Source organism: Sphingomonas swuensis, from assembly GCF_039538045.1.
GTDB lineage: Bacteria > Pseudomonadota > Alphaproteobacteria > Sphingomonadales > Sphingomonadaceae > Sphingomicrobium > Sphingomicrobium swuense.
In genome coordinates this window covers 167283-220479 of record NZ_BAABBQ010000001.1, presented here as the reverse complement: position 1 = coordinate 220479, position 53197 = coordinate 167283, and the positions used below count along the sequence as shown (strand labels likewise).

The following is a 53197-nucleotide window of genomic DNA, read 5'->3' as shown; positions in this document are numbered from 1 at the left end:
GTGCAGCCGTAGCCGGTAAATGGGGCGGCCCGTGGGCAGAGGTCAAATGGCTTGCGCCAGACCATTTGCTCATAAGCTACGCGGCCAAGTCACGCCTGTTCGAGCAAGACGATGAGGTTTCGGGGGTCAGGATTAGCTACCAGCAAGTGACCCGCTGAATGCCCGCAATGGGTAAAACCGGACTGTCCGCTTTGGGTGGGAAGCGGACTAAGCCGCGCTTTGCCTCTTGGCCTTTCTGCTCTGCCAGAGTGAGAGTCCAAGACTTATAACAACGAAGAGGAGTGCCCCGTCGCGAAGCTCATCGAGCAAGTCGCCGTCGGTTCTTAACCCGCGAAGGTAGAACACGGCGATCATCAACCCGACCGCAACCCCAGCCAGAGCTACCCGGATGCGGTCAAGCGTGAGCATCGTTTCTCCTAAAGAGCTGGTCCAAGCACCGTAGGCATTACTGGCCAATGTCCGCAATGGGTCGAAAGCGGACATTGAGCTCGGATGCCCGCCACGGTTCGAAGGGAGACAGCCGCCGCTCCTGGTGCTGGTTCGAGCCAGAGCCGACCGCCAAAAGGGGATGGTCAAGCGAAACGGGATCGTGCCTGATGGCTCCCGTCGTCCCACTTTCCTGGGCTTGAGCCGTGGAGCTTTCCATCAATGATGAGTGCCTTGTCACTGGCGCTGGCCGCCCTCGCTCCGTCCGGGACCGGAGCCCCCGCCCCCTTCACCGAGCGCAAGTTGGAAGTGGCGCAGGGTCGATCCCTGTTCCTGCGCTGCGCCGGTGAAGGTCCCGTCACCGTGTTGTTCGATTCGGGTGGAAGCGACTGGTCGATCGTCTGGACCGCGCTCCAGCAGCGGATCGCGGGCCGGGCGAGGGCCTGCGCCTACGACCGCGCCGGGCTCGGCAGGAGCGATCCGGCGCCAGGGCCGCGCACGCCCTTCGCGATCGCCAGCGACCTTCACGCAATGATCGACGGGGCCGGCTTCAGGCAGCCGGTCGTGCTGGTCGGCCATTCGCTCGGCGGCTTCCACGTCAAGCTGGCCGCCGCACTCTTCCCGCAGGACGTCGCCGGGCTGGTGCTGCTCGACCCGAGCGAGGAACGGAGCTGGGAGCGGACCCGCGGGCCGCTAGGCGCGAAGCATGGCGTCGCCAATGCCGCCAGGGCCGAGCTGGCCGACCGCAGCTTCTTTCCGGCGCTGGTGGAGAAATATCGTGGCTGCGCGGAGCGGGCGAAGGCGGCGGGTGGGCTCGATCCGGCGGCGCCCGACTGGCGGCGCTGCGCCGACCCCGACCGGCCGGCGCTCGGGGACGAGGCCAATGCCGAACGGCGGCGGATCCATTCGACCCCGACCTACCAGGCGGCGCAATATTCGGAGATCGCCTGGTGCGTCTATGCCGACCCGTCAGCCGACGGCGTCTACGCCAGGCTGTTCCGGCCGGGGATGCTGGGCAACAAGCCGGTCGCGGTGCTGACCCACCAGGAAGAACAATCGGACGACCCGGTCGACCGGGTGAATGCCGAGCAGGGCCTGCTGCTCCACCGCGAGACGGCGGCGCTGTCGCGGCGCGGCACCCATCGGCTGGTCACGGGCTCGGGCCACTACATCCAGCTCGACCAGCCCGAGGTGGCGGCGCGCGCGATCCTCGCGGTGGTGGAGAAGGTCGGGCGCCAGCCGGCACCACCACGCAATTGAGCGGGCGACGTCCTCCCCGACCCGGCCGCGCCGGGCAGGGAAGGACGGGAAATCAGACCCGCATCGGCATCAGCACGTAGAGCGCCGCCGACTTGTCGTTCTCGCGAAGCAGGGTCGGGGCGGCGGCGTCGGCGAGGTGGACCTCGACCGTATCGCCGTCGATCTCGCCGAGGATGTCGAGGAGATAGCGCGCGTTGAACCCGATCTCGAGCCCGTCGGAGCTGTAGTCGGCGGCGAGTTCCTCGGTGGCGAGGCCATTCTCCGGGCTGGTCACCGAGAGGGTGACGCGGTCGCGGTCGAGGCTGATCTTGACCGCGCGGGTCTTCTCGCTGGCGATGGTCGCGACGCGGTCGACGCCCGCTTTGAAGCTGGCCGGATCGAGCTTGAGCAGCTTGTCGTTGGCGGTCGGGATCACCCGGTTGTAGTCGGGGAAGCTGCCGTCGATCAGCTTGCTGGTCAGCACCGCATGGCCGAGCACGAAGCGGATCTTGGTCGAGGACAGCGACACCTCGACCGTGCCCTCGACCTCGTCGAGCAGCTTGCGCAGCTCGCCGACGCACTTCTTCGGCACGATCACGTCGGGCATTCCGTCGGCGCCCTCGGGCTTGGCGACGGTGACCCGCGCCAGCCGGTGGCCGTCGGTCGCGGCCGCCTTGAGCATGTCGTCGGCGACGTGGAGGAAGATGCCCATCAGATAGTAGCGGGTCTCTTCCGACGAGATGGCGAAACGGGTCTTGTCGATGATCTGGCGAAGCGTCGCCGCGGGTAGCTCGAAGCGGTGCGGAAGTTCGCCCTCGGCGATCACCGGAAAGTCGTCGCGCGGAAGGGTCGAGAGGTTGAAGCGCGCGCGCCCGGCGACGACCTGCATCTTGCCGTCGGCGGCGGTCAGCTCGACCTGGCTGCCCTCGGGCAGCTTGCGGACGATGTCGAAGAAGGTGTGGGCCGAGACGGTGGTCGCGCCGGCGGTGGCGACGTTGGCGGCGACGCTCTCGTCGACCTGAAGGTCGAGGTCGGTCGCCATCAGCCGAAGCGAGCCGTCCTCGCGCGCGTCGAGCAGCACGTTGGACAGGATCGGGATGGTGTTGCGGCGCTCGACCACCGACTGGACGTGGCTGAGGCTCTTGAGGAGGGTGGCCCGTTCGATGGTCGCCTTCATGTGACTGGTCTGCCCTTTTGCCCCGGAGCCGGCGTCGGCCTTCATGGCCCCGCTCGGCGGTTGTTGGCCTGCCGTTATAGCGGGGGAAGAGAGCGGTGGAAGAGGCCTCGGAGCGCCTTTCGCGCATGCCTTCCCGCGCGGTCCCGGCCGAACCCGACGCGGTGCTGCTCAGCCATTGACGGCAAGCGCCCGATCGGCCTGCGCACGCGCACCGATCGCCTCACGGGCCTCGTCGACCGCGACCATGAGCCGGCGCAGGACGGGGCCAAGGTCGGTTTGGCGATCGTCCTCGGCGGCGCGGACCGCTTCCTCGAGTTCCTCGGCGGCGGCGGCGACGACGCAGGCCCCGAGGTTGGCGGCGGCGCCCTTGAGGCTGTGGGCCTCGGCCCCGGCCCGGTCGAGCGCACGGTCGGCGAGCGCGTCGCGGATCGCTCGGGGCCGCTCCTCGAGCTCGGCGGACAGCAGGGCCAGCAGTCCGTCGAGCCGCGCCGGCCCGAGCAGCGCGCGAAGTTCGTCGAGGGTGGTTCCGTCGAGCGGGGGCGGAGCGCCGTCGCTTCGGGCCACGCAGGCCGATGCCGGCTCGCCGGGCGCGGCGAGACTGGCGAGGGCGGCGGCGAGCGCTCCGCTGTCGACCGGCTTGGTCAGCAGCAGGTTGACCCCCTGCTCGGCATAGAGCGAGCGCCGATCGCCCGTCGCGTCGGCGGTGAGCGCGATGATTGGGGTCGCCCGGTTCGGACCGTCGCCCGAGCGGATCCGGGCAGTCGCGGTCAGCCCGTCACAACGCGGCATCTGCATGTCCATCAGGACGAGGTCGAAGCGCCGCCGCCCGGCGAGCTCGACGGCGCTCTCCCCGTCGCCGGCGCAGGTGACCCGGTGGCCCATCCGCTTGAGCAATGCGGTGACCAGCAGCTGGTTGACCGGATTGTCCTCGGCGAGGAGCAGGTCGAGCGGACGCTCATTCGGCTGGGCGTCATCCATGTCGGAGGCTGCCCGTCGCGGCGTGGCGACCGGAAGGGTCAACGCGACGGTGAAGCTGCTTCCCTTGCCGATCGCCGAGCGGAGCGCGATCGTCCCGCCCATTCCGTCGACCAGGCGGCGGCAGATGGCGAGGCCGAGCCCGGTCCCGCCACGCCCCGCGGCGGAAGCGCCCTGCACGAACGGCTCGAACAGCTGCTCCTGGACGTCGGCCGGAATGCCCGCGCCCTTGTCCTCGACCGACAGCCGCAGCGCGACCCTCCCGCCCGCCCGCGGGCTGAGCGAACAGCGCAGCACGACCGCGCTCCGCTCGCTGAACTTGATCGCATTGCTGAGGAGGTTGCTGACCACCTGCTGGAGCCGCAGCGGATCGCCGCGAAGCCAGCGCGCGCCCGGTGCCGGGGCGACGATCCGAAGGTCGATGCCGCGCGCGCTCGCCGCGCGGTCGAACAGCCGAAGCGTGGCGAGCAGCGTCTGCCCGAGGTCGAACGGCTCGTCGGCGAAGTGCATCTGGCCGGCATCGACCTTGCTGAAGTCGAGCACGTCGTTGAGCACCTTCATCAGGAGGTCGGCCGACTGGCGCAGCGTGTCGAGGTAGAGCTTGCGTTCGGCCGGGGCGGGATTGTCGCACAGCAGTTCGATCATTCCGACCACCCCTGTCATCGGAGTCCTGATCTCGTGGCTCATGGTGGCGAGGAACTGCTTGCGGAACTCGGCCGCGCTGCGCGCCTCGGCGAGGGCGGCGACGAGGCGATGCTCGGACTCCAGCTTGTCGGTGATGTCGCTAATCACCCCGAACAGCGCCGGCGCGCGATCGTCGCTCCCGCGGCGCTGGATCCGCAGCTGCAGCGTCCGCTCTCCGCTCGCGCCCTCGCCTGCGCAGTGGACGATGCACTCGACCGGCTCGTCGCGGCGGAGCGCGAGGAGGAGCGCCCGGCGCAGGTCATTGCGGTCGCCTCCCTCGACGAGCGCCAGCGCCGCGCGCGGGGCGATGGTCAATTCCGACAGTCCGAGCATGGTCGCCGCCTCCGGCGAGAGCAGCAGCTCGCCGGCGTCGCTGTCGAACACCCAGTGGCCGAGCGAGGCGAGCTGTTCGGCCATCAGCAGCAGGCGGTTGGTCTCGCGCAGCCGGTTGGCGCTCTCTGCGGCGAGGAGTTCGGCGGTGCGGCGCTGGTGGATGTCGTGGAGGGTGGCGACGAGGGTCGTTCCGTCACGTTCCGGGTCCCGCGAATTCGCGAGCCGGACGTGCGCCTCCACCCAGCGATGCTGGCCGCAGGCGTGGCGGAGGCGAACGCAGGTCACGGCCTCGCCGTTGCGCAACGTCCGGTCAATCGCCGTTCGGAAGCGGGCACGGTCCTCTTCGTGGATGCTCTCGCTGACGGCCGTCCCTTCGAGCAGACGCGGGTCCACTCCGAGCAGGCGGTGCGCTGCTCCGGTGGCGAAGCGGGTCTCCCCATTGTCGGCGAGGCGGAGGACCAGGCCGCTGCTATGGTCGGCAAGCCAGCGATACTGCTCCTCGCTCAGCCTGAGGGCATCGCGGGTCCGCATCCATTCGGCGGCAAGGGCCACGACGAGCAGGACCGGCAGGAGCGCGCCCAGCAGGGCTGGGGCGGCGATCCCTCCCGCGGCAAGGCACAGGACGGACAGGACAAGCAAGCCGGACGCCGGCAAGAGGCGCATCATGCGCATGGGGGGAACTCACTCCAGCGATCCGGCCGCCGGTGTGTTCACTTCCTGTTCCCCAAGCGCCAGCAGGGTTGAGTCCGCTTCGGATCAACCCTGCTGCTTGCTGGAGAAAATGGTAGGTCCCTTACGGAGCAGCTTGCGCCGGTGCCGGGAGGACCGCGTCGATGGTGTGCACGACGCCGTTGCTCGCGATCCTCTCGCCGCCGACGATCATCGCGCCCTTGCCCGACGAATCGGCGATCTTCAGCCCGTTGCCCGAGCGGGTCACGGTCAACGGGTCGCCGGCCATGCTCGCAAGGGTCGCCTTGCCGCCACCGCTCTCGACCGCCCGGGTAAGGTCGGCGGCGAGGATGGTGCCGGGAAGGACGTGACGGCGCAGGAGGCCGGTCAGTTCGGCCTTGCCGGCCGGCTGCTGGAGCCGCTCGAGCGTCCCGGCCGGAAGCGCGTCGAGCGCCTGGCTGGTCGGTGCGAGCACCGTATAGGGCGTCTTGCCTTCGAACACCGGGGTCATTCCGGCCGCCGCGACCAGCGCGGTGAAGCGCGGGTCGGTGCCGAGGACGGCGGCAAGATTGCCTGCGGCCGGAGCGGCGGCATTGCTGCCCTCCGCCCCGCCGTTGGCAACGGCATTGTTGCCCTCACCCCCCTGCCCGCAAGCGGCGAGCAGGAGGGCGGTGGTGCCGAGTACGATCAGTCGGGCGCGCATCAGACCAGAGTCTCCACGATGGCCTGGACGATCCGGGTCGTCGGATCGACCTCGTAGATGTTGCCGTCGTTGTAGCGGTACCAATTGTCCTGGGTGTCCGCATACTGGTCACGATAGTCGTAAGGCACGTTGTAGACGTCGTAGCCGGTCGGGAGCGGCTGGCCGACCCCGAAGTCGCCCGCGAGAAGCGAGACGATGCTCTCGATCACGCCGCCCTGACGGTCGACCTGGTAGATCGCGCCGTCGCCGTAGCGATAGTAGTAGTCGTTATTGTCGGCGTACCACGGCTGATACTGCGCCGGCACATTGTAGTAGCCGAGATAGTCCTGCGGGTAGGCCGCGCCGACGTAATAGGAACCGCTGTAGTCGTTATACATCGGGAAGAAGCCGTCGACATAGTTGCGGTCGCGGTCGATCCGGTAGACGTAGTCGTCGTACGTCCGGTAGTAATAATCGTCATTGTCCGGATACCAGCTCTGGTAGAGCGGCGGCAGAAGGGCCGTGCCGAGGAAGGCCGGAACCGCGGCGCCGACATACTTCTTGGCCTGACCCGGGGGCAGACAGCCGTTGTTCTTCGCCGCGAGCCCCGGAGGGCAGCCGTCGACCAGCCCGGTCGTGCGGAACGCCGGCGAGTTGTAATAGTCGCGGTTGCGATCGACCTGGACCGTGCGGAAGCTGTTGCGATCGGCGACGCGGACATCGCGCAGGACCGTGCGGTCCCCGCCATTACCGCGGATCTCGCGCTGCTGGATCTCGCGACCCGCCTTGCCGCGCGGGCCGTTGTCACGAGCCTCGCGGATCGGACGACGATCGGCCTTCTGCATCTTCTGGGCCTTCTGCGGGCGCGCGTCGGCGACGTCGCGGCGCGAAGGACCGCGGACCTGCTGGCGCTCGGGACCACGCATCTGCTGGCGTTCGGCACGCTGCTGGCCACCGCCGCGCATGGCCTTCTGGCCACCGCCGCCGCCATTGCCGCGCTGGACCTGCTGGCCACCGCCGCCACCGCCGCCGCGCTGCATCTTGGGGCCGCCGCCATTGCCGCCGCCGCCGCCACCACGTTCGACCTTGGCCGGGACACCGCCGCCGCCCTTCGGGCCGCCGCCGCCATTACCCTTGCCTTGCGCCAGCGCAGGGCCGGCGATCGCGAGGGCCGCGGCCCCCGCGAGAATACTGATGTTCCTCATCGGAAACTCCTTTCGGAGCCGAACAACGGTTGGTTGCAGGCCCCGTTCCGGACCTCTCGGCTCTCACGCCTTATGCAGGAGTGGGCATGAACCGCGGATTTGTGCGCTTTGTTGCTTAGGTTCAGGCAGTCGCTGGAACGAAATCGCGGCTCAGGCGGCGGGCTCCGAGAAGCATCAGCAGCGCCGCGAGAATGTAGAGCAGGCTGGTCGCCATCGCCGAATAGCGCAGCGCTTCCTCGCCGAAGCGGACCGTCAGCGCGTCGGAGATGGCGCCGATCACCAGCGTGCCGAGGCCCAGCCCGACCAGATTGTTGATGAACAGGAACATTGCCGAGGCGGTGGCGCGCATCTCGGGCGGCACCAGCCGGGTGACGGCGGTGACCACCGGGCCGAGCCAGGTCAGTCCGAGCGCGGTCGGGATCAGGATGGCGATGGTGGTGATGACGATGTCGGTGGTCGCGAAGGCGATGAGGTAGGCCGGCGCCGTGATCGCGAAGGCGACCGCGGGCACCAGGGCATAGCCGCGCGGATGGGCGTTGCCGAGCCGGTCGCCGAGCAGTCCGCCAAACCAGATGCCGGCCGCTCCACCGACCAGCGCGACGGCGGCATAGAGGATCGAGCGATCGACGAGGTCGAGCCCGTAGCTGCGCGCCATGAAGCTCGGGATCCAGAAGGCGAGGCCGTAGGAGACAAGGCTGGCGGTGCCCGCGCCGAAGCTCAGATACCAGAAAGCGGGCTTGGCGGCGAGCGTCCGGAAGACAGTGCCGAAGCTCGCCGCCGCGGCCCGCGGGCCCTCGTCGCTGCGGCCGTGCCCGGGTTCGCGGACGATATATTTGAAGATCGGCGCGAACAGGATCCCGGCGAAGCCGATCGCGAGGAAGGCGAAGCGCCAGTCGACCTTGGCGGCGAGCAGTCCGCCGAACAGCACGCCGAGCGCCGAGCCGATCGGAATGCCGAGCGAGAAGATGGCGAGCGCACGCGCCCTCTTCTCGGGCGGGTAGAAATCGGAAATGAGGCTGTAGGCGGGAGCGACCCCGGCGGCCTCGCCGACCCCGACCCCCATCCGGGCCAGGAACAGCTGCCAGAAATTGGTCGCAAGGCCGCAAGCGGCGGTCATCAGGCTCCACAGGAACAGCCCGCTGGCGATGATCCAGCTGCGGTCGCGGCGGTCGGCCAGCATGGCCAGCGGAATGGCGAGGCAGGTGTAGAAAAGGGCGAAGGCGGTGCCGCCCATCCAGCCGAGCTCGCTGTCGGTCAGCCCGAGGTCGAGCTTAATCGGCTCGGCGAGGATCCCGATGATCTGGCGATCGACGAAATTGAGCGTGTAGCAGACCACCAGCGCAATCATCATGGCGGTGCGATTGCGCACCGTTTGGGCTTCGGCCTGCATGCCATTCTCCTCTTGAGGCCCGACGCTAGACAGCAAAAAGGGGCGACGCCAGTGGCGACCGCCCCTTTGGCTGACCGCTTCGCCTAGTAGCGGGCGGTCAGCTTGATCTGCCAGGTCCGCGGCGCGCCGTAATAGACGGTGCGGATCCCTCCGACCGAGCTGAATTCCTGCCCGTCGGTCTTGTAGGCCTTGTCGGCGAGGTTGTTGCCGTAGAGGCCGATGGCGACCTTCTTGCCCGGAAGTTCGTAGACGATCCGAGCGTCGTGCAGCCAGTAGCCCGACTGGAACAGGCCGGCGATCTCGGTCCGGCTGTTGGTCAGCGTATTGTCGACCGCGAGCGCGGTCCGCGACTTGTAGCGGGTCTGGGCGCCGATGGTCAGGCCGCCCCCGCCGATGTCGAAGCCGTACTGGCCGCCGAAGCGCATCGTCCACTTCGGCGCGAAGGCCGGGGTCTGGAACGCGCGGCTGCCGCCGGTGGCGACGAAGCGGGCGTCGTCGAACTCCTTATACTCGGCATCGAGGTAGCCGATCTGGCTGTCGATCAGCAGCCCGCTCAGCGGAGTCCATGCGGCTTCGAGCTCGGCGCCGCGGATCCTGAGCTTGCCGGCGTTGAGCACCGACAGAAGCGGGGTCGGCGGGATCGTGCTGGTGTCGCTGTCCGAGACCCGCGCCTGGAAGTCCTTGTAGTTGGTGTGGAACACCGCGCCGTTGACTCGCAGCTGGTCGATCAGGCTGGCCTTGAAGCCCGCCTCGTAGGACCAGGCGGTCTCGGGATCGTAGCGGGTCGCCGAGCCGGGATCGTTGGCGCGGCCGTTGAAGCCGCCCGACTTGAAGCCCTTGGCGACGCGCGCATAGACGAGGGTGCGATCCGTCGGCTGCCAGTCGAGGCTGACCATCGGCGACGTGTCCTTCCAGGTGTACTTGTCCGGACGGAAGTTGAAGGTCGCGTTGAACGCCGGAAGCAGCGAGTAGAAGGTGCTGGTGGTCCGGTCGTAGTCCTTGCTCTCGCGGGTGTAGCGGATACCCGCCGACAGCCGCAGCCGGTCGACCAGTTCGTAGCTCGCGTTGGCGAAGGCGGCGTAGCTCTTGGTGTCGAGCGTGTCGTCGATCGTGCGCAGGAAGCCGCTGTTCAGGAACAGCGGGCCGAGCAGGTCGTCGGCATAGGCCTCCTGGTGAGAATCGACGTCCTCCTTGAGATAGTAGAGGCCCGCCACCGCGCTCAGCCGGTCGCTGCTGTAGGTCAGCTGGAATTCCTGGCTGAACTGCTTCTGGTCGACCCCGACGAACACGTCGCCGATCTCGAAGCGGGTCGCGTCGATGTCGATGAAGTCGTCGGTCTTGAGCTTGCGCAGCGCGGTGATCGACTTGAACGTCATCGCGTCGGTCAGGTCGAACGCCGCGGTCGCCGAAACTCCGTGGCTGGTCAGCCGGGTCGAGTTGGGCAGCCCCGGCGTGGTCCGGCCCTTCCAGTCATAGTCGGGCGAGCCGTCGGCATTGTTGGGATCGTCGGGGACCAGCACGCCGCCCGAGAAGGTGGTCAGGTTGTTGAGCGGCCGGCCGACGTTCAGCGCCGCATCGTCATGCGCATAGTCGGCGGCAAGGTCGATCCGGACCGTGGTGGACGGGGTGAAGGCGAGCGCCGCGCGCGCCGCGATCGTGTCCTTGTCGTTATAGCGGGTGTCGCGGACCGGATCCTTGACGAAGCCGTCGCGCGACGAGCGCAGGACCGAGAAGCCGGCGGCGACCGTGTCAGAGACGGGCCCGGAGGCCGCGCCCTTCAGCTCGAACTGGTTGAAGCTTCCGACCGACACGCTGCCGTTGGCGCGGAAGGTCTGGCCGGGCTTGCGGGTGACGAACTTGAGCGCGCCGCCAATGGTGTTCTTGCCGTAGAGCGTGCCCTGCGGACCGCGCAGCACCTCGACCCGCTCGACGTCGAGCAGGTCGAGCTGGTTGCCGCGGATGCGCGACAGGTAGACGTCGTCGACATAGACACCGACCGCCGGATCGAAGGTCTGGAGCGCGTCGGGCTGGCCGATGCCGCGAATGAAGATGTTGGTCGCGTTGGACGAGCCGCGGCCCTGGACGATGTTGAGGTTCGGCACCGCGCCCTGGAGCCCGGTGGTGTCGCTTGCCTGGAGCCGGTCGAGGGCACGCTCGTTGAAGGCCGAGATCGACAGCGGCACGCGCTGGAGGCTTTCCTCGGTGCGGCGGGCGGTGACCACCACCTCGCTGGTCGCGGTGTCCTGGCCCTCGGCATCGCTGGCCCCGGTCGCTTCGGGCGCCGGCGGCTGCACCGCGGCTTCGGCATTGGTCTGCTCGGCGCTCTGCGCGAACGCCGGGCCGGCGCCGAGGATCAGGGCGGCCGAGGCGAACAGGGCCGAACGGAAGGTGGTCGCGCGCATTGGAACGGGTACTCCCCCAAAGTGGCAGGCACCCGGACCCATACACGGCCCTCCCCTGCCCTGATGAACGAAGGACACGATAGTGAAACTTGAATCGTCTTTCAACTCTGCTTATCGCTGCAGGCCTGCTTGGAGGTCGGGCGGGGGTCCGACGCGGTCGGCACGGCGGCCAGCGGGGAGGCTGTGGAGGGGGTAATGGCGAAGGCGACGAGCAGTCCCGAAGGCGACGCAGCGGCCGGCGCGACGCTCGAGCGGCGCTCGCGCGACCCGCTTCCGCTGACCAACGATGCCAAGGCGCCGCGCACCGCGCGGGGCGAACGCACCCGCCGCAAGATCCTCGACGCCGCGCTGGCCGAGTTCGGCGACCGCGGCTTCGGCGAGACGGGGATCGTCGACATCACCCGCCGCGCCAAGGTCGCGCTCGGCACCTTCTACACCTATTTCGACAGCAAGGACGAAGTCTTCCGGGCGCTGGTCGGCGACATGAGCGAGCAGGTGAAGCGCGCGGTCGCCCCCGCGCTCGAACCGCATCGCGGCACGCTCGAGGGCGAGGAAAAGGCGCTCGCCGCTTTCCTCGCCTTCGTGCGCGAGCACCAGCAGGTCTACCGGATCATCGACGAGGCCGAGTTCGTCGACCCGGCCGGCTTCCGCCGCCACTATGAGACCACCGCCGCGCGCATCGCCGAGCGGCTCGACGAGGGCGCCGCGGGGGGCAAGGTCCGCGCCGCGACCGACCCGCTCGATCGCGAGGTCCGCGCCTGGGCGCTGATGGGGATGAACGTCTTCCTCGGCCTGCGCTTCGGAGTGTGGGACGTCGCGGACGGTGACCAGGTCGCCGCCGCCGCCAATCGCCTCATCGCCGAGGGGCTCAAGCCCTAGGCCAGTGCCCCCACCGCGTCGGCGAAAAGGTCCACGTCCTCTTCGTCATGGTAGAGGCCGAGCCCGACCCGAAGCACGTCGCCGCGCACGTCGGTGACCACGTCGCGCGCCATCAGCGCCTGCTGCCACTCGGCAGCCTGCGCGTGACGGAAGGCGAGGAAGCGCGCGTGCGGCCCCGGGTCGAGCGGGTTAAGCAGCTCTGCTTCGCCCAGCGGCGTGTCCTCGAGCCGATCGAGCAGCAGCTGCTGGAGCTGCCGCACATGGCCGCTGATCCGCGCCGTCGTCAGCCCCTCCGCCGCCAGCGCACGGCGGACGTGGAGGAAGCGGTAAAGCGCCGAAGGATCGAAGGTCGCGCCCATGAAGCGCATCGCGTCGGGGGCATAGCCGACCTGGCCCGGCGGCAGGGTCAAATCCTCGAACTCGGCATACCAGCCGGTCACCGGCGGCCGTGGCCCGAAGCCCGGCGGGCAATGCATCAGCCCCAGCCCCTCGCCGCTCATCGCATATTTGTACCCGCCGCCGAGGAAGAAGCAGCGGTCCTCGAGCCCGGCGAACGGGGTCTCGACCGCCATGAAGCTGTGATAGCCGTCGACCACGACCCACGGTCCCTCGGGCGCGGCACAGGCGGCAAGGGAGGCGAGCCCCTCGACCCAGGCGCCGGTCCCGAACATCAGCTGGCTGACCATGACCAGGTCGGCGGAGGCCGCCTTCTCCGCCATCCGCGCGGGCAGCGTTGCGACCGGCTCGACGGGCACCGTCTCGAGGAGGATGTCGCCGCTCTCGGCCCAGCGGGCGAACTGCCGCCGCGCACTGTGAAACTCGCCCTGCGTCGTCAGCACCCGAAGCGGGCCGCCGGCCCGGCGCGGCGCCGCCGCCCACAAGCGGACGAGGAAGTCGTGGGTGTTGCCGGCAAAGACGATCCCGTCCGGCCGGCGGGTGCCGAGCTCGGCCGCGACCTCGGCCTGCGCCGCGGGCCACAGCTCGCCCATCACCCGCTCCCATTTGCGGTCGGCGAGCCGAGCGGCATCCTCCCAGCATTCGACCTGCCCGGCGAAGCTGGCGTCGGGCCAGAGGTGGTGGCTGTGCGCGGCCATGTGCAGCCGGCCGGGCGCGGCGCCGAGGCTGCGCGCGAACAGGGGCTTGAAGCTCACAGGTGGGTCCTCAGCGCCCACAATTCGGGGAAGGCGCGCTTCTCCAGCGTCGAGGCAAGGTAGCGCGCGCCCGCCGAGCCGCCAGTCCCGGTCTTGTTGCCGATGATCCGCTCGACCGTCAGCAGGTGCTTGTGCCGCCAGCCGGCCAGCGCGTCGTCGATGTCGACCAGCTTCTCGGCCAGTTGGTAAAGCTCGAACCAGCGGCTCGAATCGCGATAGACGGCGAGCCAGCTGTCGGCCCCGAGCCGCTCCCGCGCGCCCTCGGCCGCGTCCCACAGGCTCGGTGCCTCGAGCGCGGCGGTGAGCCGTCGGTGCCCCTCGCTCCCGCCCTCGTGATAGTCGAGATATTTCGGGTCCTTGAGTCCGAAGCGATATTCGAGTTCGCGGAACTGCGCCGACTGGAAGCCCGAGGAGGTGCCGAGCGCGCCGCGGAAGTCGGCGTAATCGACCGGGGTCAGGGTCGCCAGCACATCCCAGCTCAGAGTCATCACCGACTGGATCCGGCTGATCCGTGCCAGCGCCTTGTAGGCCGGCGCATAATCGCCCTCGCCGATCAGCCGGATGGCGAGATCGACCTCGTGGAGCATCTGCTTGAGCCACAGCTCCTTGGCCTGGTGGATGACGATGAACAGCAATTCGTCATGCCGGTCGGACAGCGGCTGCTGCGCCGACAGCAGGGTCGGCAGGTGAAGATAGTCGGCATAGGTCATGCCGGCGGGATGGGCGGTCATGCGGCCCTGTGTAGGCCGAGCCGGCGCCGAGACCAACCATCGTCCCGGCGCAGGCCGCGACCGCGGTTGGTCAGCGCATCAGTGCTTGAGACCCCGGCCTGTGCCGGGGCGACCCGGTCGGGCTTACTGACCCTGCCCGGCGCCCGGCGCGCCGACTCCACCGACGGTGCCGATGTTGCCGAAGAACTCCTCGAAGAAGCTCTTGCGGCGGCCAAGCGTCGGGGTGGTCCGGCCATAGGGGTCGATCGAGGCGATCTGGTCCTTGCCGGTGCGGTCGACCGAGGTGACGTTGCCGGCGGCATCGAACCGCACCCGAAGCACGGTCTGCTCGGTCACCTTGGGATCGCGGAAGGCGAGCGTCGAGGTGTTGCGGCTGACGTAATACCACTCGTTGTCGTTGAACTGGCCGGTGAAGGTCGGCCGGCCGAGGGTCTTCTCGACCGAGGTCTTGTTGTCGGTCCCGACCTGCACCGCCGAGGCGAGCTGCTCGTCGAGGATGTAGCCGCGGCTCTCGCGATATCCGGCGCAGCCCGAGGTGAGGAGGCCGGCGGCCGTCAGCGTGGCGGCGAGAAGGAGACGGGGAAAGGTCACGTTGGTCACTACTCCGGGTGCCGCCGCCCTTGCGCCGGTACATGCCCGCCGCAATATCGGCTTGGGCTCGTTACGCCAAGTGCGGCGAGCGGCCTGAACGGAGGATGACAGATGAAGTCGCTGATGCGGCTGTTCCGGAGCGAGCCGAGCATCGCCCGCCCGCTCTACGAGCAGGTGGTCGCGCGTGCGCGGCAGCCGCACTGGTATGTGGCCGGCGCCGCCCCCGACACGATGGAGGGGCGCTTTGCGGTCCTCGCCACCCTCCTCGCACTGACCGATCTTCGCCTTGAGCGCGGCGGCGAATCCGCCCGGCTGGCCAGCGTCGCGCTTGCCGAATGCTTCGTCGACGACATGGATTCGCAGCTTCGCCAGGACGGCGTCGGCGACCCGGTCATGGGCAAGAAGGTCGGCAGCCTGGTCGGTGCCCTCGGCGGACGCCTCGGTGCCTGGCGACGGGTGCTCGAGGGCAGCGAAAGCTGGGAAGCGGTCACCGGCCGCTCGCTCTACCGCGGCAACCTTCCGGCCGACGAGGCGCTCGCCCACAGTGTCGTCGAGCTCCGCCGCTTCTGGGAGGGGCTCGAGGGGCGCGGCGACGAGGCGCTGATCGGCGGAGTCCTGCCATGAGCGCGCCAGACTTCGCCCACCATTGCGCGCTCGCCATGCTGCGCGACGGCCAGCGGATCGAGCTCGTCGCCGACGAGGCGGAACGTGCCGCCATCGCCGAACGGCTTCGGCTGCTCGCCCTCGAGCGGTTCGAGGCGACGGTGACCATCGCCCGCGAGGGCGAGGAAGTCCGTGCCACCGGCCGCCTGCGCGCCGCGGTCACCCAGTCCTGCGTCGCGAGCGGCGAACCGGTCCCGGCGATGGTCGACGAAGCGGTCGCGCTGATCTTCCGCCCCGAGCCCAAGGGCACGCCCGACGAGGAGATCGATCTCCAGGAAGCCGATCTCGACGTCATCTTCCACGACGGTCGCGAGATCGACCTCGGTACCGCGCTCGCCGACGAACTGTCGCTCGCCCTCGACCCCTATCCGCGAAGCGCCGCGGCCGAGGATGCGCTCAAGGAAGCCGGCATCCTCAGCGAGGAACAGGCCGGCCCCTTCGCCGCGCTGGCTGCGCTCAAGGGGAAATAGAAAGAACCTCCCTGCCGCGAAGCGGTGGGGAGGGGGACCGCCGCCGAAGGCAGTGGTGGAGGGGCCAGGTGGAAATGGCCCCTTCGTCGGCGCTTTGCGCTGCCACCTCCCCGTTCGGCTCCGCCGAACAGGGAGGATCGTCGTTCCTTAGAACGGAACGTCGTCGTCGAGATCGTCGAACGCCGCCGGGGCCGGGCGATTGCCCTGGCTCGCGCCGCCCGAGCGATTGCCGCCGCCGTAGCCGCCGCCACCCGACGCGCCGCCGCCGAAGCCGCCGTCGTCATAGCTCGAGCCGCCGCCCCGGCTTCCGCCGAAGCCACCGCCACCGCCACCGCCACCCTCGGCGCGGTCGAGCAGCACCAGCGTGCTGTTGAACTGGCGAAGCACGACCTCGGTCGAATAACGGTCGTTGCCGTCCTGGCCCTGCCACTTGCGGGTCTCGAGCTGGCCTTCGAGATAGACCTTGCTGCCCTTGCGCAGATAGTTCTTGGCGACCTTGCCCAGGCCCTCGGCGAAGATCGCCACATTGTGCCACTGGGTCTTTTCCTGGCGGTTGCCGTCGCGGTCCTTGTAGCTTTCGCTGGTCGCGACCGAGAAGTTCACCACCTCGCCGCCATTCTGGAAGCTGCGCGCCTCCGGATCCTTGCCGAGATTGCCGACCAGAATGACCTTGTTGACGCTGCCCGCCATTGCCTCACGACTCCTTGAAAACCGGAGTGCAGCTATAGGCCGAGCGCGACCGCCGTCCAGTAGGTCAGGCCCGCCGCGACATAGGCGAGGGCGAACAGGTAGCCGACCATGAACATCGGCCACTTCCAGCCATTGGTCTCGCGCCTGGTCACCGCGATGGTCGAGATGCACTGGGGCGCGAACACGAACCAGGCGAGGAAGGCGAGCGCGGTCGGCAGCGGCCAGCTTCCGCCCAGCCGCTCGGCCAGGCTCTGCTCGAGCTGCGCCTCGTCCGACTGGTCGATGGCATAGACGGTGGCGATCGCGCTGACCGCCACCTCGCGCGCCGCCATCGAGGGCAGCAGCGCCAGCGCGATGTCGTGGTTGAAGCCGATCGGCGCGACCACGACCTCGATCCCGCTGGCGATCTTGCCGGCGATCGACACTTCGCTCTGCTTCTGCCCCGGGCCCGCCTGGGGGAAGCTCGCCAGCGCCCACAGGAGCACGGTGGTGACCAGGATGATCCCGCCGGCGCGCTTGAGGAAGATGACCGCGCGCTGCCACAGGCCGAGCGCGATGTCCTTGACCGCGGGCAGCTGGTACTTGGGCAGCTCCATCATGAAGAAGGAAGAGGCGCCGCGCGCCACGGTCTTGCGCAGCAGCAGCGCGGCGCCGAGCGCGCCGAGGATCCCGGCGAGGTAGAGGCCGAACATCACCAGCCCCTGCAGCCCGATTCCCGGACCCACCGCCCGGTCGGGGATGAAGGCGGCGATGATCAGCGTGTAGACCGGAAGCCTCGCCGAGCAGGTCATCAGCGGCGCGACCAGGATGGTGGTCAGCCGGTCCTTCTCATTGTCGATCGTCCGGGTCGCCATGATCCCCGGCACCGCGCAGGCGAAGGAGGAAAGGAGCGGAATGAAGGCGCGGCCCGAAAGGCCGGCGCGGCTCATCAGCCGGTCCATCAGGAAGGCCGCCCGGACCATGTAGCCGGTGCCCTCGAGCAGGAGGATGAAGAGGAACAGGATCAGGATCTGCGGCAGGAAGACGACCACCGCGCCGACTCCGCCGATCACTCCGTCGACCAGCAGCGAGCGCAAGGTCCCCTCGGGCAGCGAGTCGGTGACGAGTGTGCCGAGCGCCTCGATCGCGCCCTCGATCCAGCCGACCGGGGTCTCGGACCAGGCGAACACCGCCTGGAACATGGTGAACATGACCAGCGCCAGGATCAGCGGCCCGGCGACCGGGTGGAGCAGCCAGCGGTCGAGCCGGTGGGTCCAGCGCCGGACCGGCGCTTCGCTCAGCACCGCGGCCTGGGCGATTCGCCGGGCTTCGCGCTGGAGCGAGGGCGGAAGCGCCGGGGCCTCGACCTTGCGTCCGAGCTGGCCCTCGATGGCCGAGCGCAGGTCGTCGATCCCGCGGCGGCGGACCGCCACCGTCTCGACCACCGGAACGCCGAGCTCGGCCGACAGCGCGCCGGGATCGAGCGTCAGCCCGTCGCGCGCGGCCATGTCGACCATGTTCAGCGCGATCACCATCGGCAGGCCGAGGCTGCGCAGCTCGAGCGCGAAGCGGAGGTGGTTGTCGAGGTTGGAGGCGTCGAGCACCACCAGCAGGGCGTCGGGCCGACGCTCGCCCGTCAGCCGGCCGGTCAGCACGTCGCGGGTGACCGCCTCGTCGGGGCTCGACGGCTCGAGGCCGTAGGCGCCGGGAAGGTCGACCAGTTCGACCGGTCGGCCATCGCCGAGCAGCATCCGGCCGCTCTTCCGCTCGACCGTCACGCCGGGATAGTTGCCGACCTTCTGCCGGGCGCCGGTCAGCGCGTTGAACAGCGCGCTCTTGCCGGCATTGGGATTGCCGACCACGGCGATCAGTGGCGCGGGCATGGTCATGGCAAGGGGGGTTCGCCTAGGCGGACGGGATCACGCGAATGGCGCGCGCATGGCTGCGGCGGATCGCGACCGTCATCCGGCCGACCTTCACCGCGAGCGGGTCACGCCCGACCGGGCCGCTGTGCAGCGGCTCGACGGTGACGCCCTCGTCGAAGCCGAAGTGGCGGAGCCGGCAGGCCTCGCCGTCGGCGAGAAGGGCCCAGTCGACGTTGGCGATTCGACCACGCGCACCAAGCGCGAGCTCATCGAGCAGGAGGGCGAAGGACGCGGGACTCGGCTGAACGGTCATTGCTGCAACTGATTATCAATAACAGGAAGGACAGTCCAGTGGCGATCTGCCTAGGCGGCCGCCTCGCGGTCGAGGTCGGCGCGCTTCTTCTTCTCGGCGGCGGTCTTGAGCTGGCCGCAGGCGGCGTCGATGTCGCGCCCGCGCGGGGTCCGCACCGGCGCCGAGATCCCGCCCTCGAACACGATGTTCGAGAAGGAGCGGATACGCTCGGGCGTCGAGCACTCATATTCGGCGCCCGGCCACGGGTTGAACGGAATGAGGTTCACCTTGGCCGGCAGGCGATAGTGCCGGATCAGCCGGACCAGCTCGCGGGCATGGTCGTCGCTGTCGTTCTTGTCCTTCAGCATCACATATTCGAAGGTGATGCGGCGGGCATTGTTGGCGCCCGGATAGTCGGCACAGGCCTGGAGCAGCTCCTCGATCCCGTACTTGCGGTTCAGGGGCACGATCTCGTCGCGGATCTCCTTGGTGACCGCGTGCAGCGAGACCGCGAGATTGACCCCGATCTCCTCGCCGCACCTTTCCATCATCGGCACCACGCCCGACGTCGACAGCGTGATCCGGCGCTTGGACAGGCCGAGCCCGTCGCCGTCCATGACGATCTTGAGCGCGTCGCGGACATTGTCGAAATTGTACAGGGGCTCGCCCATTCCCATCATCACGATGTTGGTGAGCATCCGCCCCTCGGGCTGGCTCGGCCACTCGCCGAGCGAATCGCGGGCGAGCATCACCTGGCCGACGATCTCGTGCGGCTCGAGGTTGCGGACCAGCCGCATCGTGCCGGTGTGGCAGAAGCGGCAGTTGAGGGTGCAGCCGACCTGGCTCGACACGCACAGGGTCCCGCGATCGGCGTCGGGGATGAAGACCATCTCGAAGTCGTGACCGTCATGGGTCTGGAGCAGCCACTTGCGGGTGCCATCGGTCGAGACCTGCGCCTCGACCACGCCCGGACGGCTGATCCGGAATCGCTCGGCCAGCCATGGCTGCTGCGCCTTGGCGACGTCGGTCATCAGCGCGAAGTCGGTGACCCCGCGATTGTAGATCCAGTGCCACAATTGCTTGGCGCGCAGCTTGGCGACCCGCGGCTCGAGCCCGGCCTCCTCGAGCACTTCGCGGATGCCCTCGCGCGGGCGCCCGATCAGCTCGACTCGCGGGTCAGCGGAGACCGCCGCCGGCCGGGGCACGGGGACGGGATCGATCGGGCCGGGGATCGGCATCAGGGGGGTGTCAGCGCTCATGGGAGAGCGGCCATGTAGCGAAGTTTGCGGAATTTTCCAGTCTTGGGGCTAGGCGCAGCCGAGCGCGGCGGCGTCGATCGCGGTCGGCGCTCCGGCGAGGAGGTAGCGGTCGCTGACCCGCCCGCCGACGCCTTGCGCGCGAACCCGCATCTCGGTCGCCTGGCGGATGGCGGCGAGGATCGCCCGCTCCTGCGCCGCGCCGCGGCTCCAGGCCGAGCGCCCGCGGGTGAAGAGCAGGAAGCTCGCGTCCCCGACCTGGAGCAGCGCGTCGGCGCCCGGTCGCGCCGGACGGCTGAGGATCAGGTGGAGCTCGCCGCGGCGGCGGCCGTCGCGCGAGAAGGCGAAGGCGGCGCGGGGCTGGATGCCGCCCTTGGGCACCACCAGCTCGCTCCGCCCGACCGCCTCGCAGCGGCCCGGTCCCCGCTCCAGCGCCGCCCAGTTGGCGCCCGCATGGATCAGCCGCTGCGCCCCCGCCACCGAGGGCACCAGCAGCACGAGCAGCCAGAGCAGCCGGCCGGTCACTGCCCCGGGGCGAAGGCCGCCGCGGTCGCCAGTGCCGACGAGGTCAGGATCGCTCCGGCCGCAATAGCGATCCCGTAGGGAATTCCCGCCTTGGGCTGGAGCGCGCGGACCCGCGAGCGGATCGCGTCGGGCCAGGGCAGCATCCGCCCGAAGATCAGCACCACCGCAAGCACGCCGCCGGCGATCGCGGTCATCAGCAGGAAGCGCAGCGCGCCGCCGAACTCGAACCACAGGATGGTCGCCGCGAACAGCTTGACGTCGCCGCCGCCGAGCATCCCGCGGCCGAACAGGAAGGTGCCGATGGTCAGCGCGATGACGAAGCTCAGCCCGTTCTCCCACAGCGACAGCCGTGGCCCGGCGAGGATCGCGGCGAGGATCCCGAGCAGGAGCACCGCGCCGACGAGGTAATTGCTGATCTTGAGCTTGGCGGCATCCTGCAGCGCGGCCAGCACCAGTAGGACGATCAGCGTCCAGAAGGCCCATTGCGGAGCCAGCAGCGGCAGATTCACCTCGGTCGTCCCCCTTCGTTACGAGGCCAAGCAGTGGCCTCTGGAACGCGCCTGCGCAAGCCGCTTGCGCCGCGCACCCGCTCATGAGATGATCCGAGTCGCTCGGAGAAACCAGCGTCGGGGGGCGCGTGGATCGGGCGGATTCCTCTTTCGGCGATGACGCGCGACCCTTTCACGGGGTTGCCCGATGACGCTCCAGCAATTGCTTGCCGACGGCGCGGCGGAGCTGGCGCTGTTCGCCGCGCTCGGCTTTCTCTTCTTCTCGCTCGACGACCTCGCGGTCGACCTCATCTACTTCGTCCGCCGCGGCTGGCGCGCGCTGACCGTCTACCGGCACCATCCGCGTGCCGACGCGACCGCGCTCGCGGGCGGCACCGAATGCGGCTGGCTGGTGGTGCTGATCCCCGCCTGGGACGAGGCCGCGGTGATCGGGGCGATGCTCCGCTCGACCCTCGCCCGCTTCGACCATCCCGACTTCACCCTGCTCGTCGGCCACTATCGCAACGATCCCGCGACCAGGCTGGCGATCGCGGCGGTCGAGGACCCGCGGGTGATCGCGGTCGAGGTGCCGGCGAACGGCCCGACCACCAAGGCCGATTGCCTCAATCATCTCTACGCCTTCCTCGTCCGCCACGAGGCGGCGAGCGGGCGTCGGGCCAAGGCGCTGATCCTCCATGATGCCGAGGACCTCGTCCACCCGCTCGAGCTTCGGCTGTTCGACCGGCTGGTCGAGCGCGCAGGCGTGGTCCAGCTTCCCGTGGTCCCGCTGCCCGACCGCGCAAGCCCCTGGATCGGCGGCCATTATTGCGACGAGTTCGCCGAGAGCCACGGCAAGGAGCTGGTGGTGCGCGAGGCGGTCGGGGCGTCGATTCCCCTCGCCGGGGTGGGCTGCGCCATCCACCGCGAGGCGATTGCCCGGCTCGCCTCCGCCCACGACGGCAGGCCCTTCGCCGGCGGCTCGATGACCGAGGACTATGAGATGGGCCTGCGCCTCGGCGCGCTCGGCGAGCGGACCGTCTTCGTGCGGCTTCCCGATCGCGTCGGCGAGCCGGGCGTGGTGTGCAGCCGCGGCCACTTCCCGGCGACGCTCGGCGCGGCGGTGCGACAGAAGGCGCGCTGGCTGGGCGGGATCGCCTTTGCCGGCTGGGACCGGCTCGGCTGGCGCGGTGGGCTGGGCGAGCGCTGGTTCCGGCTCCGCGACCGGCGCGGGCCGCTCGCCGCTCTGCTGCTCCTCTCGGGCTATCTCGCGGCGCTGCTCTGGGGGCAGCTGTGGCTCGCCGCCCAGCTCGGCGCGCCACTCCCGCCCCAGCCGACGCCGCTGCTCGCCGGCCTGCTCCAGATCAACTTCGTCCTCTTGCTGTGGAGAACCCTGATGCGGATCGCATTCACCAGCGCTGTCTATGGCGCGGGCGAGGGGCTTGCGTCGGTTCCTCGAATCCTCGCCGGCAACCTCATCGCCATCCTCGCCGCCGGGCGCGCCTTGTTCCAGCACGCCGGCGGCGGTCCGCGGCAGTGGGACAAGACCGCCCATGTCTTTCCGGCCATCGAGATGGTGCGGCGTTGAGCGCGCCGATCCGCTTCCTCGGGCTGGCGATCATCGCCTATGTCGGCCTTCGCACCGCCAGCAGCGCACTGGCGCTCGCACCGATGAGCCCCGCCATCCCGCCGCAGCCGACCGCCGAGCCGATGCTCCAGGACCAGCTCGCCGCTTCCCCGCTGCCGCCACCCGGAACGCCGAGCGCGATGGACCCCGGCACCGCGCCGGCAGCCTATGCCTATCCCTATAACTATGCGGCGCAGGGCTACGCGCCCGCCGCCATGGCGATGGCGATGCCGCCGCAGGCCTATGCGCCCGTTCCCTACCCCATGCCCTATCCGGTCATGCAGGCGGTCATGCCCCGCTCGTCGCGGCAGAGCCGGCCGCCCGTGATTCCGGCGCCCTATGCCGAGGACATGAACGGGTTCGAGCCCGCGCCCGTCGCCACGCCCACCGCCTATGAAAGCGCCGCTCCGGCGCTCGACCAGTGGCCGACCATCGGCACCGCCGGGCCCTTCTCGCTCCCGGCGATGCAGACCACCCCGAGTTGGGGCGGCAAGGACGAGAAGGCGCTCAAGCCGCTCGACGTCGCCCGGGCCAGCGGGCGCTGGTCACTCGACGCCTGGGCGCTGCTCCGTCCGCCCCAGCCCGGCATCTACAGCAACACCGATCCCGGCGCCGGGCTCAATCCCGGGCTCGCCTCGGCCGGCTCGCTCGGCGGGAGCCAGGCGGGAATGCGGCTGACCTTCCGCCCCTGGTCGCGGCTGGGCGTCCACCTTCGCGCCTCGACCGCGCTGATGCCGCAGGGGCGCGGCGGGCAGGCGCTGGCCGGCGGCGAGGGCGCGGTCGGGGTCAGCTACCAGCCGTTCGGCTCGATCCCGGTGCGCCTCATGGCCGAGCGCCGGCAGCGCCTCGGCCAACCGATCGGCGGGGGCCGCAACGCCTTCGTGATGATGGCCGAGGGCGGCATCTACGACCGCCCGCTCGCCTACGGCATCCGCCTCGACGGCTATGGCCAGGCGGGGATTGCGGGTGCCCGCAGCCGCGACCTGTTCGCCGACGGCGCGCTCGCCGCCACCTATCCCTTCCTGCCCCGCTTCGCGATCGGCGGCGGGGTCTGGGGCGGGCTCCAGCCGGGGCTCAGCCGTCTCGATGCCGGTCCCCGGCTAAGCTACCAAATCCACCCGCGGATGCGGCTCAACCTCGACTATCGCTGGCGCCTCACCGGCAATGCCACGCCGGTCAGCGGGCCCGCGCTCACCATCTCGGGAGGATTCTAGCGCGGCGCCGACGCGCTTCGGCCGGCGTCACCCGAACCCGCCGGCCGCGGAGGCCCTCTCCGGTAATCCCCAGCGGAGAGGGCCTCACAGATTTTGCGCCATGGCGGGCCCACTCCGGGGCTAGTCCGCGCCGCCCGCTTCGCGCTACTGCCTGACCCCACGCATGGATATCTACCTCCCCATCGCCAACATGAGCGTCAACGCGCTGCTCATCGTGGCGCTCGGCGGGCTGGTCGGGATCCTCTCCGGGCTATTCGGGGTCGGCGGCGGCTTCCTCACCACCCCGCTGCTCATCTTCTACGGAATTCCGCCCGGGGTCGCGGTCGCCTCGGCCACCACCCAGATCACCGGAGCCAGCGTGTCGGGCGTGATGGCCCACATGAAGCGCGGCGGGGTCGACGTTCGGATGGGCCTGGTGATGATCGCCGGCGGCCTCGTCGGGAGCCTCGCGGGAGCCGGCCTGTTCCGCCTCGCCCAGGCCAGCGGCCAGCTCGATACCATCATCGGCCTGCTCTACGTATTCCTGCTGGGAAGCATTGGCTTCCTCATGCTGCGCGACGCGATGAAGGCGCTCGGCTGGTGGAAGTCGGCCGAGGAGGAATCACCCCGCCGGCGCCGCCACCACAAGTGGGTCGCCGCGCTCCCGATGCGCTGGCGCTTCTACGCAAGCGGCCTCTACATCTCCCCGCTTGCCCCGCTCGCGCTCGGCTTCATCGCCGGGATCCTCACCGTATTGCTCGGGATCGGCGGCGGCTTCGTGCTGGTGCCCGCGATGATCTATTTGCTCGGCATGGCGCCGCGTGTCGTCGTCGGGACCAGCCTCATCATGATCCTCGCGGTCAGCGCCGCGACCACCATGATCCATGCGCTGACCACCCGCTCGGTCGACATCGTGCTCGCCGCCTTGCTTCTGCTCGGCGGGGTGGTCGGCGCGCAATATGGCGCAAGGCTGACGACCCGACTCAAGCCCGACCTCCTCCGCTTCAGCCTCGCGATCATCATCCTGCTGGTCGCCGCGCGGATGGCGCTCGGCCTGACCTACCGGCCCGACGAGCTCTTCTCGATCGAGTATCTCTGAGCGATGCGCCGTCGCCCCGCCCTCTTGCTGCTCGCCGCCGCCCCGCTGCTGCTCGGCCAGGCCGGCCCGCGCCTCGTCCCCGACATTTCCGCCCGCAACATCGAGATCCGCTACAGCTTCACCGGCGCGCAATTGCTGCTGTTCGGCGCCATCCTCTATTCCGGCGGCCGGGTGCCGAGCCGCGACCTCGACGTCGCGGTCGTGCTCAAGGGCCCGGTGCAGCCGATGATCGTCCGCGAGAAGCAGAAGATCGCGGGCATCTGGACCAACGCCGACAGCCACCGCTTCGCCTCCGCCCCCGGCTTCTACGCCGTCGCCAGTTCGCGCCCCCTGCGCGACATCGTCGACGAGCGCACCGCCGCGGTCTACGAGCTTGGCCTCCAGAACCTCCAGCTGTCGCCCGGGAGCGGCGCCCAGGCCGACAAGGAACGGCGGTTCGAATCGGGGCTGCTCGACCTCCGTTCGCGCGAGGGCCTCTATGCCGAGAACCCGCGCGGCGTGGAGATCAGCGACGGGGTCCTCTACCGCGCCCGCATCTTCATCCCGAGCCAGGTCCCGACCGGCACCTACGAGACCGAGACCTTCCTCATCGACAGGGGCAAGGTGATCGCCGCCGCGACCAAGGAGGTCGAGGTCCGCAAGACCGGCTTCGAGCGGTTCGTCGCCACCGCCGCGCGCCGCCACGGCTTCCTCTACGGGCTCGCCGCGGTCCTGCTCAGTCTCGGGCTCGGCTGGGGCACCGCCGCTTTGTTCGGCCGCCGCGGCTAGAGAAATCCTTAACCGCACGCTCGCTATGACGCTTCCGACGACCACCGGGAGCCGAGCTCAGCACCATGACCGAACACGCCAACCTCAAGCAGTTCCTCGACGAGCTCCACAGCGTCGCCGACGAGGATAGCACGGGCGGCCATGTTCCGAGCCCGGCCAAGCGCGAGCAGTTCGCCGCGATCGGCAAGGTGATGGAAATCGCCGGCTCGGGCTCGCAGATCCGGATGGACTCCGAGAAACTGCTCGCGCTCGCCGACCACAAGGACCCGTCGGTCAGCATGTCCGGCCAGGTCGGAAGCCAGGTCAAGATGGCGGTCGGCGCGAGCTGGCTGATCGCCAACGTCCGCACCATGCGCTCGGGTGACGACGGCAGCGTCCTCGCCGCGATCGACTTCCTCGGCGAAGGCAGCCGCGATTCGCAGGGCGGCATGTCGGGCTTCCGCCGCGGCGTCACCCGCTACCCCATTCCCGGCTCCGAGGTTCACCCGGTCACCACCGAGGACCTCCGCCAGGTGTTCGCCGCCTCCGACAGCGCCCACGTCGAGATCGGCACCGTCTACCCGACCGACGACATCCGCGGCGCGCTCTACATCGACCCGATGCTCTCCAAGCATTTCGCGATCCTCGGCAGCACCGGCACCGGCAAGTCGACCTCGGTTGCGCTGATCCTCCATCGCATCTCGAACTACAGCCCCGAGGGGCACATCGTGATGATCGACCCGCACGGCGAATATAGCGCCGCCTTCAAGGGCTGCGGCGAGCTGTTCAACGTCGACAATCTCCAGCTGCCCTACTGGCTCCTCAACTTCGAGGAGCATTGCGAGGTGCTGCTGACGACCGACGGCGCTGAGCGCCAGCGCGACGCCGACATCCTCGCCAAGTGCCTGCTCGCCGCGCGGACCAAGAACAAGTTCTCCGAGCAGTTCGGCAAGGTCACCGTCGACAGCCCGATCCCCTATCTGCTGACCGACCTCAACTCGATCATCGTCAACGAGATGGGCAAGCTCGACCGGGCCGGCGACACCACCCCGTTCCAGCGCCTCAAGACCAAGCTCGACGAGCTGAAGGCCGACCCGCGCTACACCTTCATGTTCTCGGGCATGAACATCACCGACAGCATGGGCAGCTTCATCAGCCGCCTGTTCCGCCTGCCCGCCAACGGCAAGCCGATCAGCATCGTCGACGTGTCGGGCGTGCCCTCGGACATCACCAGCGTGGTTGTCTCGGTGCTCGCCCGGATGGTGTTCGACTATGCCATCTGGTCGCGGACCGAGGCGCAGCGCCCCATCCTCCTCGTCTGCGAGGAAGCCCACCGCTACGTCCCCAAGGACGAGAACAACGGCGTCCAGGCAGTCCGCAAGATCCTCGAGCGGATCGCCAAGGAAGGCCGTAAGTACGGTGTCAGCCTCGGCCTCATCACCCAGCGCCCGTCCGACCTTGCCGAGGGCGTGCTGTCGCAGTGCGGCACGATCATCTCGATGCGCCTCAACAACGACCGCGACCAGGCCTGCGTCCGGGCTGCGATGCCCGAAGGCGCGCGCGGCTTCCTCGACGCGATCCCCGCGCTCCGCAACCGCGAGTGCATCGTCTGCGGCGAGGGCGTCGCCATTCCGATCCGGGTCCGCTTCGACGACCTCGAGCCCGAGAAGCGCCCGGCCTCGTCCGACCCGAGCTTCGCCAGCCTCTGGCAGGAGACCGGTGGCGAGGCCGAGATCATCAGCCGCACCGTCAAGCGCTGGCGCGGCCACGGGCGCTGAGTCTAACAGAGCCGCGCGCGCCGGCTAGGCAAAGTCCATGGCGGACGATGAATTCGATGGCCTCTTCGAGCAGTTGAACAATCCGTTTGGGCGCCTGCTCGGCGGGGCGGCGCTGCTCGCCGGCTTCTACCTCCTGATGTCGCCGCCCCGGAAACCACCGTTGAGCGATGCCGAACGACGCGCTCGGATCGAGGCGCAGGCTAGCAAGAGCCGGCGCGACGCCGCCCGCCGTCGAGCCGAAGATGATCGGGCCCGAGAAAGGCGACTTGCGCGGGACGCCGCGGTCCGCGACTTCATGAAGGGGGAGGGCGACAAGCTCTACCGGGCGCAGGCCGAACTTCGGTTCGGTCTAGGTGAGCCCTTCGCTGATGCCGTGCTGACCAAGCGGCCGAGGGACTTTCGCGTGCTTTCCTTCGTGGTGACCAGCCCATCTGCGGGCTCCCACTTGGATGCATGGTGGGACGAGGCTGACCGGGAAGGCGGTCTGCGCCTGCTCTGCGACGGTGAACAGGTGTGGTCCCTGGCGTTCGAGTTGCACGGCACCGATCTGCGGCAACGGCATGCCGACGGTTCGGAACCGGGTGTACGCTGGGCGCCCCTCGCCTGCCGAATGCTCGCCCACCCGGATTCCCCTTTCAGGACGATCACGCTGTACCGCGCCGACGCGCCTGCCATCCGCCAGCGGATCATGGAACAGTTCTCCGCCACGCTGGAAGGGGAAGACGGCGAGCAGGCCTAGAACACGTTCGGACGTCTTTGCGCTCGGCCGGCGAGCAGAGATGGCGGAAACCTCTTCGCCTAGAATCGATACCCCAGCGTCAGCTGCACGCTGCGCGTCCGGAACTCACCTTCGAGGTCCTGGATCACCGTCGCGCTGGTGGTCCGGGTCACCGGCACCCCGCCGACGCTGGTGGTCACCGGATTGCCCGCGAAGCTGCGCGGATCGTCGTCGAGCTTGATGATCCCGCTGTCGAAATAACGATGCTTGACCCCGAGCTCGAGCCGCTCGCCGATCGGGAATCGCAGCCCGGCGGTATATTGCCAGGCGCGCGCGCTGTCGTGGTCGCCGAACCCGCTCACCCGGTTGATCCCGAGCCCGCCCCCGACGAACAGGGTCAACCGCTTGAGCAGCTTCACGTCGACGATCGCATTGGCCATCGCCGCGTCCGAGCGGATGCTGCCCGGACGCTGGAAGTCGGCCAGCGTCACGGGCGCAAGCCCGGCGCCGCCGGTGCGGTTCAGCGCGCTGTTGAGCTGGCCGAGGAAGTCGTCGGTCCCGTCGTCGGCCGCGATCCGGCTGGTCCTTACCTGCCGCCGGCTGAGCTCGCCCTCGAGCCGCAGCCAGCCGAAGTCGTAGCCGGCCGCGACGCTGCCTTCCCAGCGGCGCTTGGAGCGGGTTCCGAACACATCGTCGATGAACACGTCGGCCGGAGCGCTTGCGAGCGGCGCGGCGGGCGTCTGAACGCTCGTATAGTCGATCGTCTGGTCGACGTCGTTGGCACGGGCGTCGGCCGGGCCGAAGCCGACCTCGACATAGGGGTTGCCGGCCGCCGCCGCGGGAGCGGCAAGGGCGAGGAGCGGAAGGGTGAGGAGGAAGCTGCGCATGGCCCGCTCCATGACAGGAGCGACGCCGCCGAACAACCTCAGCCGCCGACGAGCATCCGTGCCCGTGCCCGGACCGCGGCCATCATTCCCTGGTCGATCGCCGGGCGGCTGACCATCGTCACGCCCGCCGGATTGATCGCCTGCCCGTCGCGGAGCACCTCGAAGTGAAGGTGCGGACCGGTCGAGAGGCCCGACGATCCGACATAGCCGATCAGCTCGCCGCGACGGACCATGCCGCCCTCGGGCGCGACGATCCGGCTCATGTGGCTGTAGCTGGTGACCAGCCCGCCGCCATGCGCAAGCCGCACCTGGCGGCCATAGCCCCCGGCCCAGCCGGCGCGGACCACCTGACCATCGGCGACCGCGACGATCGGGCTGCCCCAGCGCGCGCCATAGTCGACGCCCTTGTGCATCCGGGTGAAGCGGAGGATCGGGTGGACCCGAGGCCCGAAGGTCGAGGTGACCGGCCCGTCGACCGGCCGGCCGAGCCCGCTCGACACCGGCTCGGGGCTGGCATCCGCATCGACCCACTGCGGTCGCCCGCCGATCGGCCAGCGGACCAGCGACAGGTCCTTCCCCGCGCCGCGGTCGAGCCCGGCATAGAGCAGCCCGCCCGTCTGCACTTCGCCATTGGCCGAGCGGCTCTGCGCCACGACGAGGGTGAAGCGGTCGCCGTTCGCGACCTCGCTTCCGACGTCGAGGCTGGCCCCGATCGCCTGGAGATAGTCGGCGGCGATCGCGGGCGAGGCGCCCGCCGCGCGAAGCGCCCAGTAAAGTCCGCCACTCGCCGCGCCGCGAATCCGAAGCGGGGTACGATCGATCGCGATCCCCGTCCGCTCGGCCGCGAGCTGCCCGTCGCTCCCGCGCACAAGCGTCAGTTCGAGGTCGATCCGGGCGCGATAGTGGAGCCGCTCGATCGGCCGTCCCGCGCCGTCGGGTGCCCCCAGCCGCAGTGCAAGGCTGGTGCCCGCCGCGGGAACGGCGCCCGCGGCCTGCGCCAGGGCCTGCGCCCGCGACGCGTCCCCGGCGCTCGCGCCGTTGCGACGGAGCAGCCCGAACAGATCGTCGCCCGCGGAGAAGAGCAGGGTCAGTTCGCGCGCGGTGCGTTCGGGTGCCGCCGTGATCGGCCGGGCGCGGCTCGTCTCGGCCATCACCAGTCCCGTTTCCGATCCGCTCGCCAGCGAGGAGATTCCGAGCGCCTCCTCCTGCCGCAGCTGGTCGGGCCCGAAGCTCTCCACCGGCCCGGGCGGCAGCGCGCGCGGCATCGGCGCCAGCAGCGCCGTCAGGGTCACCAATGCCGAGAGCGTCGCCACCCCGCGCCACCAGCGGCGGCTCAGCACGTCCTCGGCGAGGTCGACCACCAGGCTGAAGCGCGGCTCGGGCGGACGCAGCGCCGCGGCCCGTCCGAAGGCGGGAAGCGGCTGGGCAGCGACAAAGGCACGCGGGCGTTCGAGCATCGCCGTCCTTCATCGCCGCTCAAGGTTAACGCGCCGCTAAGCCGCCGAAGAAGCGCGCGGACCGCTCTTGCGCCGCCGCTCGTTCCTGCCAACATGAGCGTCATGGCCGCGCGTAACGACGGCATCATTCGGGCCATCCTCGGGCCCACCAACACCGGCAAGACCCACTTGGCGATCGAGCGGATGTGCGCCCATTCGTCTGGGGTCATCGGCTTTCCGCTCCGCCTGCTCGCCCGCGAGGTCTATGACCGGGTGGTCGCGATCAAGGGCGAGGCCTCGGTCGCGCTCCTTACCGGCGAGGAACGGATCGTCCCCCCGACCGCGCGCTACTGGCTGTCGACGGTCGAGAGCATGCCCGTCGCGACCGAGGGCAACGAGCGCGACTTCGCCTTCTGCGCGATCGACGAGGCCCAGCTCGGCACCGATCCCGAGCGCGGCCACGTCTTCACCGACCGGCTGCTTCGCGCCCGCGGCCGCGAGGAGACCCTTATCCTCGGCTCGGCGACGCTGAAGCCGATGATCCGGGCGCTGGTACCCGAGGCCGAGATCGTCACCCGGCCGCGCTTCTCGACGCTGCGCTACGCCGGCTCGGTCAAATTGTCGCGGCTTCCCCCGCGCTCGGCGATCGTCGCCTTCTCGGCCGAGCAGGTCTACGGCCTCGCCGAGATGCTGCGCCGGTTCAAGGGCGGCGCTGCGGTGGTGATGGGTGCGCTTTCGCCCGCCACCCGCAATGCCCAGGTCGCGATGTTCCAGCGCGGCGAGGTCGACTATCTCGTCGCCACCGACGCGGTCGGAATGGGGCTCAACATGGACGTCGCCCATGTCGCCTTCGCCGGGCTCGAGAAGTTCGACGGCCGCCGCGACCGCCGGCTGACCATCTCCGAGATGGCGCAGATCGCGGGCCGCGCCGGTCGCCACCAGCGCGACGGAAGCTTCGGCACGCTCGGCCTTGGCGGCGACAACGGCCCCGCCTTCACCGAGGAGGAGATCGCCGCGATCGAGGAGCATCGCTTCCGCCCGCTCGACCATCTCTACTGGCGCTCCTCGAACCTCGACTTCACCGACGTCGGCGCGCTGATCCGCAGCCTCGAGGCGCGCTCGGACGACCCGCTGCTTCGCCCGGCCCCGCTCAGCATCGATCTGGCGGTGCTGAAGGCGCTGGCCGAGGATCCCGCCATCGCCGCCCGCCGCGGCGTCCAGGCGCGCCGGCTGTGGGCGGCCTGCGGCCTTCCCGACTTCCGCAAGGTCGGGCCGATGCACCATGCCCGGATGGTCCGCCGGGTGTTCAACTACATCGTCGACGGCGGCCATATCGCGCAGGACTGGTTCGCCGCCGAGGTGACCCGGCTCGACAATGTCCAGGGCGACATCGAGGCGCTTGCCGACCGCCTCGCCGGGGTCCGCAGCTGGGCCTATATCGCGCACCGCTCCGATTGGCTGGCCGATCCCGCCAAATGGGCCGAGCGCACCCGCCAGGTCGAGGCGCGCCTGTCCGATGCGCTTCACGAGCGGCTGACCCAGCGCTTCGTCGACCGCCGAACCGCGGTCCTCGTCCGCGACATCGGCGCGCGCGGTGCGGACGCGCTCCCGGTCACTGTCGCCGCCGACGGCGAGGTCAGCGTCGGGCCCGAGCCGATCGGCCATCTCGCGGGCTTCGACTTCACCGTCGATCCTGCCGCGCGCCTTGCCGACAAGCGCCTGCTGCTCGCCGCCGCCGAGCGCAGGCTGGGCGACGAGCTCGACCGCCGCGCCCGCGACCTGTGCGCCGGCGAGGACTCGCGCTTCGCCCTTCTCGCCACGCCGGGCGGCGAGATCGGGATCGCCGCCGACGGCCATCTCCTCGCCCGCCTCGCGCCGGGTCGGAGCCTGGCCGAGCCCGCTCTTCGCACCGTCCGCTCGCTCGACCGGCTGTCGGTCCCCGCCCGGGCCGAGCTGCGCGCGCGGATGGAGGGATGGCTCGAGCGCCAGATTTCCCGCCACCTCGGCGACCTCGCCCGCCTCTCGGCCGCCGCGACCGACAAGCAGCTCGTCCCCCCGGTGCGGGCGCTGACCGCGATGCTCGCCGACGCCGGAGGCCTCGCCCCGCGCCGGGCGCTCGCCGAGCCGATCGGCCAGCTCGATCGGGCCGCCCGGGCAGCGCTCCACAAGCTGCGTATCCGGCTCGGCGCGCTCGACGTCTTCCTGCCCTCGCTGCTCAAGCCCGAGGCGCAGCGCTGGCGCGCGGCCCTGCTCGCCGTTCGCGCCGGCCAGCCGATGCCCGCGCTTCCGCCCCCCGGGGCCGCCACCCTGTCCGCCGAGGCCGACCGCCACGGTGCCGCGCTCGCTTACCGCCGGCTCGGCGAATCCTGGCTGAGGGTCGACCTCGCCGACCGCCTCGCCGCCTTCGCCCACCGCGCCCGAGCCGCCGAGCGCCCGGGCGGCGAGACGCTCGAGCCGATCGACCGCGACCTCGTCACCTCGCTCGGCCTGTCCGACGAGGCGCTCGCCCGGCTGATGGCCGAGGTCGGCTTCCGCGCCGATCCGGCCGGTGCCTGGCACTGGCGCGGGACTCGTCCGCGCACCCGCTCCCGCCCCACCCCGGCGCGTCCGGGCAACGCCTTCGCGGCACTGGCCGGGCTCAAGCGCTAGGTCGTGCGTCTCGACAAATATCTCTTCTTCGTCCGACTCCTCAAATCGCGCACCCAGGCCCAGGCGCTGATCGAGGAGGGCCGGACCCGCATCGACGGCCGCCGCGCGCTCAAGACCTCCGACACCGTGCGGGTCGGGAGCACCGTCACCATGCCGCTCCGGGGAAGCATCCGGGTCATCCGCGTGCTGTCGCTGCCCGGCCGCCGCGGCCCCGCCCCCGAGGCGCGGGCCTGTTACGAGGACGTGGGCGTTGACGAGGGACCCGGCGCGGCATAGCGCAGGACACCGAACAGGGAGCATTAGAGAAGCCGCCATGACCTACGTCGTCACCGACGCCTGCATCCGCTGCAAATATATGGACTGCGTCGAGGTGTGCCCCGTCGACTGCTTCTACGAGGGCGACAACATGCTCGTCATCAACCCCAACGAGTGCATCGACTGCGGCGTCTGCGAGCCCGAGTGCCCGGCCGAGGCGATCCTTCCCGATACCGAGAGCGGCAACGAGAAATGGCTCGAGCTCAACGCGACCTTCTCGGCGCAGTGGCCCAACATCACCCGCAAGAAGGACAGTCCGGCCGACGCCGACGACTATAAGGGCAAGGACGGCAAGTACGACGCCTACTTCTCGGCCGAGCCCGGCGCCGGCGACTGAGGCCTTAGGAACCAAGGGCGGTCCCGTTCGTCTCCCGCGCGTAATGAACGGGATGAACAATCACATGCGCCACCTGCTTGCCGTCCTCCTCGCCTGCGCCGCGACCCCCGCCCTCGCGCAGCAGACCGGCGAGGCTCCGGACCCGGGTGCCCGCAATTCGCTCCAGCTCGGCATCGGGGCCGCCATCGGCCCCGACTACGAAGGCTCGGACGACTATCGGATCATCCCCGGCGGAGTGGTCCGTGCGAGGCTCGGCGGGATCTCGATCGAGAGCGAGGGGCTCGGCCTGACGGTCGACGCGATCGACCTTCCCGGCAAGATCGACTTCGACATCGGCCCGACCTTCAACGTCGACCTCAGCCGCTCGGGCAAGGTCAAGGACGACGTGGTCGACCTCCTGCCCGAGCTCGACCCCTCGATCGAATTCGGTTTCGCCGGCGGCATCGGCATCCGCGAGATCACCAATCCCTACGACAAGCTGACCTTCCGCCTGCGGGTGCTGAGCGACATCGCGAGCGGCCACCAGAGCACCTACATGACCCCGAGCGTCAGCTTCGCGACCCCGCTCTCGACCGCCACCTTCGCCACCCTGTCGGTCAGCGGCGACATCGTCTCGGACCGCTACGCCCGCTACTATTTCGGCATCACCCCGACCGACACGCTGGCGAGCGGCCTGCCGACCTACACCCCCAAGGGCGGGCTCAAGAATGTCGCGGGCACGCTGTTCGTCGGCCATGCGCTGTCGGGCGACCTGCGCCGCAAGGGCTTCGGGCTGTTCGGGCTGGTCCGCCACTCGCGACTGCTCGGCGACTTCAAGCGCAGTCCGCTGGTCGCCGATCGCGGAAGCGCCTCGTCCTGGTTCGCCGCTGCGGGCGTCGGCTACAACTTCTAGGAGCGGCTCAGCGGTCGAGCGACGCCGTTCGCGGGGCCGCGAGGCGCCACTTGGCGCTCGCCGTCCGGATCATCGGAGCTCCGCAGCGCCGGTATTCGCCGCGCCACCCGTCCATCAACGGCCGCACGCTGCGCTTGTCGCGGCGATGCCCGAAGGCGCGGCAGATGGTCCTCAGCACGTCGTCACTCCCTCTATCGGAAACGCCGTTAACTGAGCCTGGTTAACAAGTTAAGAAGGTATATCCGATCTGGATGCAAAAAAGGAGCACTCGCGACAGTGGCGCGAGCGCTCCAGTCTTGCGGGACGAACGTGCGTGAACGTCGTCCCAGGGAGTCCATCAAGGCTCCGGATTACATCCCGTTGGCGAGATTGGTGTCCGGCGCGTTGGTGTTCATGTCGTTCATCATCATGTTGTTCTCGGTGGCCATGTTGGTCGACATGTTGCCGTCCATGCCACCCATGTTGCCGGCCATCATGTTGGAATCCGACGACATCATGTTCGAGTCCATGGTCATGTTACTGTCCATGTTCATCGCATTGGCTTCGCTGTTCGCGGTGTCGGTGTTGCCACCGCAGGCCGCGAGGCTGAGCGCCGCACCGGCGACGAGGATAAGAGCGCGCATTCAAATTTCTCCTGTTGACCGGAGCCTCAACGGCGGGGTTCCGCTTTGGGTCCGCTTATTGTGCTCCGTCCGTCGATTGTGGCTTCGCGGCCACCATCGCGCGCCCTCATTGTGGGGCGACGGCGAGCCGCTTGGCTGACCGGCAGGAGCACTGGAGCACGATCGTCGCCGCGAGCAGCGGATCGATCTGCCCCTTGGATGCGTCGAGGGCACGCTGGATGGCAAAACCGAACGCGGCGGCGCGCCGCTTGGGGCGAACGTCGTAGAGGTCGAGCGCCTCGCGCATCGTCTTTCCGAACACCCGCACCCATTCGCTCGGGCGATCGACCTGATGCTCGGGCGGAAGGTCGAGCCGCTCATAGTCGTCCGACCCGACCAGCCCGGCGACCTTGCGCATCTCGTCGGTGATCATTTCCATCGTGACGGGCGCGCCCAGCGCCTGGGCGGCTCCGAAGGCGAGGCTGACGAGCGAATCGGGCGCCTCGGCGAGCAGGCGATTGGGCTCGTCGCCGAAGAAGAAGAGCTCGCCGTTTCTGGCTTCGACCACGAGCAGGCCGAGCTCCTCCATCTTGGTCCCGGGCGGCGCTTCCTCGATGACGGCGGCGAGGCACTCGCTTCCGCCGACCGACGCGAGCACGGCGAGCACGGTCTCGATCCTGACCCCGCGCGGGTCGGCCACGATGCGACAGGCAAGGTCGAATAGGATTCGCCCGGCCAGTTGCTCGCGGACATGCGGCTCGGTCGCTTCCTGCTCGCGCAGGTGGCGAAGGACCGCCTGGTGTCCGGGCTGCCGCTTGGGATCGTCGTCGCTCCCGCCTGGGGGAGGAGCCGGGGGCGGGGGAGGAGCCGGTGGAACCTTGCGACGGCCGAACATCGAATGGGCATCCTTACGCTGACGAGCGCGCGGAGTTTCCCCCGCAACTCTTAAGATGCCGTTCCCCGACCCATCAGCAGCGCGACGATCTCCTCGGCCGCCGCCTCCGCTCCGATCAGCGTGGTGTCGATCCTGAGGTCGGGCGCTTCGGGTGCCTCATAGGGGCTGTCGATCCCGGTGAAGTTGCGGATCTCGCCCGCGCGCGCCTTGGCATAGAGCCCCTTGGGATCGCGCCGCTCGGCTTCCTCGATCGGCGTATCGACGAACACCTCGAGGAACTCGCCCTCCGGAAGCATGCGCCGGACCATCTCGCGCTCGGCTCGGAAGGGCGAGATGAAGGCGGTGATGACGATCAGCCCGGCGTCGCCCATCAGCTTGGCGACCTCGGCCACCCGGCGGACGTTCTCGATCCGGTCGGCCTCGGTGAAGCCGAGGTCGCGGCTCAGCCCGTGCCGGACATTGTCCCCGTCGAGCAGGAAGCTGTGCCGGCCGAGCTCGAACAGCCTCTTCTCGACGAGGTTGGCGATGGTCGACTTGCCCGACCCCGATAGCCCGGTCAGCCAGACCACGCACGGCCGCTGCCCTTTCTGCCGGGCATGCGCCTCGCGGCTGATCTCGATCGCCTGCCAGTGGACGTTCTGCGCGCGGCGAAGCGCGAAGTGGAGCATTCCCGCCGCGACCGTCGCGTTGGTCGCCTTGTCGATCAGGATGAAGCCGCCCATCGTCCGGCTCTGCGCATAGGGTTCGAACGCCAGCGGCCGATCGGTGGCGATCTCGGCGACCCCGATCGCATTCAGCCCGAGAGTCTTCGCCGCAAGCTGCTCGCCGCTGTCGATCCCGAGCTCATATTTGGGCGACTGAACGGTCGCGGTGACCGTCTGCGTCGCAAGCTGCAGCCAGTAGCCGCGGCCCGGCACCAGCGGCTCCTCGTGCAGCCAGACGAGGCTCGCCTCGAACTGATCGGCCACTTCGGGCGGCTTCGCTAGCGCGACGATGGTCGAGCCGCGTCCGCAATCGACCGCGTCGGTCAGCGTCACCGTCACCGACTGCGCCGCCTCGGCCCGCACCACCTCGGTCTCGCCGACGTATATGGCGGCGATCCGGCTGGTCCGTCCTGAGGGCAGCACGCGGACGTCCTGTCCGCGCTCGACCGTCCCCGCCGCGATCAGCCCGGCGAAGCCGCGGAAATCCTGGTGCGGACGAACCACCCACTGAACCGGCAAGCGAAGCGGCCCCTCGGTCGCCTGGTCGCTCCCGGGTACCGCCTCGAGCGCCTCGATCAGCGTCGGCCCGTCATGCCATGGCGTCTCTGCGGCGCGGGCAGCGACATTGGCGCCGGTCAGCCCCGACAGCGGGATCGCCGCGGCGAGGGCCAGGCCCTGCTCGTCCGCGAACCGCTCGAACTCGGCGACGATCGCCGCGAACCGCGCCCGGTCCCAGCCGACGAGGTCCATCTTGTTGACCGCGAGGATCAGGCTCCCGACCCCCATCAGCCGGCAGATCGCCGCATGCCGCCTCGTCTGGGTCAGCACGCCCTTGCGCGCATCGACCAGCAGCACCGCCGCGTCGGCGGTCGAGGCGCCCGTCGCCATGTTGCGCGTATATTGCTCGTGCCCCGGGCAGTCGGCGACGATGAACCGCCGCGCCGCGCTCGAGAAAAAGCGGTAGGCGACGTCGATGGTGATGCCCTGCTCGCGCTCGGCCGCAAGCCCGTCGACCAGCAGCGCATAGTCGATCTCCTGCCCCTGCGTGCCCACCTTCCGGCTGTCGCGCGCGAGCGCCTCCAGCTGGTCGTCGGGGACCGCTCCGCAGTCGTGCAGAAGCCGCCCGATCAGCGTCGACTTGCCGTCGTCGACCGAGCCGCAGGTGATGAAGCGCAGCAGGTCCATCAGAAATAGCCCTCGCGCTTCTTCACTTCCATCGAGGCGCTCTCGTCGCGGTCGATCACCCGGCCCGCCCGCTCGCTGACGCGCATCGCGTCCATCTCGGCCAGCAGCGTCTCGAGCGTGTCGGCCTCGCTTTCGATCGCACCGGTCAGCGGCCAGCAGCCCATGGTGCGGAAGCGGATCCGCCGGGTCACGACCTGTTCGCCGGGTCGGAGTGCCAGCGCCTCGGGATCGTCGACCATCAGCAGGGTGCCGTCGCGCTCGACCGTCGGCCGCTCGGCGGCAAGGTAGAGCGGGACCACCGGCACGTCCTCGCGGGCGATATATTCCCACACGTCGCGCTCGGTCCAGTTGCTCAGCGGGAAGACCCGCAGGCTCTCGCCGGCATGGACCCGCCCATTGTAGAGGTTCCACAATTCGGGCCGCTGGAGCTTGGGATCCCACCCGCCGCCGCGCCCGCGGAAGGAGAAGATGCGCTCCTTGGCCCGCGCCTTCTCCTCGTCGCGCCGCCCGCCTCCGAACGCTGCGTCGTAGCCGCCCGCCCTGAGCGCGTCGCGCAGCGCCTCGGTCAGCATGGTCCGCGTATAGGCCGGGGTCGGCGTGTCGAACGGGCTCAGCCCCGCCGCGTGCTGCCAGACCCTGAGGTCGAGCCCGTGGCGCGCCGCCATGGCGTCACGGTGCGCCAGCATCGCCCCGAAGTCCCACCCGCTGGCGATGTGGAGGAAGGGGAAGGGCGGCGGCGCCGGCGCGAAGGCCTTGAGCGCAAGGTGGAGCATGACGCTCGAATCCTTGCCGATCGAATAGAGGAACACCGGCGCCCGCGCGGTCGCCGCCACCTCGCGCAGGATGTGGATGCTCTCGGCCTCGAGCCGGTCGAGATGGGTCAGCGCCATGGGTCCCGACTGATGCCGCCCCCTTGGCGCTGGCGCAATGCCGCGCGCCTTTCTATGACGTCCGCGTCCCCGGGGAGCTCGCCTGAGCTGAGAGGGAGGACTGGCATCCTCCGACCCGAGAACCTGATCCGGCTGATCCCGGCGGAGGAAGAGGAACTCATCACATGGCCGATATCCCTGCGCGCACTGAACTCAAGGTCACCACCGGCGCCATCCGCGGCAGCCGCAAGATCCACGTCGGCCCCCTGAAGGTCGCGATGCGGCAGATCCACCTCGAGCCGTCGAGCGGCGAGGCGCCCGTCACCGTCTACGATCCTTCGGGCCCGTACACCGACGACAATGTCCGGATCGACATCATGGCCGGCCTCCCCGAGCTCCGCCGCGACTGGATCCGGTCGCGCGGCGACGTCGAGGAAGTCGCCCAGCGCGAGGTCCGGCCCGAGGACAACGGCCAGCTCGGCCCTGACCGCTCGGGCGGGGTCCAGCCCTTCCCCAACGTCCGCAAGAAGGTGCTCCGCGCGCGTCCGGGCGCGAACGTCACCCAGATGCACTATGCCCGCCGCGGCATCATCACGCCCGAGATGGAATATGTCGCGGTCCGCGAGAACCTCGGCCGCGAAGCCGCGCTGAACGCCCCGCGCGACGGCGAGAGCTTCGGCGCGGAAATTCCCGCCTTCGTCACCCCCGAGTTCGTCCGCGACGAGGTCGCCCGCGGCCGCGCGATCATCCCCAACAACATCAACCACCCCGAAACCGAGCCGATGGCGATCGGCCGCAACTTCCTCGTCAAGATCAACGCCAACATCGGCAACAGCGCGGTCGCCTCGGACGTCGCGCAGGAAGTCGACAAGCTCGTCTGGGCGACCCGCTGGGGCGCGGACACGGTGATGGACCTCTCGACCGGTCGCAACATCCACGACACGCGCGAGTGGATCCTGCGCAACTCGCCGGTCCCGATCGGCACCGTCCCCATCTACCAGGCGCTCGAGAAGGTCGGCGGAATCGCCGAGGACCTCAACTGGGACATCTTCCGCGACACGCTGATAGAGCAGGCCGAGCAGGGCGTCGACTATTTCACCATCCACGCTGGGGTCCGCCTGCCCTACGTGCCCCTGACCGCCAAGCGCGTCACCGGGATCGTCAGCCGCGGCGGCTCGATCATGGCCAAATGGTGCCTCGCCCATCACCGCGAGTCCTTCCTCTACGAGCGGTTCGACGAGATCTGCGAGATCATGAAGGCCTATGACGTCGCCTTCAGCCTCGGCGACGGCCTCCGCCCCGGCTCGATCGCCGACGCCAACGACGAAGCGCAGTTCGCCGAGCTCTACACGCTGGGCGAGCTGACCAAGAAGGCCTGGGCGCACGACTGCCAGGTGATGATCGAGGGCCCCGGCCACGTGCCGATGCACAAGATCCGCGAGAACATGACCAAGCAGCTCGAGGTCTGCGACGAGGCGCCCTTCTACACATTGGGGCCGCTCACCACCGACATCGCGCCCGGCTACGACCACATCACCAGCGGCATCGGCGCGGCGATGATCGGCTGGTTCGGCACCGCCATGCTCTGCTACGTCACCCCCAAGGAGCATCTCGGCCTGCCCGACCGCGACGACGTCAAGGTCGGGGTCGTCACCTACAAGCTCGCCGCCCACGCCGCCGACCTCGCCAAGGGCCACCCCGCCGCCAAGGTCCGCGACGACGCGCTGTCGAGGGCCCGCTTCGAGTTCCGCTGGCGCGACCAGTTCAACCTCAGCCTCGATCCCGACACGGCCGAGCAGTATCACGACCAGACGCTCCCCGCCGAAGGCGCCAAGACCGCCCACTTCTGCTCGATGTGCGGCCCCAAGTTCTGCTCGATGAAGATCACGCAGGAGGTCCGAGAGTTCGCTGCCGGCAGGGCAGCGAATAGCCTTCATCCGGGGGATGAAGGCCTCGCAGGACCTCGCGAGGCTATGCCGAGCGGCGACTTCGCGGCGAAGCAGAACGCCCCGCTCGAGAACAGCATCGCAGTCGAGGAGGCCGAGAAGGGCATGGCCGCGATGAGCGACAAGTATCGCGAAGGCGGCAACGAGCTCTACATCGGCGCGGGCGGGCGCGAGCACGACTGAAGCTGACGCTCCCACAACCGGCGGTTCAGGCGAGGTGTCGGCGCGAGGGTCCAGGGTTGCCGTCCTGCAAGTCAATGCAAGGAGAGCAACGATGAACAAGCATCTGATCCTGGGCCTCGCCGGCGCCGCCGCCGCGCTCACTGCCGCCGCTCCCGCCGCCGCCCAGCAGTGGCGCTGGAACGAGGGCAACTGGCGAACCATCGGCTATACGACCGTCGACGGCCGCGACAGCGACACGGTCAACCTCCCCGGCGTGACCCGCCAGCGCGAGATCCGCGTCTGCGCCCTCAACGCGCCGCTGCGCCTGCGCGATTTCGACATCCGCTTCGCCAACGGCACCCGCCAGGACGTGAACACCAGGGCCGTTCTCAATGCCGGCACCTGTACCCGGGCGGTCGACCTCCGCGGCAACCGCCGCGACGTCGCCAGCGTCCGCCTCCGCTACGACCCCGTAGCCCGCCGCGCCGCCCGTCCGCTGGTCCGGATCCAGGTGCGCTAATCGAAATGGCCGCTCATCCCTTGGGGTGGGCGGCCGATCGTACCGGTCGCGCCTCCTTTGCCAGGCGCAGGCGTTGGCCTCTGCGGGGTCGGGCCATCTCGCCGGCCCGCAGCGGAGCCAACCGATGACCCTCAAAGCAATGCCGAGTCGTAATGCGCTCACACTGGCCCTCGGAGCGATGCTGCTTGCGGGCTGTTCCGGGCGCGAGAGCCCGGAGGAAAACCGTTCGGACGCGGGTGCCGCGCCGGTCGCCGAAAACGTCCCCGCAGCCCAGCCGCCAGCGACCTCACCCATCTCGCGCCCGGCGACAGCGACCTCTTCGAACATCACCGGACCGGCGTCTACACCCATCGTCACGCCGGAGCCCGCCACTCCGGCGCTCGCGGTCGAGAGCGAGGGCCTGCGCCTGTTCGACCGTGCGACCGGCCGCGCCCGGCCGATACCCTTCGGCACCGCACGCGCCGAGGTCGAAGCGCTGCTCGCCTCCCGTGGTCCGCCGGTCACTGGCACGCAGGCCGACTGTGGCGCCGGCCCGCTTGCCTATGCCGCCTGGCCCGACGGGCTGAAGCTCTATTTCCAGGCCGGCAAGCTGACGGGATGGGCCCTCGACGGTCGCTCCGCCGGTCCGCGTGGGCCAGAGATCGGGACCGCTTCCGGGGTCGGGCCAGGCAGCAGCCGCGCCCAACTGACGGACGCCCAGGTCGCGACCTTCGCGAAGACCAGCCTCGGGACTGAGTTCCGCTCCGGCGAGATCAACGGCCTGCTGGACGGAGCGGGAGTCGAAGCACGGATCACCGACATGTGGGCGGGAGCGAGCTGCGTCTTCCGCTGAGGGAATAAACGTCGTCACAGCCTTCTGGCAGCGCCGCCGACAGCGACTTCCGCCAAGCGACTGCGGGTCAGCGCACCTCGACCCCGCGCCAGAAGGCCACCCGTCCAGCAATCTCCTTCGCGGCCGGCTTGGGGTCGGGATAATACCAGGCGGCATCGCGGTTCTCGGCGCCGTTCGCCGACAGCGAATGATAATGCGCGGTGCCTTTCCACGGGCAGATACTGGTCGTGGCACTGCCCGTCAGCACGCCCGGTGTCACCGAATCGAGCGGAAAATAGGCGTTGCCCTCGACCGTGACGATGTCGTCGCTGCGGGCGATCAGCGTGTCGTTCCACCAAGCTTCAGCCATGATGCGCTCCTTCTTCTGCGGTTTAAGCCGTCTGCCCGCAGGTCTCACTCTTGGAGAGGTTCGCGCGGCCTCGCGCTACCCGCCCCTTAGGCCCATCACCACTTTCGCCACCGCCGCCTTCCGCTTCTCCGCCGCCTGCACCTGGTGCAGCCGGTACAGCACCGAATAACGCTCGCCGCCCTTCAGCGCTCCGAATGCGGCCTTCGCCGCCGGGTCCGCCTCCAGCGCCACGACCAGATCCTCCGGCACTTCCATCCGGCTTGCCGGCGGGTAGGCGGCGTCCCAGCGGCCGTCCGCCTTGGCGGCCTCGATCTGCTTGCGTCCGCCCTCGCGCACGCGCCCCTCGGCGAGCAGCGCCTCGGCGCGTTCGACGTTGACCAGGGACCATTTCGATCGCGGCCTGCGCGGGGTGTAGCGGACGAGGTAGAAGCGCTCGTCGAGGCGGTTGATCAGCCCGTCGATCCAGCCGAAGCACAGCCCCGCGTCGATCGCCTCGCGGACGCTCACCGACGAGACGCCCTGCCCCTTCTTGGCGAGCTTGAGCCAGATGCCCTTATGCTCTTCGGGCTGCGCCTCCAGCCACACCTCCAGCGCCGCCTGGTCGGCGAAATGCAGAATCGGCAGCCCGCCGCGCGTCCTTTCCTCGCTCACCCCAGTCGCCCGAATAGCGCCCACACATAAGCGACGAAGCTGACCGTGACCGCGCCTGCCAGCAATTTGTGGACCCAGCCCGTGCGCGTCGCGAGGCCGACCAGCGCGACCGCGGCGAAGACGCCGTGGAAGGCGAGGTTTGTCGGCTCGGGCAGCCGCCCTTCGAGCTGCACCTCGCGCAGCACGCTCGCGGCGACGGCCGCCAGCAGCAGCCCGAAGAAAGCGGTGCGCTCGTCATAATAATGGCGCTCGAGGTCGAGCTCTTCCTGAGGCCGCACGTCAGGAAGCACGATCGCTGCCGCCATGTAGATGAGCGCCGTGACGAGGAGGCAAGCGGCGAAATCGGCGAAGCTCCACTCGCTCCGCCCGGCCAGCCCGAAGCTCGCCCACCAATGCTGCGCGACCATCGCCAGGATGAAGGCCGACCACACCAAAGGCGGACCGTAGAAGCGGACCCGGGCCCGCGACAGGATCAGTGCGCGATAGCCCTGCAGCACCTGCTGGATCGCAAGCCCGAGGATGATTGACAGCAGCACCGCCAGATAGTCGAACGCATCCATGCCGCTTCCGTCCTCGCGAGGGGCGCCGGGCCCCGCTCCATCCTAGCGGCGCCGGACGGCGAGGAAAGCACCCCCTTCACTAGTAGGATTTGGCGTGGCTTATCCTGGTGGATGAGCGACTCACCCGACCATCGCGAGCCCGCCTCCGCCGCCATCTTCGATGCCGACGATCCGCTCACCCCGCGGCGCGGCCTGTGCCCGCCGCAGGCCGAGCCGCCCGGGCAGGATCCGCCGCGCCCGCTGACCGTGGCGGTGATGGCCGCCTTCTGCGAGCGGCTGGCCGAGTGCGGGATGGTGCACCGCGCCGCGGCCGAGGTCGGTTTCTCGCGCAACACGCTCTACCGCCACCGCCGCAACAATCCCTCCTTCGCCGCCGCCTGGGACTCGGCGCTGGTCCACGCCCGCCAGCGGCTCGCCGACTATCTGCTCGAGCGCGCCTTCGAGGGCAGCTTCGACTTCACCTACGAAGGAGGCGAGCTGGTCGGCCATCGCCATTATCTCGACAGCCGGCTGGGCTATGCGATGCTCTGCCGGCTCGACCGCGCGGCCGAGCAGCGCGACGGCGGCGGCGCGACCCCCGAGGACCGCGATTGCGAGGCGTTCGACCGGCTCGTCACCGCCATCCGCCCGACCGGCGACCTGCCGCTGTCGATCAGCGTCGCGGCGGGCGCTGCCGCTCCGGGAGGGGGGTGACACGGGGTGACAACCCCCGCTTTACGACGGGATTAGCCGCGCATCCGGGCGACGAGCGCGGCCGAGCGGTCGGCGAGGGCCGCGACCTCGCGCTCGGACAGCGCGGTGGTGAAGCTCAGGCCGACGAACGGCCCGTCCTGCCAGCGCGCGCTGCCCTCGCTCGGGCCGCTTCCGAAATCGAGGCCGACCCTGGTCCCGGCGATCGGCGGAAGCTCGCCCCTGAGCTTGGCGCCGCCTGCCGAAAGGTCGACGATCTGCACCGAATGCCGCTGCCCGGCGACGATCAGGAAGGCCGGAAGCGCCACCGCGACTCGCGGGTGGAGGCGGCGATCGGCGAAGGGATCGGCGGCGGCGGAAGGGAGCGGAGCGGGTCGGGTCATCGGTGGGCCATGGCTCCTTCCTGCCAGCAAGGGGTGTAGGCAAGGTAAAGCCCGGCGTGCGAAACCCAACCGATCCCGTTCGAATGCGCGGCGCGGTGCTGGCGTCCCGGCGCCAGGTGCATCCCTCTTGGCGCTTCCGCGTTGGCCTTTTCATGCTTGAGAAACTTCCCCATTGGCTTGGCGCGGCGCTTCGTCCGCTCCGGGCCGGCCACGAGGGCCTCACCATCTGCAAGGTCGAGCATGACGGGGCGGGGCTGCTGACCCTGTCGAGCCCGGCCTTCGCTCCCGGCGGCCGCCTCCCGCCGCGCTTCACCGCCGATGGCGAGGGCTTGTCGCCGCCCTTGTTCTGGAGCGGAGTGCCCGAGGGGGCCGACAGCCTCGTCCTGGTGGTCGAGGATGCCGACGCTCCCGCGCCGCGGCCGCTGGTCCATGCGCTCGTCGTCGGGATCGATGCGAGCGCGACCAGCCTTGCCGAGGGCGCGATCGTCGCCGACGGCAAGGGCGCCGAGGGCAGGAATGTCGGCCGCAACAGCTATCTCGCCGAGGGCTGGCTGCCGCCCGATCCGCCGACCGGCCACGGCGCCCACGACTATGTCTTCCAGCTGTTCGCGATCGCCCCGGCCGGCGATGCCGCGATCGACGAGGCGAAGCCCGGCCGCGGCGACGTCCGCGACCTGCTCGCCGGGCGGATCCTCGCCTCGGGGCTGCTCATCGGCACCTATTCGCGGGGCGAGGAGGCGCCGGTCGAGGGTGGCAGCGGAATGGCGGCGCCCGCGCCTACTTCTTGAGCGGGTCGTGTCCCCAGTTCATCAGCGAGTAGCGCCACTTGCTCTCGCTGACGTCGCCGTCCGGCTTCTGCGCCAGGTGGCGGTGCACATAGCCGCTGACCTTGCGCATGTGGGCGAGGTCGCCGTCGCTGAGGTCCGCCTTCTTCTTGCGGAGGAGCTCGACGATCCGCCGGCCCGACTTGTGCCCGGTGCTCTCGCCGCCGCTGCCGCCCGGCGCATGGCTGTCGCCGACCTCCTTGCTGTGCTCGCTGTCCAGCCACTTCTCGAGCGCCGCCGGGGTCATGTTGACGGCGTCGTGAAATTCTTTGGTGACCTCGTCCCGGTCGAGTGTCTCGCTCATTGGTTCGTCCTTGCTGAAGGGGCAGGAAAGGCGTGCGAGACGACTCTCCCGCAGGCCGCCGGCTCAATCGTCGCGCTTCGACGTCCCCTTGGCCGAAGGGTTGGCGGCGATCGTCTTCTTGACCTCCTTCTTGGGCTTCCGTGTTTCTTTGTTCGACTTCATCTGACCCTTGGCCATGCTGCTGCTCCCGTTTCTTCTCAGGGACTGCAACGTCGAGCGGTGGCAAGGGCTCCCTCGGCGACAGGCGCCGCCGGTGGAGCGCGGCCGGCGCTTGGTCGAATGGAGCTTTCGGCGAGTCGTTGGCGGGCTAGGTTGGCGGCCATGTTGAGCATCCTCCTCGCCGCCACCCTGTCGACCGCTCAGCCTGCGGCGGCCCTGCCTCCGCCGGACGCCGACGAGCAGGAGGTCACCGTCCAGGCCAAGCGGCTGAAGCGGCAGGCGGTGAGCAGCTTCGTCAAGAGCCTCTCGCTGCCGAGCGACAACCTGCCGCTGGCGCGCTTCTCCGAGACCATCTGTCCGCGTGCCGTCGGCCTCACCCCGGCGCTCGACCTCGCCATCACCCGGCGGATGCGGCGGGTGGCGGCGGGCGGCGGGATCGCGGTCGCCCCGAGCGAGAACTGCCGGCCCAACGCCCTCGTCATGTTCGCCGACGACAAGGCCGAGATGATGCGCGCCTTCCGCCGCCGCTATCCCGTCTGGTTCGAGGATGCGGTCGGTCAGGCCGCCGAGATCCCGAACGAGAAAGGTCCGGCGATCGCCTGGCACAATGTCGGCCGCCGCGATCGCAGCGGCCAGGCGGTGGCGTGGAATGCCGAGGAGCGCCGCTACGAACTGGTCAGCCCGATCGTCGCCTCGCGGACCAGCATCTCGATGCGCCCGGTGTTCGTCGCCGCGGTGGTGATCATCGAGCGGCGCGCACTCGAGGGCCTGTCGGCGACCCAGGTGGCCGATTACGCCGCGATGCGCGCCTTCACCGGAGCGCAGCCGAGCCGTGCGGCGGCGGGCGGCGCCCCGACCATCCTCGGGGTCCTCGACAGCGCGCCCGATTCGGAGAATCCGGCGAGCCTCACCGCCTGGGACCTCGGCTTCCTCAAGGGCCTCTACATGGTCCAGCCCTACGCCCGCGCCAACGCGCAGCAGGCCACCATCCGCGAGGAAGTCACCCGCGAGTTGGAGAAGCCGCGCGAGTGAGCCGGCGCTCGCCTAGCGCTTGAGCGCCTGCACCGCCGCGAGGGTCTTGGCGACATGCTCCTTCCAGCTCAGCTGGCTGTGGACATAGACCACCCGGCCGTCGCGGCCAATGACATAGCTGGTGCGGTTGCTCATCGACACCACTGGCAGCTTGACGTCATAGGCCTTGATCAGCGCCGGCGAGGCGGTCGCCACCGGGAAGGCCCCGCGGCAGGCCTCGACGCTGAACTTCTTGAGCGTGTCGAGATTGTCGGCGCTCAGCCCGACCACCCGGGCTCCGGCCTTGCGAAATTCGGGCATCGCGTCGCTGAACGCCTTGGCCTCGAGCGTGCAGCCCTCGGTAAAGGCCTTGGGATAGAAATAGAGCACGAGCGGGCCGCTCTTCAGTTGCTCCTTGAGGTTGAGCCGGAAGGGCTTGCCGTTGAGCGCCCCCATGGTCGTGAAGTCGGGCGCGGCGGCGCCGACGGGAAGCGAAGCGACCGCAGGTGCGCTGAGCGTCAGGGCGAGAAGGGCGGCGAACAAGCGGCGCATCAGCTATTCCTTCGATGGTTCGAACCGGGGTTACATGGCCCTTGGCCGACCGTCCATGCCGGTGCCATCCGGGAAAAGGACCTTGTCCGGATGAAGCGGGGTGAGCGAGCGGAAGAATTCCCAGGCAGGCTTGAGATCCTTCTCCGGATCGCCGGTCGGCCAGATCGGCGTGCCGAATACCGCGGCCTTGCGGCCATAGTCGGGGCCGCCGGGAACGATCGGCACCCCGGCGGCGAGCGCGATCCGGTAGAAGCCCATCCGCCACTCGGTGGTCGCCTCGCGGGTGCCTTCGGGTGCGATCACCAGGAGCATCCTGTCCGCCGCCCGAAGTCGGTCCGAGACCTGCGCGACAAGATCGTTCTTCATCCCGCGCTCGACCGGGATCCCGCCGAGCCCGCGCATGAAGCGCGCCATCGGGCCGAAGCGGAACAGGCTGGCCTTGCCGATATAGCTCGCCTGCACGCCCATCCGCTCCATCGCGCCGACGAACACCAGGAAGTCCCAGTTGCTGGTGTGCGGCCCGCCCATCACCACCGCCTTGTCGGGCAGCGGGAGGAAACCCTCGACCGACCATCCGCCGCGATCGAACCAGCGCACGAAGCCGTGCTTCACCAGCCGGGCCGGACGCGACATCGGCAGCGGCGCAGCCGGAAGGTGGGGGTAGGCGATCATGAGCGCCCCTTACAGCGCCGAACCGGTCGTCAAGGCAAGGGCGGACGACTCCGCTGCGGAGCGACGCCTCAGAGCATCGCCAACGTTCGCCGTTCGCGCTCGCCAGCGTAGAAGGCGTCGAGGGCGTCGGCGAACAGGGGCCCGCCGCCCGCCGCCTCGAAGAGGGTGAGGCAGCTCTGCAGCTTCATCCCATCGATCACGCCGAGCACTTCGGCCGCGCTTCGCCGTCCGGAATGGCAGAGCAGTGCGGTGACGCTCTCGAGCAGGCGCTCGCCGAGCACCGGGTGGGCCAGATAGGCCCGTGCCTCGCCAAGGTCCTCAAGGCCGTAGCGGTCGGCCATCATGCTGTGGCCGAGCCCGCGCAGCTGCGGAAGCACGAACCACATCCAGTGGGTCTGCTTCTTGCCAGCCCGAAGTTCGGCCAGCGCCATCTCGTAGACACCCGATTGCGCGGCGACGAACCGCGCGAGGCTCAGCTGGTAATGGCCGGCACGATCCACACCGCCGACATCGCGACGACGACCAGCAGTAGCGAGATCACCAGTACCCAACGCACCACCCCTTCCTGGCGTGCTCCGGTCACCTGCTCCGCGCTGTAGTGACGCTCGTCCGCACTCATGTCGGCCTCCCTTCGTGGTTGACGAAGACGAGACCCTTCTACTCCAAACCCCTCACCGCAGCCAGCGGGTCCGACACGGAACAAAGGTCAGGCGCTTTGCGTCCGCCCTGCGTTGCGCGTGCCACGGTTCACACCATCAGAAAGCAGAGCTTCCATGCCTACCCTCTTCGTCACCGGCGCCAACCGCGGCCTCGGGCTCGAGTTCGTCCGTCAGTATCGCGCCGCCGGCTGGGACGTGATCGCCACCGTGCGTGAGCATTCGCCCGAGCTCGACGGCCTCGGCGCAGAGGTCCGCACCCTCGACATGAGCGATCACGCCGCGGTCAGCGCCGTCCGCGCCGGCCGGCCGCTCGACCTCCTCATCGCCAACGCCGGCACCTACGGCCCGCGCGATGCCGGCAATGCGGACGAGGCCGCCGAATGGCTCGACACCTTCGCGGTCAACACCGTCGCGCCCTATCTCCTGGCCAAGGCCCTGCTGCCGGAGATCGAGGCCGCGAATGGCAAGCTGGTGGTCGTCTCGACCCGGATGGGGTCGCTCGCCGACAACAGCTCGGGCGGCTTCCTCGCCTATCGCTCGAGCAAGACCGCGCTCAACATGGCCTGGCAGGTCCTTGCCCTCGCCCATCCGAAGGTCGCGACCGCCATGCTTCACCCGGGCTGGGTCCAGACCCGGATGGGTGGAGCAAGCGCCCCGGTCACTCCCGAAGAAAGTATCTCGGGGATGATGAAGGTGATCGAGCGCCTCACGTCGGCCGATACCGGCGTCTTCCTCGACTATCAGGGGCAGCCCGTTCCCTGGTGACCTTGCCAAGGGAGCGACTCCCCGCTAGGGGCCCCTGCTTTCCAGATCGTTGGAAAAACCACCGGGCCGGCCAGTGAGGGCTGCCGTGTCAGGTGAGGAACGTCGCCCGTTCGCGGGCTACACAGGAGACGAAAATGCCCAAGCTCAAGACGAAGAGCGGCGTCAAGAAGCGCTTCAAGCTCACCGCCACTGGCAAGGTGAAGCATGGAGTCGCTGGCAAGCGCCACCGGCTGATCAGCCACAACGCCAAGTACATCCGCCAGAACCGCGGCACCGATGTTCTCGCCGACGCCGATACGGCGCGGGTGAAGCTCTGGGCCCCCTACGGTCTTCGCTAAGGAGTTCTGACAGATGGCACGCGTCAAAAGGGGTGTAACCACCCGCGCCAAGCACAAGCGCATCCTTGAGCAAGCGAAGGGCTATTACGGCCGCCGCAAGAACACGATCCGCATCGCCCGCCAGGCGGTCGAGAAGGCCGGGCAGTACGCCTACCGCGACCGCAAGGTGAAGAAGCGGAGCTTCCGCGCACTGTGGATCCAGCGCATCAACGCCGCTGTCCGCGCCGAGAACCTGACCTACGGTCAGTTCATGCACGCGCTGAAGCTCACCGGCATCGACCTCGACCGCAAGGTCCTGGCCGACATGGCCATGCACGAAGGCGCCGCTTTCTCGGCGCTGATCGCGCAGGCCAAGAGCGCGCTTCCGAACGACGGCGACCGCTCGGTCCAGACCGCCGCGTAAGCACGTCGCTTCGGTGAACGGATTGGGGCGCTCCGGGCAACCGGGGCGCCCTTTTTCGTCGCTAGGGTGCGACGACCTCGCGCTCGAGCGCGGCCCGGTCCCAATGCGCGAGGTCGGCCGCGGCGGCGTAGGTTTCGTGCAGGAACGCCAGCAGGGTGGCCGCGGGATCGTCCGCGATGCGCACGTCGGCATAGGGAAGAACGAACTCGCCCAACGTCTGGTCGAACGCGCCATGCGTGACGGCCACGTCGGCGAAGCCCTCGGGCGAGGGATAGGCGTAGCTGTAGAAGATCGGGTCGGCCCCAAACGCTCCGCCCGGCCAGAAGCCCGCGCTCGACACCTCGTGACTGTAGGCCTCGCGGGTGATGCGGTCGGGAAGTCCGGGAACGCCGCCAGGATGGGCGGGCGCGCTGCGGCCCGAGAAGCGGGTCACCGCAAGGTCGAAACTGCCCCACCAGAAATGGACCGGGCTGACCTTGCCCGCGAAGCCGGCGCGGAAGGTTTCGAACACGGGCACGACGTGGCGAAGCGCCTCGCGCAGGCGGACCGCGCTTTCCTCGCGATAGGCTGCCGGGCGCTCGTCGGAGGCGAACGGCAACGCGTCCGGCAGCTCGTTGGGCCGGCCGTGAAAGCGGCTCGGAAGGCCGTGGCGGTCGAGCATCGCGACCAGTTCGCGATGGAGGCGGGCTATGCTCGGCTGGGCGAGCGGCAAGCGATCGCTGCGACCGTCGCTGACGAGAAGGTGGATGCAGTGGTCGCACAGGTCGAGCGAGAGCGAAAAGCGTCCGCCAGCCGCCGCGACCGGGAGCATCATCAGCCCGTTGGCGCCAGGCTGGAGCGCGACATGCCAGCCGTGATTGACCCAGTCCGCGTGCGCGACCCTGATCTTGCCGAGCATCTGGCTGGCCAGATGCAGCACGGTCCAGGTTCCTGCATCGCGCGCAGGGTCGAGTTCAGGCCACTCCATCGCGCTCCTTCACGCGGCGACGATAATCGTGAAGCAGCGGCTCTGTATAGCCGTTGGGCTGATCGAGCCCCTCGAACACCAGGGCACGAGCAGCCCGATAGGCGAGACTGCCCTCGGGATCGCTTGCCATGGGCCGGTAAAGCGGATCGCCCGCGTTCTGCGCATCGACCTTCGCCGCCATCCGCAGCAGCGCATCCTCGACCTGCTCCTTCGTGCAGACCCCGTGGAGCAGCCAGTTGGCGAGGTGCTGCGAGCTGATGCGGAGCGTCGCGCGATCCTCCATCAGCCCGACGTCGTGGATGTCGGGGACCTTGGAGCAGCCGACCCCCTGGTCGATCCAGCGCACCACATAGCCGAGGATGCCCTGGGCATTGTTGTCGAGCTCGGAACGGACCTCCTCGTCCGACCAGTTGGCGCCCTCGGCGAGCGGAATGGCCAGCAAGGCGTCGAGCCCCGGCGTTGGCTGGGATGCCAGCTCCTGCTGCCGGGCGAACACGTCGACCGCATGATAGTGCATCGCGTGGAGCGTCGCCGCGGTCGGGCTCGGCACCCACGCAGTGTTGGCCCCGCTTCGGGGATGCCCGACCTTCTGCTCGAGCATGTCCGCCATGCGATCGGGCGCGGCCCACATGCCCTTGCCGATCTGCGCCCGGCCGCCCATCCCGCAGGCAAGCCCGATCGCCACGTTGCGCGCCTCATAGGCGGCGATCCAGCGGCTCTCCTTCATCGCCGCCTTGCGGACCATCGCCCCGGCCCGCATCGAGGTGTGGAGCTCGTCGCCCGTCCGGTCGAGGAAGCCGGTGTTGATGAACATGATCCGGTCGCGCACCGCATGGATGGTCGCGGCGAGATTGGCCGAGGTGCGCCGTTCCTCGTCCATGACCCCGACCTTGATCGTGTGGCGGTCGAGCCCGAGCAGATCCTCGACCGCGTCGAACAGGTCGTTGGTGAAGGCGGCTTCCTCGGGCCCGTGCATCTTGGGTTTGACGATGTAGATCGAGCCGGCGCGGCTGTTGCGGAAGCGTCCGCGACCCCTGAGGTCGTGGAGCGCGATCAGGCTGGTGAGGATGGCGTCGAGGATGCCCTCGGGCGCCTCCGACCCGTCCGCCAACATGACCGCCGGGTTGGTCATGAGGTGGCCGACGTTGCGGACCAGCAGCAGGCTCCGTCCCGGCAGCGTCGTGTCGCCGACCTGCCGGTCCGGGTTCAAGGTCCGCTCGACCGTCCGTCCGCCCTTGTCGAAGCTGGCGCCGAGGTCGCCGCGCATCAGCCCGAGCCAGTTGCGATAGGCCGCGACCTTGTCTTCGGCATCGATCGCCGCGACCGAATCCTCGAGGTCGCAGATGGTCGTCAGCGCGCTTTCGAGAATGACGTCGGCGATGCCGAGCGGGTCGTCGCGACCGATCGGCGAGGCGCGGTCGACCACCACCTCGACGTGCAGCCCATGGTGACGGAACAGCAGCCTGCCCCCGTCGCGTGCGACGAGGTCGGGATGCTCGCCGCCGTCCAGTGCGCCTTTCCAGCCGGGCAGCGTCTCGTCGAGGAAGCGGCGGGCGCGGGCGACCACCTCGGCCCCGCGTGCCTTGTCATAGGGCCCGGCCGGCGGCAGCGAGCCGAGCGCGTCGGTCCCGTAGAGCGCGTCGTAGAGGCTCCCCCAGCGCGCATTCGCCGCGTTCAAGAGGAAGCGCGCGTTGAGGATCGGCACCACCAGCTGCGGTCCGGCCATGGTCGCAATCTCGTCGTCGAGGTCGCGGGTGC

Annotated in this window: 58 protein-coding genes and 1 riboswitch (2 of these 59 only partly in view); of the genes, 24 read left to right on the top strand and 34 right to left on the bottom strand. The window is 69.4% G+C overall.

From position 1 onward, the window contains the following. A protein-coding gene (locus ABD727_RS01145; RefSeq protein WP_344705557.1) for a hypothetical protein crosses the window boundary here: on the top strand, positions 1-158 show its final stretch. 232 nt of this gene lie to the left of the window's left edge; the window shows 158 of its 390 coding nt (coding positions 233-390); its start codon lies off the left edge, out of view; the stop codon is at positions 156-158. Between the two features lie 49 nt (positions 159-207). Here the strand turns inward: ABD727_RS01145 and ABD727_RS01140 are convergent, their stop codons facing one another. Then, positions 208-408, bottom strand: coding sequence for a hypothetical protein (locus ABD727_RS01140; protein ID WP_344705556.1), 201 nt, complete (start codon positions 406-408; stop codon positions 208-210). Positions 409-651: 243 nt separating this feature from the next. Between ABD727_RS01140 and ABD727_RS01135 the strand changes: the two genes are divergently transcribed. Next, positions 652-1686 (top strand): alpha/beta hydrolase, encoded by a 1035-nt coding sequence (locus ABD727_RS01135; protein ID WP_344705555.1) that lies wholly within the window; start codon positions 652-654, stop codon positions 1684-1686. Between the two features lie 52 nt (positions 1687-1738). On the opposite strand, the gene dnaN is transcribed toward ABD727_RS01135, so the two are convergent. From dnaN to ABD727_RS01105, 6 genes are all read right to left on the bottom strand, one after another. After that, complete coding sequence (dnaN, locus tag ABD727_RS01130; RefSeq protein ID WP_344705554.1) at positions 1739-2842, bottom strand: DNA polymerase III subunit beta; 1104 nt, start codon at positions 2840-2842, stop codon at positions 1739-1741. A 168-nt stretch (positions 2843-3010) separates the two neighbouring features. Further along, on the bottom strand, positions 3011-5473 hold the full coding sequence (locus tag ABD727_RS01125; protein ID WP_344705553.1) for an ATP-binding protein: 2463 nt from the start codon (positions 5471-5473) through the stop codon (positions 3011-3013). Positions 5474-5627: 154 nt separating this feature from the next. Then, positions 5628-6206 carry a fasciclin domain-containing protein gene (locus tag ABD727_RS01120; protein WP_344705552.1) on the bottom strand — a complete coding sequence of 193 codons (579 nt, stop codon included), beginning with the start codon at positions 6204-6206 and terminating at the stop codon, positions 5628-5630. Then, positions 6206-7390 (bottom strand): hypothetical protein, encoded by a 1185-nt coding sequence (locus ABD727_RS01115; protein ID WP_344705551.1) that lies wholly within the window; start codon positions 7388-7390, stop codon positions 6206-6208. The genes ABD727_RS01120 and ABD727_RS01115 overlap by 1 nt, the downstream gene beginning before the upstream one ends. 121 nt (positions 7391-7511) lie before the next feature. Then, positions 7512-8780 carry a spinster family MFS transporter gene (locus ABD727_RS01110; RefSeq protein WP_344705550.1) on the bottom strand — a complete coding sequence of 423 codons (1269 nt, stop codon included), beginning with the start codon at positions 8778-8780 and terminating at the stop codon, positions 7512-7514. A gap of 83 nt (positions 8781-8863) precedes the next feature. Continuing rightward, on the bottom strand, positions 8864-11182 hold the full coding sequence (locus ABD727_RS01105) for a TonB-dependent receptor (protein WP_344705549.1): 2319 nt from the start codon (positions 11180-11182) through the stop codon (positions 8864-8866). A gap of 195 nt (positions 11183-11377) precedes the next feature. Here ABD727_RS01105 and ABD727_RS01100 point away from each other — a divergent pair, with 195 nt between their 5' ends. Further along, positions 11378-12061, top strand: a complete 684-nt coding sequence (locus ABD727_RS01100; RefSeq protein ID WP_344705548.1) for a TetR/AcrR family transcriptional regulator — start codon at positions 11378-11380, stop codon at positions 12059-12061. Here ABD727_RS01100 and ABD727_RS01095 read toward each other — a convergent pair. The 3 genes from ABD727_RS01095 to ABD727_RS01085 form a co-directional block, all read right to left on the bottom strand. After that, on the bottom strand, positions 12058-13212 hold the full coding sequence (locus ABD727_RS01095) for a kynureninase/PvdN C-terminal domain-containing protein (protein ID WP_344705547.1): 1155 nt from the start codon (positions 13210-13212) through the stop codon (positions 12058-12060). The genes ABD727_RS01100 and ABD727_RS01095 overlap by 4 nt on opposite strands. Next, positions 13209-13943, bottom strand: coding sequence for a tryptophan 2,3-dioxygenase (locus ABD727_RS01090; protein ID WP_344705546.1), 735 nt, complete (start codon positions 13941-13943; stop codon positions 13209-13211). Before ABD727_RS01090 ends, ABD727_RS01095 begins: the two co-directional genes overlap by 4 nt. Positions 13944-14066: 123 nt before the next feature. Further along, positions 14067-14534 (bottom strand): outer membrane protein assembly factor BamE, encoded by a 468-nt coding sequence (locus tag ABD727_RS01085; protein WP_344705545.1) that lies wholly within the window; start codon positions 14532-14534, stop codon positions 14067-14069. 111 nt (positions 14535-14645) lie between these two features. Between ABD727_RS01085 and ABD727_RS01080 the strand changes: the two genes are divergently transcribed. Further along, positions 14646-15158, top strand: coding sequence for a ubiquinol-cytochrome C chaperone family protein (locus ABD727_RS01080; RefSeq protein WP_344705544.1), 513 nt, complete (start codon positions 14646-14648; stop codon positions 15156-15158). Next, positions 15155-15667: a YceD family protein gene (locus tag ABD727_RS01075; RefSeq protein WP_344705543.1), complete on the top strand. Its 513-nt coding sequence runs from the start codon at positions 15155-15157 to the stop codon at positions 15665-15667. The genes ABD727_RS01080 and ABD727_RS01075 overlap by 4 nt, the downstream gene beginning before the upstream one ends. A 147-nt stretch (positions 15668-15814) precedes the next feature. Here the strand turns inward: ABD727_RS01075 and ssb are convergent, their stop codons facing one another. From ssb to ABD727_RS01045, 6 genes are read right to left on the bottom strand one after another with little or no spacing between them, the layout of a single operon-like run. After that, complete coding sequence (gene ssb / locus ABD727_RS01070; protein WP_344705542.1) at positions 15815-16357, bottom strand: single-stranded DNA-binding protein; 543 nt, start codon at positions 16355-16357, stop codon at positions 15815-15817. A gap of 32 nt (positions 16358-16389) precedes the next feature. Continuing rightward, positions 16390-18219 carry a ferrous iron transporter B gene (gene feoB / locus ABD727_RS01065; RefSeq protein WP_344705541.1) on the bottom strand — a complete coding sequence of 610 codons (1830 nt, stop codon included), beginning with the start codon at positions 18217-18219 and terminating at the stop codon, positions 16390-16392. Between the two features lie 22 nt (positions 18220-18241). After that, a complete protein-coding gene (locus ABD727_RS01060; RefSeq protein WP_344705540.1) occupies positions 18242-18514 on the bottom strand; it encodes a FeoA family protein in 273 nt (90 codons plus the stop codon). A 50-nt stretch (positions 18515-18564) separates the two neighbouring features. After that, the gene (rlmN, locus tag ABD727_RS01055) at positions 18565-19752 is read right to left on the bottom strand and encodes a dual-specificity RNA methyltransferase RlmN (RefSeq protein ID WP_344705539.1); all 1188 of its coding nucleotides are present in this window, start codon (positions 19750-19752) and stop codon (positions 18565-18567) included. Between the two features lie 48 nt (positions 19753-19800). After that, positions 19801-20274 (bottom strand): hypothetical protein, encoded by a 474-nt coding sequence (locus ABD727_RS01050; protein ID WP_344705538.1) that lies wholly within the window; start codon positions 20272-20274, stop codon positions 19801-19803. Then, on the bottom strand, positions 20271-20783 hold the full coding sequence (locus ABD727_RS01045; RefSeq protein WP_344705537.1) for an A24 family peptidase: 513 nt from the start codon (positions 20781-20783) through the stop codon (positions 20271-20273). The genes ABD727_RS01050 and ABD727_RS01045 overlap by 4 nt, the downstream gene beginning before the upstream one ends. Before the next feature lie 187 nt (positions 20784-20970). Here ABD727_RS01045 and ABD727_RS01040 point away from each other — a divergent pair, with 187 nt between their 5' ends. The 6 genes from ABD727_RS01040 (at position 20971) to ABD727_RS01015 (ending at position 27942) form a co-directional block, all read left to right on the top strand. Continuing rightward, positions 20971-22347 (top strand): glycosyl transferase family protein, encoded by a 1377-nt coding sequence (locus tag ABD727_RS01040; RefSeq protein ID WP_344705536.1) that lies wholly within the window; start codon positions 20971-20973, stop codon positions 22345-22347. After that, positions 22344-23600 carry a hypothetical protein gene (locus ABD727_RS01035; RefSeq protein WP_344705535.1) on the top strand — a complete coding sequence of 419 codons (1257 nt, stop codon included), beginning with the start codon at positions 22344-22346 and terminating at the stop codon, positions 23598-23600. The genes ABD727_RS01040 and ABD727_RS01035 overlap by 4 nt, the downstream gene beginning before the upstream one ends. A 163-nt stretch (positions 23601-23763) precedes the next feature. Next, complete coding sequence (locus ABD727_RS01030) at positions 23764-24678, top strand: sulfite exporter TauE/SafE family protein (protein ID WP_344705534.1); 915 nt, start codon at positions 23764-23766, stop codon at positions 24676-24678. Positions 24679-24681: 3 nt separating this feature from the next. After that, on the top strand, positions 24682-25446 hold the full coding sequence (locus ABD727_RS01025) for a TIGR02186 family protein (RefSeq protein ID WP_344705533.1): 765 nt from the start codon (positions 24682-24684) through the stop codon (positions 25444-25446). A gap of 65 nt (positions 25447-25511) precedes the next feature. Continuing rightward, on the top strand, positions 25512-27203 hold the full coding sequence (locus tag ABD727_RS01020) for an ATP-binding protein (RefSeq protein WP_344705532.1): 1692 nt from the start codon (positions 25512-25514) through the stop codon (positions 27201-27203). 37 nt (positions 27204-27240) lie between these two features. Further along, positions 27241-27942 (top strand): hypothetical protein, encoded by a 702-nt coding sequence (locus tag ABD727_RS01015; protein ID WP_344705531.1) that lies wholly within the window; start codon positions 27241-27243, stop codon positions 27940-27942. A 59-nt stretch (positions 27943-28001) separates the two neighbouring features. On the opposite strand, the gene ABD727_RS01010 is transcribed toward ABD727_RS01015, so the two are convergent. Both ABD727_RS01010 and ABD727_RS01005 read right to left on the bottom strand, forming a co-directional pair. Next, on the bottom strand, positions 28002-28808 hold the full coding sequence (locus ABD727_RS01010; protein ID WP_344705530.1) for an outer membrane protein: 807 nt from the start codon (positions 28806-28808) through the stop codon (positions 28002-28004). 38 nt (positions 28809-28846) lie between these two features. Further along, positions 28847-30265 (bottom strand): peptidoglycan DD-metalloendopeptidase family protein, encoded by a 1419-nt coding sequence (locus ABD727_RS01005; RefSeq protein WP_344705529.1) that lies wholly within the window; start codon positions 30263-30265, stop codon positions 28847-28849. 102 nt (positions 30266-30367) lie between these two features. Here ABD727_RS01005 and ABD727_RS01000 point away from each other — a divergent pair, with 102 nt between their 5' ends. Genes ABD727_RS01000 through ABD727_RS00985 form a run of 4 tightly spaced genes read left to right on the top strand, consistent with a single transcriptional unit; the run spans position 30368 to position 34437 of the window. Next, the gene (locus tag ABD727_RS01000; protein ID WP_344705528.1) at positions 30368-32893 is read left to right on the top strand and encodes a helicase-related protein; all 2526 of its coding nucleotides are present in this window, start codon (positions 30368-30370) and stop codon (positions 32891-32893) included. Between the two features lie 3 nt (positions 32894-32896). Beyond that, the gene (locus ABD727_RS00995) at positions 32897-33169 is read left to right on the top strand and encodes an RNA-binding S4 domain-containing protein (protein ID WP_344705527.1); all 273 of its coding nucleotides are present in this window, start codon (positions 32897-32899) and stop codon (positions 33167-33169) included. Positions 33170-33206: 37 nt separating this feature from the next. After that, on the top strand, positions 33207-33545 hold the full coding sequence (fdxA, locus tag ABD727_RS00990) for a ferredoxin FdxA (protein ID WP_344705526.1): 339 nt from the start codon (positions 33207-33209) through the stop codon (positions 33543-33545). A 52-nt stretch (positions 33546-33597) separates the two neighbouring features. Then, on the top strand, positions 33598-34437 hold the full coding sequence (locus tag ABD727_RS00985; protein WP_344705525.1) for a MipA/OmpV family protein: 840 nt from the start codon (positions 33598-33600) through the stop codon (positions 34435-34437). A gap of 7 nt (positions 34438-34444) precedes the next feature. On the opposite strand, the gene ABD727_RS00980 is transcribed toward ABD727_RS00985, so the two are convergent. From ABD727_RS00980 to cysD, 5 genes are all read right to left on the bottom strand, one after another. Continuing rightward, positions 34445-34615 (bottom strand): hypothetical protein, encoded by a 171-nt coding sequence (locus ABD727_RS00980; RefSeq protein WP_344705524.1) that lies wholly within the window; start codon positions 34613-34615, stop codon positions 34445-34447. A gap of 172 nt (positions 34616-34787) precedes the next feature. Then, positions 34788-35060 carry a hypothetical protein gene (locus ABD727_RS00975; protein WP_344705523.1) on the bottom strand — a complete coding sequence of 91 codons (273 nt, stop codon included), beginning with the start codon at positions 35058-35060 and terminating at the stop codon, positions 34788-34790. A 106-nt stretch (positions 35061-35166) separates the two neighbouring features. Beyond that, the gene (locus tag ABD727_RS00970; protein ID WP_344705522.1) at positions 35167-35934 is read right to left on the bottom strand and encodes a hypothetical protein; all 768 of its coding nucleotides are present in this window, start codon (positions 35932-35934) and stop codon (positions 35167-35169) included. Positions 35935-35984: 50 nt separating this feature from the next. Beyond that, a complete protein-coding gene (gene cysC / locus ABD727_RS00965; RefSeq protein WP_344705521.1) occupies positions 35985-37823 on the bottom strand; it encodes an adenylyl-sulfate kinase in 1839 nt (612 codons plus the stop codon). Continuing rightward, positions 37823-38752 (bottom strand): sulfate adenylyltransferase subunit CysD, encoded by a 930-nt coding sequence (cysD, locus tag ABD727_RS00960; RefSeq protein WP_344707996.1) that lies wholly within the window; start codon positions 38750-38752, stop codon positions 37823-37825. Before cysD ends, cysC begins: the two co-directional genes overlap by 1 nt. Before the next feature lie 21 nt (positions 38753-38773). Continuing rightward, a riboswitch (TPP riboswitch) is annotated at positions 38774-38881 on the top strand. Here cysD and thiC point away from each other — a divergent pair. From thiC to ABD727_RS00945, 3 genes are all read left to right on the top strand, one after another. After that, positions 38878-40821, top strand: coding sequence for a phosphomethylpyrimidine synthase ThiC (gene thiC, locus ABD727_RS00955; protein ID WP_344705520.1), 1944 nt, complete (start codon positions 38878-38880; stop codon positions 40819-40821). Its footprint overlaps the riboswitch before it by 4 nt. A gap of 91 nt (positions 40822-40912) precedes the next feature. Then, positions 40913-41320 (top strand): hypothetical protein, encoded by a 408-nt coding sequence (locus ABD727_RS00950; RefSeq protein ID WP_344705519.1) that lies wholly within the window; start codon positions 40913-40915, stop codon positions 41318-41320. Positions 41321-41444: 124 nt separating this feature from the next. Beyond that, positions 41445-42152 carry a hypothetical protein gene (locus ABD727_RS00945; protein WP_344705518.1) on the top strand — a complete coding sequence of 236 codons (708 nt, stop codon included), beginning with the start codon at positions 41445-41447 and terminating at the stop codon, positions 42150-42152. Between the two features lie 67 nt (positions 42153-42219). Here ABD727_RS00945 and ABD727_RS00940 read toward each other — a convergent pair whose 3' ends face one another. The 3 genes from ABD727_RS00940 to ABD727_RS00930 form a co-directional block, all read right to left on the bottom strand. Further along, a complete protein-coding gene (locus ABD727_RS00940; RefSeq protein ID WP_344705517.1) occupies positions 42220-42501 on the bottom strand; it encodes a DUF427 domain-containing protein in 282 nt (93 codons plus the stop codon). 75 nt (positions 42502-42576) lie between these two features. Next, positions 42577-43152, bottom strand: a complete 576-nt coding sequence (locus ABD727_RS00935; RefSeq protein WP_344705516.1) for a YdeI/OmpD-associated family protein — start codon at positions 43150-43152, stop codon at positions 42577-42579. Beyond that, on the bottom strand, positions 43149-43712 hold the full coding sequence (locus tag ABD727_RS00930) for a hypothetical protein (RefSeq protein WP_344705515.1): 564 nt from the start codon (positions 43710-43712) through the stop codon (positions 43149-43151). The genes ABD727_RS00935 and ABD727_RS00930 overlap by 4 nt, the downstream gene beginning before the upstream one ends. 111 nt (positions 43713-43823) lie before the next feature. On the opposite strand from ABD727_RS00930, the gene ABD727_RS00925 reads away from it, so the two are divergent. Beyond that, positions 43824-44405 carry a hypothetical protein gene (locus ABD727_RS00925; RefSeq protein ID WP_344705514.1) on the top strand — a complete coding sequence of 194 codons (582 nt, stop codon included), beginning with the start codon at positions 43824-43826 and terminating at the stop codon, positions 44403-44405. Between the two features lie 32 nt (positions 44406-44437). Here the strand turns inward: ABD727_RS00925 and ABD727_RS00920 are convergent, their stop codons facing one another. Beyond that, complete coding sequence (locus ABD727_RS00920) at positions 44438-44785, bottom strand: PilZ domain-containing protein (RefSeq protein WP_344705512.1); 348 nt, start codon at positions 44783-44785, stop codon at positions 44438-44440. A gap of 152 nt (positions 44786-44937) precedes the next feature. On the opposite strand from ABD727_RS00920, the gene ABD727_RS00915 reads away from it, so the two are divergent. Next, positions 44938-45573 (top strand): YbhB/YbcL family Raf kinase inhibitor-like protein, encoded by a 636-nt coding sequence (locus ABD727_RS00915; RefSeq protein ID WP_344705511.1) that lies wholly within the window; start codon positions 44938-44940, stop codon positions 45571-45573. Here the strand turns inward: ABD727_RS00915 and ABD727_RS00910 are convergent. Next, a complete protein-coding gene (locus ABD727_RS00910) occupies positions 45563-45913 on the bottom strand; it encodes a DUF3140 domain-containing protein (RefSeq protein WP_344705510.1) in 351 nt (116 codons plus the stop codon). The two genes, ABD727_RS00915 and ABD727_RS00910, sit on opposite strands and share 11 nt — an antisense overlap. A gap of 321 nt (positions 45914-46234) precedes the next feature. Here ABD727_RS00910 and ABD727_RS00905 point away from each other — a divergent pair, with 321 nt between their 5' ends. Further along, entirely contained in the window at positions 46235-47104 is an 870-nt protein-coding gene (locus tag ABD727_RS00905; protein WP_344705509.1) for a hypothetical protein, read from the top strand. A 12-nt stretch (positions 47105-47116) separates the two neighbouring features. Here ABD727_RS00905 and ABD727_RS00900 read toward each other — a convergent pair whose 3' ends face one another. The 4 genes from ABD727_RS00900 to ABD727_RS00885 all read right to left on the bottom strand — a co-directional run bounded on the left by ABD727_RS00900 (position 47117) and on the right by ABD727_RS00885 (position 48926). Continuing rightward, the gene (locus tag ABD727_RS00900) at positions 47117-47635 is read right to left on the bottom strand and encodes a peroxiredoxin (RefSeq protein WP_344705508.1); all 519 of its coding nucleotides are present in this window, start codon (positions 47633-47635) and stop codon (positions 47117-47119) included. Positions 47636-47665: 30 nt separating this feature from the next. Beyond that, entirely contained in the window at positions 47666-48307 is a 642-nt protein-coding gene (locus ABD727_RS00895) for a 1-acyl-sn-glycerol-3-phosphate acyltransferase (RefSeq protein WP_344705507.1), read from the bottom strand. A gap of 68 nt (positions 48308-48375) precedes the next feature. Beyond that, complete coding sequence (locus tag ABD727_RS00890; RefSeq protein WP_344705506.1) at positions 48376-48807, bottom strand: DUF1810 domain-containing protein; 432 nt, start codon at positions 48805-48807, stop codon at positions 48376-48378. Next, on the bottom strand, positions 48780-48926 hold the full coding sequence (locus tag ABD727_RS00885; RefSeq protein ID WP_344705505.1) for a hypothetical protein: 147 nt from the start codon (positions 48924-48926) through the stop codon (positions 48780-48782). Before ABD727_RS00885 ends, ABD727_RS00890 begins: the two co-directional genes overlap by 28 nt. A 154-nt stretch (positions 48927-49080) precedes the next feature. Between ABD727_RS00885 and ABD727_RS00880 the strand changes: the two genes are divergently transcribed. The 3 genes from ABD727_RS00880 to rplT all read left to right on the top strand — a co-directional run bounded on the left by ABD727_RS00880 (position 49081) and on the right by rplT (position 50472). Beyond that, on the top strand, positions 49081-49731 hold the full coding sequence (locus ABD727_RS00880) for an SDR family oxidoreductase (protein ID WP_344705504.1): 651 nt from the start codon (positions 49081-49083) through the stop codon (positions 49729-49731). A gap of 134 nt (positions 49732-49865) precedes the next feature. Beyond that, complete coding sequence (gene rpmI / locus ABD727_RS00875; protein WP_315726525.1) at positions 49866-50069, top strand: 50S ribosomal protein L35; 204 nt, start codon at positions 49866-49868, stop codon at positions 50067-50069. Between the two features lie 13 nt (positions 50070-50082). Continuing rightward, the gene (rplT, locus tag ABD727_RS00870; RefSeq protein ID WP_344705503.1) at positions 50083-50472 is read left to right on the top strand and encodes a 50S ribosomal protein L20; all 390 of its coding nucleotides are present in this window, start codon (positions 50083-50085) and stop codon (positions 50470-50472) included. Between the two features lie 61 nt (positions 50473-50533). Here rplT and ABD727_RS00865 read toward each other — a convergent pair whose 3' ends face one another. Then, positions 50534-51439, bottom strand: a complete 906-nt coding sequence (locus ABD727_RS00865) for a DUF5996 family protein (protein ID WP_344705502.1) — start codon at positions 51437-51439, stop codon at positions 50534-50536. Beyond that, positions 51426-53197 carry the 3' portion of a malate synthase G gene (locus ABD727_RS00860; RefSeq protein WP_344705501.1) on the bottom strand. Its footprint extends 301 nt past the window's final position, so the window shows 1772 of its 2073 coding nt (coding positions 302-2073); its start codon lies beyond the right edge, outside the window; its stop codon occupies positions 51426-51428. The genes ABD727_RS00865 and ABD727_RS00860 overlap by 14 nt, the downstream gene beginning before the upstream one ends.

What these genes read in the sequence shown, in the direction of transcription:
- ABD727_RS01115 (WP_344705551.1), bottom strand. Translation starts at nt 7,390, where the DNA reads ATGAGGAACATCAGTATTCTCGCGGGGGCCGCGGCCCTCGCGATCGCC.
- ABD727_RS01030 (WP_344705534.1), top strand. Translation starts at nt 23,764, where the DNA reads ATGGATATCTACCTCCCCATCGCCAACATGAGCGTCAACGCGCTGCTC.
- ABD727_RS00895 (WP_344705507.1), bottom strand. Translation starts at nt 48,307, where the DNA reads ATGATCGCCTACCCCCACCTTCCGGCTGCGCCGCTGCCGATGTCGCGT.
- dnaN (WP_344705554.1), bottom strand. Translation starts at nt 2,842, where the DNA reads ATGAAGGCGACCATCGAACGGGCCACCCTCCTCAAGAGCCTCAGCCAC.
- ABD727_RS00950 (WP_344705519.1), top strand. Translation starts at nt 40,913, where the DNA reads ATGAACAAGCATCTGATCCTGGGCCTCGCCGGCGCCGCCGCCGCGCTC.
- ABD727_RS00930 (WP_344705515.1), bottom strand. Translation starts at nt 43,712, where the DNA reads ATGGATGCGTTCGACTATCTGGCGGTGCTGCTGTCAATCATCCTCGGG.
- ABD727_RS01100 (WP_344705548.1), top strand. Translation starts at nt 11,378, where the DNA reads ATGGCGAAGGCGACGAGCAGTCCCGAAGGCGACGCAGCGGCCGGCGCG.
- ABD727_RS01040 (WP_344705536.1), top strand. Translation starts at nt 20,971, where the DNA reads ATGACGCTCCAGCAATTGCTTGCCGACGGCGCGGCGGAGCTGGCGCTG.
- ABD727_RS00920 (WP_344705512.1), bottom strand. Translation starts at nt 44,785, where the DNA reads ATGACCCGACCCGCTCCGCTCCCTTCCGCCGCCGCCGATCCCTTCGCC.
- rlmN (WP_344705539.1), bottom strand. Translation starts at nt 19,752, where the DNA reads ATGAGCGCTGACACCCCCCTGATGCCGATCCCCGGCCCGATCGATCCC.
- ABD727_RS00975 (WP_344705523.1), bottom strand. Translation starts at nt 35,060, where the DNA reads ATGCGCGCTCTTATCCTCGTCGCCGGTGCGGCGCTCAGCCTCGCGGCC.
- ABD727_RS01060 (WP_344705540.1), bottom strand. Translation starts at nt 18,514, where the DNA reads ATGACCGTTCAGCCGAGTCCCGCGTCCTTCGCCCTCCTGCTCGATGAG.
- ABD727_RS00905 (WP_344705509.1), top strand. Translation starts at nt 46,235, where the DNA reads ATGTTGAGCATCCTCCTCGCCGCCACCCTGTCGACCGCTCAGCCTGCG.
- rplT (WP_344705503.1), top strand. Translation starts at nt 50,083, where the DNA reads ATGGCACGCGTCAAAAGGGGTGTAACCACCCGCGCCAAGCACAAGCGC.
- ABD727_RS01080 (WP_344705544.1), top strand. Translation starts at nt 14,646, where the DNA reads ATGAAGTCGCTGATGCGGCTGTTCCGGAGCGAGCCGAGCATCGCCCGC.
- cysC (WP_344705521.1), bottom strand. Translation starts at nt 37,823, where the DNA reads ATGGACCTGCTGCGCTTCATCACCTGCGGCTCGGTCGACGACGGCAAG.
- ABD727_RS01075 (WP_344705543.1), top strand. Translation starts at nt 15,155, where the DNA reads ATGAGCGCGCCAGACTTCGCCCACCATTGCGCGCTCGCCATGCTGCGC.
- thiC (WP_344705520.1), top strand. Translation starts at nt 38,878, where the DNA reads ATGGCCGATATCCCTGCGCGCACTGAACTCAAGGTCACCACCGGCGCC.
- ABD727_RS00940 (WP_344705517.1), bottom strand. Translation starts at nt 42,501, where the DNA reads ATGGCTGAAGCTTGGTGGAACGACACGCTGATCGCCCGCAGCGACGAC.
- ssb (WP_344705542.1), bottom strand. Translation starts at nt 16,357, where the DNA reads ATGGCGGGCAGCGTCAACAAGGTCATTCTGGTCGGCAATCTCGGCAAG.
- fdxA (WP_344705526.1), top strand. Translation starts at nt 33,207, where the DNA reads ATGACCTACGTCGTCACCGACGCCTGCATCCGCTGCAAATATATGGAC.
- ABD727_RS00885 (WP_344705505.1), bottom strand. Translation starts at nt 48,926, where the DNA reads ATGAGTGCGGACGAGCGTCACTACAGCGCGGAGCAGGTGACCGGAGCA.
- feoB (WP_344705541.1), bottom strand. Translation starts at nt 18,219, where the DNA reads ATGCCCGCGCCACTGATCGCCGTGGTCGGCAATCCCAATGCCGGCAAG.
- ABD727_RS01005 (WP_344705529.1), bottom strand. Translation starts at nt 30,265, where the DNA reads ATGCTCGAACGCCCGCGTGCCTTTGTCGCTGCCCAGCCGCTTCCCGCC.
- ABD727_RS01120 (WP_344705552.1), bottom strand. Translation starts at nt 6,206, where the DNA reads ATGCGCGCCCGACTGATCGTACTCGGCACCACCGCCCTCCTGCTCGCC.
- ABD727_RS00925 (WP_344705514.1), top strand. Translation starts at nt 43,824, where the DNA reads ATGAGCGACTCACCCGACCATCGCGAGCCCGCCTCCGCCGCCATCTTC.
- rpmI (WP_315726525.1), top strand. Translation starts at nt 49,866, where the DNA reads ATGCCCAAGCTCAAGACGAAGAGCGGCGTCAAGAAGCGCTTCAAGCTC.
- ABD727_RS01110 (WP_344705550.1), bottom strand. Translation starts at nt 8,780, where the DNA reads ATGCAGGCCGAAGCCCAAACGGTGCGCAATCGCACCGCCATGATGATT.
- ABD727_RS00970 (WP_344705522.1), bottom strand. Translation starts at nt 35,934, where the DNA reads ATGTTCGGCCGTCGCAAGGTTCCACCGGCTCCTCCCCCGCCCCCGGCT.
- ABD727_RS00910 (WP_344705510.1), bottom strand. Translation starts at nt 45,913, where the DNA reads ATGAGCGAGACACTCGACCGGGACGAGGTCACCAAAGAATTTCACGAC.
- ABD727_RS00985 (WP_344705525.1), top strand. Translation starts at nt 33,598, where the DNA reads ATGAACAATCACATGCGCCACCTGCTTGCCGTCCTCCTCGCCTGCGCC.
- ABD727_RS01105 (WP_344705549.1), bottom strand. Translation starts at nt 11,182, where the DNA reads ATGCGCGCGACCACCTTCCGTTCGGCCCTGTTCGCCTCGGCCGCCCTG.
- ABD727_RS01090 (WP_344705546.1), bottom strand. Translation starts at nt 13,943, where the DNA reads ATGACCGCCCATCCCGCCGGCATGACCTATGCCGACTATCTTCACCTG.
- ABD727_RS01135 (WP_344705555.1), top strand. Translation starts at nt 652, where the DNA reads ATGAGTGCCTTGTCACTGGCGCTGGCCGCCCTCGCTCCGTCCGGGACC.
- ABD727_RS00900 (WP_344705508.1), bottom strand. Translation starts at nt 47,635, where the DNA reads ATGCGCCGCTTGTTCGCCGCCCTTCTCGCCCTGACGCTCAGCGCACCT.
- ABD727_RS00945 (WP_344705518.1), top strand. Translation starts at nt 41,445, where the DNA reads ATGACCCTCAAAGCAATGCCGAGTCGTAATGCGCTCACACTGGCCCTC.
- ABD727_RS01000 (WP_344705528.1), top strand. Translation starts at nt 30,368, where the DNA reads ATGGCCGCGCGTAACGACGGCATCATTCGGGCCATCCTCGGGCCCACC.
- ABD727_RS01015 (WP_344705531.1), top strand. Translation starts at nt 27,241, where the DNA reads ATGGCGGACGATGAATTCGATGGCCTCTTCGAGCAGTTGAACAATCCG.
- ABD727_RS00915 (WP_344705511.1), top strand. Translation starts at nt 44,938, where the DNA reads ATGCTTGAGAAACTTCCCCATTGGCTTGGCGCGGCGCTTCGTCCGCTC.
- ABD727_RS01140 (WP_344705556.1), bottom strand. Translation starts at nt 408, where the DNA reads ATGCTCACGCTTGACCGCATCCGGGTAGCTCTGGCTGGGGTTGCGGTC.
- ABD727_RS01025 (WP_344705533.1), top strand. Translation starts at nt 24,682, where the DNA reads ATGCGCCGTCGCCCCGCCCTCTTGCTGCTCGCCGCCGCCCCGCTGCTG.
- ABD727_RS01010 (WP_344705530.1), bottom strand. Translation starts at nt 28,808, where the DNA reads ATGCGCAGCTTCCTCCTCACCCTTCCGCTCCTCGCCCTTGCCGCTCCC.
- ABD727_RS00880 (WP_344705504.1), top strand. Translation starts at nt 49,081, where the DNA reads ATGCCTACCCTCTTCGTCACCGGCGCCAACCGCGGCCTCGGGCTCGAG.
- ABD727_RS01020 (WP_344705532.1), top strand. Translation starts at nt 25,512, where the DNA reads ATGACCGAACACGCCAACCTCAAGCAGTTCCTCGACGAGCTCCACAGC.
- ABD727_RS00865 (WP_344705502.1), bottom strand. Translation starts at nt 51,439, where the DNA reads ATGGAGTGGCCTGAACTCGACCCTGCGCGCGATGCAGGAACCTGGACC.